The organism is Aeromonas sp. 61P (assembly GCF_051919545.1).
Classification (GTDB): Bacteria; Pseudomonadota; Gammaproteobacteria; order Enterobacterales; family Aeromonadaceae; genus Aeromonas; species Aeromonas veronii.
Genome location: NZ_JBQBEL010000001.1, coordinates 655,001 through 711,578, shown reverse-complemented (window position 1 = coordinate 711,578; position 56,578 = coordinate 655,001). Strand labels below are relative to the sequence as shown.

The following is a 56,578-nucleotide window of genomic DNA, read 5'->3' as shown; positions in this document are numbered from 1 at the left end:
GCCATCGGTGACATTGCTGCCCTGCAGTACCAGGGTGCTGGTGCCGTTCACCTGGCTGCTGGTGGTGCCGTGGCTGTGGCCGCTCTGCTCCAGAGTCGCGGTGATCTGTACCGGGTTGGCGGTGGTCAGGTTGAAGCGGATGCTGACCTGACCGTTGACTATGGTGTACTCGCTCGCCATGGCGCTGACGGTGAAGTCGCTGCTGCCTTCGACGGGTGGCGTTGTGCCGCCGCAGTCGCCCTGTACGCGCCAGACGCCCCAGTCACCTGTGGTACCCGGCTCTTCGTTCTGGGTCCACCAGCCAGCCAGCCAGTTCTTGCCGTTGTGGCTGACGATGTCGCCGCCCACGTAGACCTTCTTGGCATCCCAGCTGTTTTCACAGACGGCGCCCTGCTCCCTGACGGTTACGTTGCGCTGTTGGGTTACCTGCTGACCGGCGCTGTCGCTTACCTGATAGGTGAGGGTGTAGCGGCCGACCTTGCTGCTGTCGACGCTGCCGCTGACCTTGATTTGGGCGGTCAGGTCGCCATCTTCTTCATCATGGGCGCTGACGCCTGTCATCGGATCGAAGGGGGTACCCAGTTCCAGCGTGGTGTCGGTGACGCCGCTGAATACCGGCTTCATGCTGTAGACCTCGATGGTACGTACCTGCTCGGTGACGTTGTTGTCGCGATCGCTCACCTTGTAGGTGAGGGGGTAGAGGCCGATGCGCTGGCTGTCTACCGAGCCTTCCACCTGGATCTGGCCAGTCAGGTCACCATCTTCCTTGTCGTTGGCGCTGACACCGGCCAGCGGATCAAAGGCGGTGCCCTGCTTGATACGGGTATCGCTCAGGCCACTGAACACCGGCTTGCCGTTGTCGACCGGGGGCGTGATCTCCTGATCGTGGATGAAGGGGCCGTAGCTCTTGATGAAGGATTCGTTGTAGGACTGACCGGCGGCGTTGCGGCCCATGTCCCAGTTGATGGACCAGGTCATCACGCCACGCAGCGGTTGTCCCTCGCTCTTCAGGCGGTTGAAGGCGTTGTAGAGTTTCTGCGGATCCTGCACATAGCCGGTGGCGGCGGCGTCAATGTTGGTCGGAATGCCGAATACCAGCTTGTCATGGGGGATCTTGTAGAAGCCGCGGGTACCGTTGCTCAGCGAATCCGCCATGTAGTAGATGAACTCTTCTTTCAGGGCATCGTTGTTCTGGGCAATCCAGCCGATGCCATCGATGTAGATACCATCGCCACCCTGGTTGTAGAACTGAGGGTTGATCCAGTCGTAGTAGCCTTCCAGATTGCGGATATAGGGGATGTAGGCGCCAGTCTGGGTCAGATAGGGGAACTCCGGCGCCATGGTGATGAGGAAGTTTTTCCCCTGGGCGCGATAGTGATCCTTGACCAGACGCAGGGCCGCCGGGATCACGGTCTGGTTGTCGGCGGCAGTGATGGCGGCCTGTTCCAGATCGATATCCAGCCCGTCGAAGCCATAGGTCTCCACCAGACGGATGATCTCGTCGGCAAAGGCCTGCTCCTGACCCTTGCGCAGCTCGATGTGCGCATCGGCACCGCCCAGCGCCAGCAGCACGGCACGGCCCTGACGGTTCAGTTCGGCAATCTGCTCGATAAACTGGCTTTCGCTCATGCCGATGGCCGGGTCGAGTTTGAAGGTGGGGATGGGATCGCTGCCATAGACCTTCATGAAGGAGACATCGACCACGTTGTATTGCGGGTTGACCTGATCGAGCTTGACGCAGGGGCGATACCGCCCTTGTAGCCCGAGCCGTCACACCAGTTGTGCCAATAGCCGACCACTACGCCGGACTGGGGGTTGACCATCGCCTGACCGGCACTGGTGGCATATGCCATGGGGGCGCCCATGCCGAGCAGGCAGCCAAGCAGGGATAATTTGAGTTTGTTCATCGTCTCTCCGTACGGTGCAAATGGGGCGTCGGTTGTGACCGGACGTCCCCGGGGGCAGCCCCGCTGTCATAGGTGTTTTCCCTTAGACCGGTGGCTTTGCGTCGCGCCCTTTCGGGTCACTTTGCCTTTTTCACCCGATTTCTGTGCAGCACAGAGAATCAAGTGACCTGCATGGCAGGTTGCCTATGATAGATGCTTGAAAATAAATTAATCAATAGTTGGTTTTGATTCTAATTAACTGAAAAATATTGATAATTTGTTACAGCTACCACATTTTGTCCGTTTCCATGATTGAGCATGACGGTACTTGGCTGGCAGCTGTGGCGCCGGTAAATGCGACTTTTGCCCCTTGAAAGTAGCGGTAAGAGCCAAAAAAGGCCCACAGATTCATTCTGTTACTGGCTGTTGATGGCAAAACTGCAGCAACGGCAGAGATCCGGGTCGCAATGGCTGGAAAAGTACAGGGTTGCGGCGGATTCCCGCTTGATTATTGCGTGGCTTGGCCACATGTTAGAAAGCCATACAGAGCTGCTAAAGCGGTCTGTTCAAGACCAAACAAGAGGTAACCGGGATGAATAACCCTTTGCTGACAATGGATTCGCTGCCCCCTTTCAGCCAGATCAAGCCGGAGCAGGTTCAGCCTGCCGTGATTCAGGCGATTGCTGACTGCAAGCAGAAGATCAGCGATGTGCTGGCCCAGCGTGATCCCCATACCTGGGATAGCCTGATTGCCCCGCTGGAAGAGGTAAATGACCGCCTGTCACGGATCTGGTCACCGGTCAGCCACCTCAACTCCGTACTCAACAGCGAAGCGCTGCGCGAGGCCCATGACGCCTGCCTGCCGCTGCTCTCCGAATTCCAGACCTATGTTGGTCAGCATGAAGGGCTCTATCAGGCCTATCTGGCCCTCTCCCAGAGCGATGATTTCCCGCTGCTGAGCGGTGCCCAGCGCAAGGAGATCCAGAATACCCTGCGTGACTTCCGCCTCTCCGGCATCGGTCTGCCTGCCGAGGCGCAGCAGCGTTACGGCGAAATTCAGGCCCGCCTCTCCGAGCTGGCCTCCCGTTTCAGCAACAACGTGCTGGACGCAACCCAGGGCTGGCACAAGCTGGTGGCCGATGAAGCCGAATTGGCCGGTCTGCCCGAGAGCGTGCGTGCCGCTGCCCGTCAGATGGCTGAACTTAAAGGCAAAGAGGGGTGGCTGTTCACGTTGGATATCCCCTCTTATCTGCCGGTGATGATGTATGCCGACAACCGCGAGCTGCGCGCCGAGATGTACGAAGCCTTCACCACCCGCGCCTCCGATCAGGGCCCCAATGCGGGCAAGTGGGACAACTCCGCCATCATGAGCGAGCTGCTCACCCTGCGTCGCGAACTGGCCCAGCTGCTGGGCTTTGCCAACTATGCCGAGCTCTCCCTGGCCACCAAGATGGCGGACAAGACCGAACAGGTGGTGAGCTTCCTCACCGATCTGGCGGCTAAATCCCTGCCGCAAGGCAAGGCCGAGCTGGAGGAGATCCGCGCCTTCGCCGCCGAACAGCATGGTCAGAGTGAGCTGGCAGCCTGGGATCTCGCCTACTACGCCGAGAAGCTCAAACAGCACAAGTTCTCCATCTCCGATGAGCAGCTGCGCCCCTACTTCCCCGCCAGCAAGGTGGTGAAGGGGTTGTTCGAAGTGGTGAAGCGGGTGTTCGGCATGAAGGTGCGCGAGCGCCTCGGCATCGACACCTGGCATCCGGACGTGCGCTTCTACGACATCTTCGATGCCGACGACGAGCTGCGCGGCAGCTTCTATCTCGACCTCTACGCCCGCGAGCACAAGCAGGGCGGGGCCTGGATGGATGTCTGTCTGGGCCGTCGCTACCGTCAGGATGGCTCGCTGCAAAAGCCGGTGGCCTACCTGACCTGCAACTTCAACGGCCCGGTGGATGGCAAACCGGCGCTGTTCACCCACAACGAAGTGGTCACCCTGTTCCACGAGTTTGGCCACGGTATCCACCACATGCTGACCCGTATCGACGTGGCCGGTGTCGCCGGTATCAACGGCGTGGCCTGGGATGCGGTGGAGCTGCCGAGCCAGTTCCTCGAGAACTGGTGCTGGGAGTCCGAGGCGCTGGCCTTTATCTCCGGCCACTACGAGACCGGCGAGCCGCTGCCTGCCGATCTGCTGGAGAAGATGCTGACCGCCCGCAACTTCCAGGCGGCCATGCAGATGCTGCGCCAGCTGGAGTTCGCCCTGTTCGACTTCCGTCTCCATCAGGAGTTTGATCCGGCCAATCCGGCACAGCTCCCGGCGCTGCTGGATGAGGTGCGCAGTCAGGTAGCAGTGATGACGCCACCGGCGTTCAACCGCTTCCAGCACAGCTTCTCCCACATCTTCGCGGGCGGCTATGCGGCGGGCTACTACAGCTACAAGTGGGCCGAAGTGCTCTCTGCCGATGCCTTCTCCCGCTTCGAGGAGGAGGGGATCTTCAACCCGGCGACCGGCCAATCCTTCCTGAAGAATATTCTGGAGAAGGGGGGCTCGAAGGAGCCGATGGAGCTGTTCCGAGCCTTCCGTGGTCGTGAGCCCAAGGTGGATGCACTGCTGCGACATAGCGGGATCGCCGCCTGAGATTCCTGAACCGCCGCCTGTGTGAGCTTCAAGCAGGTACACTGTTTTGCGGCATAGTGGGATCGAGTCGTGATTTCTGCGACAAAAAGGGACCTTTTGGTCCCTTTTTTCAAGGCTTTTTAATATCTTGCTGATTGCATATTTGCACTGCTCACGGCTCTTCAGTAGAGTCGTGTTCTAACCTTCAAGGAGAGAAAGCCACTTGCCATGAGGCGAGCACTCGATTCCGTCTATCAAATCATCTCCAGTCTGGCTCATTCGAGCGGCCAGGGATATTTCGATACCTTTGTGAGTGAAATCGCCGCTGCTGTGATGGCTGATGTCGTCCTGATCGCCAGCAGGGAATCAAATGCTACCCACCTGACGGTTCAGGCTGCACATCCCTCCTCTCTTGACCCCGATACCCTGACGCTGCCAATCACTGACTCTCCCGATGCCATTACCTGGCAGGAGGGGGAAGCCTGGTTCAGCGATCGTCTGTTGCAGCTGTTCCCCGCGATGCCGCTTGCCGATGCGTGGCAAGCCCAGGCCTACGCCGGGATCGCCCTCAAGGATGCGGATGGCGAGACCATAGGTATCTGCTGCCTGCTCTATCGTCAGCCGCAGGCCAATATGACCAAGGTGATGGGGCTGCTCCGGTTGCTGGGGCCGCTGGCCGGTCGTGAACTGGCGCTGATGCTGCAACGCCAGCTGCCGCAACTCTTGCCTGATACCCCCCATGCTGCAGAGCATGCTGTTTCAGGCCCCGGTGGGGATCGGCAAGCTCGATCTCACCGGCCGCATTCTCTGGGCCAATCCGGCTATCGAGAAGATGCTGGGCTATCCCCTCGACGAGCTGCTTCATCGCTCCATCTCCGACATCAATCACCCGGAGGATTGGCAGCGCAGCCTTGAGTGCTACGAAGAGATCCGGCGTGGCGAGCGCAGCAGTTTCACCCAGGAGAAGCGCTACTTCTGCAAGGGGGGCGAGATCCTGTGGGGGCGGGTAACTGTCACCCTGATCCGCGACGAGCAGCAGCAGCCGGACTACCTGATGGTGCTGCTGGAGAATATCGATCCCCTCAAGCGCCATGCGGAGCAGCTCAAGCTCTCTCACCGGGTCTACGACAACCTCTCCGAAGCGATTCTGGTGTGCGATGCCGACAGCCGCATCATCTCGGTCAACCCGGCCTTCGAGCAGATCACCGGCTACAGCAGCGATGAGGTGCGGGGCCAGCGCCCAGCATGCTCAAGTCCGGGCTGCACGATCAGACCTTTTATGCCGACATGTACCATGCGCTGGAGCGGGTGGGGGTGTGGCGTGGCGAAGTGTGGAACAAGCGCAAGAACGGCAAGCTCTATCCGCAGCAGCTGATGATCAGCACCCTGCGCGAAGCGGGCAAAATCCAGCAATATATCGCCATTTTCAGCGATCTTTCCCAGACCAAGGTGGCCGAGCAGAAGATCGCGACCCAGGCCAACTACGACAACCTCACCAGCTTGCCCAACCGCTGGCTGTTTGGCCGCTGCCTCACCCGTTTCTGCGAGCGGGGCGAGCGCTTCGCGCTTATGGTGCTCGACCTCAACAACTTCAAGGCGGTCAATAACAGCATGGATCACCATGCTGGCGATGCCCTGTTGCGGGAGGTGTCGGATCGACTGGTGAGCCGGGTGCGCACCGAAGATTTGGTGGCCCGTATCGGTGGCGACGAGTTCGCGTTTCTGGTGCCCGGCATCGTCACCCGCCGTCAGGCCGAGGTGTTTGCCAAGCAGGTGATCGGCAGCTTTGCCCGTCCCTTTATGCTGGCCAACCAGCATCTCTATGTGACCGCGACCATCGGCATGACCCTCTGCCCGGTTGATGGCAGCGAGAGCGACGAGCTGCTGCGCAACGCCGAACAGGCGCTGTTTGCGGCCAAGCGACAGGGACGGTTGCTCGGTGCCTACTGCTCATCCATGCGAGAAGAGGTGCGCCAGCGCCACCAGATGCAGCAGGATCTGGCCGAAGCGATCAAGCTGGAGCAGCTGACCATGGCCTACCAGCCCATCTGGGACAATCGCAGCGGACGGGTCGCCAAGCTGGAGGCGCTGGTGCGCTGGTATCACCCCCACTGGGGGCAGGTATCCCCTGCCGAGTTTATTCCGCTGGCGGAAGAGGCGGGATTGATTCAGGGGCTGGGTGCGCTGGTATTGTGGCAATCGTGCCGGGATCTGGCGCGGTTGCAGCAATCCGGCTTCCCTGATCTGCAGATGTCGATCAACCGTTCCACCATGGAGTTCCAGACCATCGACCCCGAGGCGAGCGAGTGGCTCAAGGTGATCCAGCATTTCGGGCTCGATCCTGCCGACATCGTCATCGAAATCACCGAATCTCTGCTGATGGAGAGCAGCGATCAGCACAGGGTGCGGATCGATGCCCTGCGCGAGGCGGGCTGCAAGCTGGCCATCGACGATTTCGGTACCGGCTACTCGGCCCTCAACTATCTGCGCACCTTCCCGGTAGATCTGGTCAAGATCGACCGCTCCTTCGTGCGCCATATCCCCTTCAACGAGCAGGATAGGATGCTGCTCGACGGCATCATCAACATAGTGCACAACCTCGGCATGCAGGTGGTGATCGAGGGGGTAGAGACCCGCGAGCAGCTCAACTTCCTCTGCCAGAAGGGGTGTGCCTTCACCCAGGGTTATCTGCTCAGCCGCCCGCTGGCCTATGACGATCTCATTGATTACCTCGCTCTCAACCGTCAGGGGATGAACCTCACTGTCGTGAGCTGATCCACCGCTTCTGTTATCATGGCCGCTTCTGTACGTGCCATGAGTCTGTCTCCTATGCCCCATATTCAGGTTTTCAGTGAAGTCCCCGCCCGTGATGGCGAGCTCGACGCCTTGCGTTTACGCCTTGCCGACGTGGAGTTTCCGGCTCCGTTTGCGCTGGTACTGACTGAAGAGAGACTGGAGCTGCGCAAGCTGGATGAGCCCAAGCTGGGTGCTGTCTATGTGGACTTCGTGGAAGGGGCGGTGGCGCATCGCCGCAAGTTTGGCGGCGGTCGCGGTCAATCCATCGCCAAGGCGGTGGGGCTCAAGGCCGGTGCCACACCGACCGTGGTGGATGCCACCGCCGGGCTGGGGCGCGATGCCTTCGTGCTCGCCTCCCTCGGTTGCAAGGTGACCCTGATCGAACGCTGCCCTGTGGTGGCTGCCCTGTTGCAGGACGGGCTGGCGCGGGCGGCACAGGATCCCGAGATTGGCCCCTGGGTCAGCGAGCGGATGCACCTGCTGAAAGGCCCGGCGGTGGACAATCTGCTGGCGCTGCCGGAGCGGCCCGAGGTGATCTACCTCGATCCCATGTTCCCGCACAAGCAGAAGTCGGCGCTGGTGAAAAAAGAGATGCGGGTGTTCCAGTCGCTGGTGGGGCCGGATCTTGATGCTGATGCTCTGCTGCCAGCTGCGCTTCAAATGGCAGAGAGGCGGGTGGTGGTGAAGCGGCCGGACTACGCCGGCTGGCTCAACGAACAGAAGCCCAGCATGGCCATCGAGACCAAGAGCAACCGCTTCGATGTCTATGTGATGGCGGCACTGGCGGCGGGTTAACGGCCGGTGTGAGCCGCAGATGCAAAAAGGAGGGCCAACATCATGTTGGCCCTCCTTTTTCTTAATGGATTCAGTTGGTTGGCGCGAAGCGGATCAGCTTCTCTTCCCCTTGCCAGTTCAGGCGCAGGGTCGCCAGATCCGCGAGGCTGAGCCGCTCGCCACTGTGCAGCAACAGATACTCGACCCCTTCGCTGGCTTCGATAGTGCGGATCTTGTCATCCCATTGGCGATCATCGCGGCTGGTGAGGGTCACCGGCAGTTGCCAGCTGGCAGCAATTTCGAGCCAGTCGTAGAGATCGCAGCTGATGGGTTGATAATCCGGCATGATCGGCTCCAAAACAGGCAGGTTGCTGAGTCAGGCTTCCTGTACGCGGGTCGGCCAGCCCATCTTCTGCTGGCGTTCCACTTCAAAGCGCAGCTCGCTGGCGCGCAGGTAGTGTTCATCCATCCAGCCCTTGGGCAGGGTCAGTGTCAGTGACTCCTCTTCTGCCTGCAGGGTGAAGCTGGGCACTGTGCCCTGGGTACGGCGCATGCAGAGGATCAGCGCGATGCGCAGGATACGGGCCAGCCGGATCGCCTGACGACCGGTGACGGCACCCTGTTTCTCCAGTGGTTCCAGCTTGAATTCGTCCCGCTGGTTGAACAGCAGGGCCGACAACAGCTTCTTTTGCGCAGGGGTAAAGCCCGGCATATCGATGTTGTCGATGATGTAGGCGGCGTGTTGCGGCGCCTTCTTGTACTCGATACAGAGGCCGATCTCGTGCAGCAGGGCGGCATAACGCAAGATCGGGCGACCGTAGCGTTTGGAGAGTCGCCAGGCCGGTTGCAGCTGGTTGAATGCCTCGACAGCGGTATCACGCACCCGTTCGGCGTGCTCTTTATCCAGCTGATAGCGGCTGATCAGGCTGTCGGCGGTACGATCCCGGGCATCACAGTCGTGATTGTTGCCCAGCAGACCGTAGATCAGTCCTTCACGCAGGGCGCCACCCGCGAGGGTCATGCTCTCGATATCGAGGGTTTCGAAGATGGCGATCAGGATGGCGAGGCCGGAGGGGAACACGGTCAGCCGCTCGGCCGCCAGCCCTTCCAGTTGCAGCCGGTCGAGCTTGCCGCAGGCGATGGCCTGACCCATCAGCTCCTGCAGTTTCGGCAGGGTGACCCGTTCGCTCTTCCCTTGCGCCAGCATGATCTCTTGTAGCGCCTGCACCGTGCCAGAGGCGCCGACGCAGGTGCGCCAGCCGAGGGCCCGGTAATCTTCCGCCACCTTCTCCAGCACCGCCTTGGCGGCAGCAATCGCCTGCTCGAAACGGGCTTCAGAGAGCTCGCCATCACCGAAGTGATTGTTGAGCCAGGTGACGCAGCCCATGTGCAGGCTGTTGAGCAGTTTTGCTTCGCTGTGCTCGCCAATCACCAGTTCGGTACTGGCGCCGCCGATGTCGATCACCAGCCGGTTGCCTTCCCCGGCAGAGGTCCAGGAGACCCCCTCATAGATGGTCTTGGCCTCTTCCTCGCCCGAGATGATCTCGATGCTGTGGTTGAGAACCCGTTCCGCTTCGCTGAGGAACTCATCGACGTTGGTGGCAAGCCGCAAGGTCGCGGTGCCCACCACCCGGATGTTGTCGGCCGGAATGTCCTGCAACTGTTCGGAGAAGAGACGCAAACAGTCCCAGCCTCGCTCCATGGCGGCACGGCTGAGACGAAATTCCGGATCGAGCCCGGCTGCGAGGCGAACCTTGCGCTTGACCTTGGCGACGGTGCGCAGGGCACCGGCGACCTCGCGCACCACCAGCATATGAAAGCTGTTGGAGCCGAGGTCGATAGCGGCATAGAGAGGCGAGTTGTGCAACGGGCCTGTCCTTAGCTCTTGCGCGGCGGACGACGACGGTTGTTGCTGTTGCCACCGCCCTGACGATCCCGCATGTTGCGGTTCACCGGCTGACGGTTGCGGAACACCCGTTTCGGCGGGGTCACGTCATCCAGCAGCGCTTCACGGTCGTACTTGCTGACCGGAATGGCGTGGTGGATGTACTCCTCGATGGCCGGCAGGTTGAAGGCATAGTCTTCACAGGCCAGGCTGATGGAGTGACCGCTCTTGCCGGCACGACCGGTACGACCGATACGGTGTACATAGTCTTCGGCGTCGTCGGGCAGGTCATAGTTGAAGACGTGGGTCACGTCAGGGATGTGCAGACCACGGGCGGCCACGTCGGTGGCGACCAGAATATCGAGCGCACCCTTGGTGAAATCCTCGAGGATCTTCATCCGCTTTTTCTGCGGCACGTCACCGGTCAGCAGACCGACGCGGTGGCCGTCGTTTTCCAGCCAGGCATGGACGTCTTCACAGACATGCTTGGTGTTGGCGAAGACGATCGCTTTTTCCGGCCACTCCTCTTCCATCAGGGAGAGCAGCAGCAACATCTTGTCTTCATTGGAGGGGTAGAACAGCTCCTCCTTGATCCGTACGCCGGTCATCTGCTCCGGCTCTACCTGCACATGTTCCGGATGGTTCATGTGTTCGTAGGCCAGCTCCTGCACACGCAGGGAGAGGGTTGCGGAGAACAGCATGCTCAGACGCTCGGTCGCGGGCGGCATGCGGCGGAACAGGAAGCGGATGTCCTTGATGAAGCCCAGATCGAACATGCGATCCGCTTCGTCCAGTACCACGACCTGAATGTTGCTCAGATCGATCACCTTGGACTTGAAGTAGTCGATGATGCGGCCAGTGGTGCCGATCAGGATGTCGACGCCCTGCTCCAGCACGGCCAGCTGCTTGTCGTAACCTTCGCCACCGTAGGCGAGGCCGAGTTTCAGGCCGGTAGAAGCGGCGATGCTGTCGGCATCGTTATAGATCTGTACTGCCAGTTCCCGGGTGGGTGCCATGATGATGGCTCTGGGTTGATTAACCAGACGGGGCTTGGTCAGCGGGTGAGTCAGCAAATAGTTGAATGTCGCGGCCAGGAAGGCAATGGTCTTGCCGGTTCCTGTCTGGGCCTGACCGGCGAGGTCATGACCTTCTACCAGTAGTGGCAGAGACAGTGCCTGGATGGGCGTGCAATAGTGAAATCCCTTTGATTCCAGACCAGCCAGAACTTCGGGTTCGAGGCCCATTTGGGCGAATTTGTCGGTCGTTAAGTGTGTTTTGCTCATGGCGGTAGGTTATCAGGTTAGGCTTGCAATAATAAACAGGATCATTTCAAATAGGGCAACTATTGCCTTTGTTGATATGTCAATAAAGCCTTAATTACTGACTGGAGTTGGAGATGAGTGACAAGATTGTTCAGCTGAGCGATGCCAGCTTCGAGGCAGATGTAATCAAAGCCGATGGCGCCGTTCTGGTCGACTTCTGGGCCGAGTGGTGTGGTCCGTGCAAGATGATTGCCCCGATCCTGGAAGAAGTTGCCCAAGAGTACGAAGGTCGCGTGACCGTAGCCAAACTGAACATCGACCATAACTCTGATACTCCGCCCAAGTACGGCATTCGTGGTATCCCGACCCTCTTGCTGTTCAAGAATGGCGAAGTGGCAGCGACCAAGGTCGGTGCACTGTCCAAGACTCAGCTGAAAGAGTTCCTGGACGGCAACCTGTAATAATTAAAGAGGAGCGCATTGCAATAATGCGCTCCTTGTGTTTTATCACCTAGACGCTCATCCCGATTGGTGCTAGTTTATCGCTCGTTTGCTAACCTTTTTGCCTGACTCTTTGCTAACCACAGCCTGGCAATCAAATCCGATCAGCATCAATCCAGCAGACTGTCTCCTCATTTCAATCCTTGCTTACAGACTTTCACCACTATGAATCTGACTGAATTAAAGAACACTCCTGTGTCCGAGCTGGTCAAGCTTGGCGAATCCATGGGGTTGGAAAATCTGGCTCGGGCGCACAAGAAAGATATTATTTTTGCAATCCTCAAGGCGCACGCCAAGGGTGGTGAAGATATCTTTGGCGACGGTGTGCTGGAAATCCTGACCGATGGTTTCGGCTTCCTGCGCAGTGCAGACGGCTCCTATCTGGCGGGCCCTGACGATATCTACGTCTCCCCGAGCCAGATCCGCCGCTTCAACCTGCGTACCGGCGATACCATCTCCGGCAAGATCCGGCCACCGAAAGAGGGCGAACGCTACTTCGCGCTGCTCAAGGTCAACGAGGTCATACTACGACCGTCCGGAAAACTCCCGCAACAAGATCCTGTTTGAAAACCTCACTCCGCTGCACGCCAACGAGCGTCTGCGTATGGAACGGGGTAATGGCTCAACTGAAGATATCACCGCCCGTGTACTGGATCTGGCTTCCCCCATCGGTAAAGGCCAGCGTGGCCTGATCGTAGCGCCGCCCAAGGCCGGTAAGACCATGCTGCTGCAGAACATCGCCCAGAGCATCGCCTACAACCACCCGGACTGTGAACTGATCGTTCTGCTGATCGACGAGCGTCCGGAAGAAGTGACCGAGATGCAGCGGATGGTGAAAGGTGAAGTGATCGCTTCCACCTTTGACGAACCTGCTTCCCGTCACGTTCAGGTTGCCGAAATGGTGATCGAGAAGGCCAAGCGTCTGGTCGAGCACAAGAAAGATGTGGTGATCCTGCTGGACTCCATCACCCGTCTGGCCCGTGCCTACAACACCGTTATCCCGTCATCCGGCAAGGTACTGACCGGTGGTGTGGACGCCAACGCCCTGCACCGTCCTAAGCGCTTCTTCGGCGCCGCGCGTAATGTTGAGGAGGGCGGCAGCCTGACCATCATCGCCACCGCGCTGATCGATACCGGTTCCAAAATGGACGAGGTTATCTACGAAGAGTTCAAGGGTACCGGCAACATGGAACTGCACCTCTCGCGCAAGATTGCCGAGAAGCGTGTCTACCCGGCCATCGACATCACCCGCTCAGGCACCCGTAAAGAAGAGCTGCTCACCTCAGGTGACGAGCTGCAGAAGATGTGGATCCTGCGCAAGATTGTCCACCCGATGGGCGAGATCGACGGTATCGAGTTCCTCATCGACAAGCTGGCGATGACCAAGACCAACGACGAGTTCTTCGACGCCATGCGGCGCCAGCAGAAGTAAGTCCGGTCAGAAAATGACGAAACCGCGGCCCTGGTCGCGGTTTTTGTTTATCTGTTTTCCGGTCGCCCTAGTAGTATGAGATCCCGATGTCACATGGATGGAGACGTCATGAAGCCTGTTTTCTGGTTATTGCTGGGGTTGCTGAGTGCAATGCCCGCCTGCGCGCAGAGTGCTCCGGTCGCGGTGACCGCCGAGACGTTGCAGACGCACCAGCGCTATCTGGCGGGCCGTCTGCAGGAGGGGCAATTTGCAGCCATCGACTCTCTGCTGGCGACCCTGAGTCGCGAGCGGCGGGAGTTCCTGCTGTTGCAGCTGCTGCGGGATATTCCCGCGACCCCCCCTGCATCCCCTGCGTTGCAACAGTGGGTCGAGGCTCAGGCCGACAAGGCCCCCGAGTGGCTCATGGAGCAGCAGGTCGACGGTTTTCTGGTGCTGCAACCTGTCTATGATTTTGCCGCGCAGGCCCGTCAGTTGCTGGGGGCGTGGCAGCTGCAATCACTGATGCAGCGCTATCGACAGCAGCTTGCTCAGGGCAGCTTCCAGCTAAAGTCCATCTACTACAGCAGTAACCCCGATCTCGCCATGCAGCAGCAAGCCCTGTTGCTGGCCCTCGACACCTTGCCGCAACCGATCTGGATGCGGGAGGCGCAAGCGCTGGCCAGCCAGAATATCTATCTGCCCGACAATCACCTGTTGTTCCATCTGTTGCAGCGCACCGGGGAACCGGCGCTCTATGGCATGCTGTGGCGGCGGCCGGCAGATCAGGATGCGCTGCGTGCACTCTCTACCATTAACCGCTTTCATCACGGCAGTGCTGCCAGCGATCTGCTGATTGCCGCCAGTGGCAATGAGGGATTGAAGGGAGCCGCCCTGCGCCAACTGAGCGCACTCTCCCCCTTGCCGCCGCAAGCCCAGAAATACCTGCTGGCGGAACTCTCCAACCGTCAATACGGGGCGCTGGTGGCCGGTCTGTTGATGGAGGTGGACGAGCCCCAACTGCTCTCTGCACTGGCCAGACGCCTCGGCCAGCGTGACATGCCACCCATTGCACCGAGTCTGCTGCCCGATTCGGGTACACCCGATGGGCAGCCAGGGTTATAATGCGTGACCTCCTGAACCCGGTTGGGAACTTGCATGAAATACAAGGATTTGCGTGATTTCATCGCGCAGCTGGAACAAAACGGACAACTCAAGCGCATCACCCGCGAGATAGATCCCTATCTGGAGATGACCGAGATCAGCGACCGTACCCTGCGTGCGGGTGGCCCGGCTCTGCTGTTCGAAAATCCCAAAGGCTACACCATGCCGGTGCTGACCAACCTGTTCGGTACACCTGATCGGGTTGCCATGGGCATGGGGCAGCCCGATGTGGGTGCCCTGCGTCAGGTCGGGGTCTGGCTCTCCTATCTCAAGGAGCCCGAGCCGCCCAAGGGATTCAAGGAGCTGATGGAGAAGCTGCCGATCTTCAAGCAGGTGCTCAACATGCCGACCAAGCGCCTCTCTTCCGCCCCCTGCCAGCAGGTGGTGCAGGAGGGCGATGCGGTCGATCTCGACCAGATCCCGATCCAGCACTGCTGGCCCGGCGATGTGGCGCCGCTGGTCACCTGGGGCCTCACCATCACCCGTGGCCCCTACAAGAAACGCCAGAACCTCGGTATCTATCGCCAGCAGAAGATCGCCAAAAACAAGCTGATCATGCGCTGGCTCGATCATCGTGGCGGTGCCATCGATTTTCGTGAGTGGCAGGAGGCCCATCCGGGCGAGCGCTTCCCGGTGGTGGTGGCGCTCGGTGCCGATCCCGCGACCATTCTCGGCGCGGTGACGCCGGTGCCGGATACTCTCTCCGAATATGCCTTTGCCGGTCTGCTGCGCGGCAGCCGTACCGAGGTGATCAAGGCCATCAGCTGCGATCTGGAGGTGCCCGCCAGCGCCGAGATCGTGCTGGAAGGCTATCTTGAGCCGGGTGAGATGGCGCCGGAAGGCCCTTATGGCGACCACACCGGCTACTACAACGAGGTGGACGAGTTCCCGGTCTTCACCATCACCCACATTACCAAGCGGCGCGATGCCATCTATCACAGCACCTACACTGGCCGTCCGCCCGATGAACCGGCGGTACTGGGTCTGGCGCTGAACGAGGTGTTCGTGCCGCTGCTGCAGAAGCAGTTCCCCGAGATTGTGGACTTCTATCTGCCGCCGGAGGGGTGCTCCTACCGGATGGCGGTGGTGACCATCAAGAAACGCTACCCGGGCCACGCCAAGAGGGTGATGCTGGGGGTCTGGTCCTTCCTGCGCCAGTTCATGTACACCAAGTTCGTGGTGGTGTGTGACGATGACGTCAACGCTCGCGACTGGAAGGATGTGATCTGGGCCATCACCACCCGGATGGACCCGGCACGGGACACTACCTTGATCGAGCACACCCCGATCGACTATCTGGACTTCGCCTCGCCGGTCTCCGGCCTCGGCTCCAAGATGGGGCTGGATGCCACCAACAAGTGGCCGGGCGAGACCAATCGGGAGTGGGGTCAGCCCATAGTTCAGGATGAGGCGGTGAAGCAGAAGGTTGATGCCATCTGGGATGAGCTCAATATCCTCGTATGAGGCAAACATGACAGCTTTGCTGCAAAAAGTGATGCGATCCGCACTGATTTGAGTATTCTCGACTGACGGGGCCAGGGCTGCTGGTCGTCACTCCATAGTGAAACAATGAGCGAAGCGGGCCGAGCGAGCCCGCCACAAGGACAAGAATGCAACGTATCAAATGCCGCGTAGAGGAACTGCGCGAATATGTCGACACCATCTGGCATGTGGCCCTGACGCCGCAGCAAGCGATCAGCTTCAAGCCGGGCCAGTATCTGCTGGTGGTGATGAGCGATTCGGACAAGCGCCCCTTCTCCATCGCCAACTCGCCGACCCGCCCGGGCGTGCTGGAGCTGCAAATTGGTGCCACTCCCGAAAACGCCTACGCCGGTCAGGTGCTGGCCCGCATGCGCGAGCAGGGGGAGATCGAGGTTGAATTGCCGGCTGGCAAGGCGTTCCTGCGCGATGAATCCCCCCGTCCGCTGATCCTGATGGCGGGCGGCACCGGTTTCTCTTACGCCCGCTCCATTCTGGAGTACCTGATCGACACGGGCAGCAAGCGTCCAGTGTTCTTCTACTGGGGTGTGCGTCAGGCTCACTGGCTCTATGAGCTGGAGCAGATGCAGCAGTGGGAGCGTGACTATGCGCCGCTCACCTTTATCCCGGTGGTGCAGGAGCCTGAGGCTGACTGGACCGGCAAGAGCGGGCTGGTACACAAGGCGATCATGGATGACTTCGTCAGCCTCCACGACTACGACATCTATGTCGCCGGCCGTTTCGAGATGGCGGGTGCCGCGCGTGAGGAGTTCAAGATCCTTGGCGCCGAGCCGGAGCGCATCTTTGGTGATGCCTACGAATTTATCTGACGGGATTCCCGTCTGGATGATGCAGCCCCCGGTTTTGCCGGGGGCTTTTATTTTTGTGGCTGCAGCAGTACCTGATCGTACCGAATGGTTGGATTATCGCGGCGTTATCCCATTATTTTTCAATATTTTGGCTATGAATGGCTACTAATCGAGCCTAGCTGATGGCATCTTTGTGGGGGATTGACAAGAGCATCCATAGAGCGAGCACAGGGAGGCGCAGTGTTGAGTGAAGAGGGCAGGGCATCTGCGGAGGATGACAGGGGAGAGACCGGCTCTGTCGAGCGGGTCGCAACGCTGATCCCGTCCCCTCATGGCGGTGAAATGGCCCGTTTGCAGGCAGAGATCGCCGCTTTGCAGCATGAAAACGGCCTGTTGCAGGAGAAGCTCAATGCCGCCCTCGATGGCACCGGCATCTGTCTCTGGCAGGGCACCATTCCCACCGGCGAGCTGCGGGTCTTCAATCTGCAGAACTTTCAGGCCGGTGACATGGCCCCTCATTTCGATCAGTGGAGCGCCAAGCTCCATCCCGACGATCGCGCCCATGCCATGGGCAGCTACTTTGCCCACCTTGAGGGCAAAACCCCCTTCTATGAAGCCGAATACCGCACCATCAATCCGCAAGGCGAGGTCACCTGGCTGTGGGATAGGGGTCGGGTCGTCGATCGGGGTGGCGATGGCAAGCCGCTGCGGATCATGGGCTCCCATATCGATATCACCCAGCGCAAGGCTTATGAGCAGCGACTGGCGGAGCGCGCCAACAGCGACGCGCTGACCGGCTTGCTCAACCGGCAGGGGTTTGGCAAGGCGTTTGCCCAACTGCAGCCGCAAGGGGCGGGGGCGCTGCTCTTTATCGATCTGGATGATTTCAAGGGGATCAATGACCAGCTGGGCCATGCCTGCGGCGATCTGGTGTTGCAGCAGATGGCGGACTGGCTGCGCCTTATTATGCCTGGCTCGGCGCTATGCGGCCGTTACGGCGGCGACGAGTTTGTGGTGCATCTGCACCGGGATGTGTCGAGCCATGGCCTGGCGCAACTGGCTGACGCCCTGATCAGCCGGATGCATGGCTATGTGCCCAAACCCGGTTGCCCGCAACGGGTGGGGCTGAGTATCGGCATCGCCCTGTGGGAGGAGGAGCCATTGAGCTTCCGACAGGCATTGGAGGTGGCCGACCGTGCCATGTATGAGGCCAAGGCGCGCGGCAAGCGGGCCTGGTATCTGCTTCAGGTGTGATGTTTTTTACAGGTTCAATTCAAAGCAAAAACCCCAGCCGAGCTGGGGTTTTCGTTATTCGCCTTTGGCGCCGAGCTGCTGCTCGAGCTGAGCCAGCTTGCTTTCGAGGGCGGCCAGTTTTTCACGGGTACGCAGCAGCACCTTGGTCTGCACGTCGAACTCTTCGCGGCTGACCAGATCCAGCTTGCCCAGCTGGGCTTGCAGTACCTGACGCATCTTCTTCTCGGCCTCTTCACCCATGCTGCGAATGCCGGGCGGCAGGGAGTTGTGCACCTGCTTGGCGATCTCTTCCAGTTTCTTCGGGTCGATCATGATGTCCTCCTTAAGCGTTGGCGGACATTCTACCGACAATTCCCTCACTTTGCCGAGATCACGGCGGCTTTTTAGTCGTGATGGTGCCCGCTGGCTGGTCGGGTCTGGTGATGGGGCCACAACTGCTACCCTTGCGCCCCTTTGTTAACCTGAAACCATGACATGCACCACAAAGCTGAGCCAGAACTGCCCGGTATGAGTCTTATTTGGTGTTGGTTTTATGTTAACGTTTTGCAGTCGAGGTCGTGATGACCCCGTTGGCTTGTGATGGATAACAACCCTATAAAAAGAGAATAAAAAATGAAGAAGAAGCTAATTTATGCAGCTGTTGTCAGCGCCCTGCTGGCCGGATGTGGTGGAGATGACAACAAGGGAGACACCACCAGCTCTCTCGACTACGTCCTGAGTGGTGCCAACGGGGTGCGCCCGAGCGTGCTGGCCCCCCGTGCCAGCGACGGTACCCTGAAGTTTTCGACAGAAACTGCTGATCTGTCGAACCCGGTATCTGCCCTCTCCACCCTGGATGGCTGGTCAACCACCCAACCCGTCCAGCTGGTACCGGCGACCGTGACCGGTGTCTCTGTGCCGGCACCGGCGGCCAGCGAGTATGCCTCTGCCGTTGCGCCCCTCTACCTGCTCGAGCTCACGCTGGATCCGGTCACTCTGCAACCCAACGGAGTCAAGGGCGGCAAGCCACTGGTTTATGGGACCGACTTTGTGGTCACTGGCGGGGACGGCAAGCTCAATCTGGTTCCACTCAAGCCGCTCAATCCCTCTTCTTACTACATGATCGTGGCGACCGATGCCCTCAAGGACAGTCGCGGCACACCGCTCAAGGCGGGAGGCGATTACAGCAGCTTCAAATCGACAGCTGGCGCAACTACTCAGGAGCAGACCATCAACAGCCTGATCTCGCTGCAGGAAGGTCTGTTCAAAGCGGCCACCGGGATCACCAGCGATCGGGTGATCTTCTCCGACTGGTTTGCCACCCAATCTGGTGCCGATGTGCTGCTGGCAGTGAAGAGTGCCGCTGCTTCGGTGCTGAAGAGCCCGAGCCTGGACGCCGCGGCGCTGTGGAAACAGGATGCCAGGGGCAATACCAGCTTGCCGGGGACCTATACGATTAATGGCCTCAACAACGGTGTACCCTTCCTGACCCAGTTGGCGAACGAGCCATTTTTGCCTCAGAAAGATCGTGATGCAATTGCTGCCGCTGTGGCGGCTAATGGCATCCTAAACGGGGTCGCAGCGGTGACCAAGGTGTATACCGGCACCGTCAAGCTCCCTTACTTCCTCTCTACTCCAGCGATAGCCGGCTCCTGGGACAAGGCCAAGACCCAATCCTGGCACGGCGCCATTCCCAGCCTCTATGCCATCGCCAACGCGCTGAAAGCGGGTGATAGCGAGGTAATCGGTGGGCTGGTAGGCGCCGGAGTGAATCCGGAGCTACTGGGTGAGCTGATCGCCGACCCGAGCCGTCAGAGTGAACTGCTGACCGAGGCAAGCAAGCTGATCGGGGTGACCCTCACCTCCGGTGGCAAGCCGCTGGATGCCGAGCGCAATATCGGCCGTTTCAACCCGTTGCCGACCCTGACCGAAGTACAATCGGTACCGCTGCGGATCTTCGCCGCCGCACCGCTCAATACAATTACCGATGTGATCATCTATCAGCACGGGGTTACCTCCATCAAGGAGAACGCCTATGCGCTGGCGCTGGGCCAGATCGGTGCTGGTCTGCAAGTCACACCAACAGCCAAAAATGTCGCTGTGGTAGTGATCGATCATCCGCTGCACGGCGAGCGTGGTTATGCCCTGAGCAACAGCATGGCGACGGTGACCACATCGGAGAACCCGCTCCCCTATCTGAACCTCAACTATCTGACGGTGGCGCGGGACAATCTGAAACAGAGCGTGGCCGATCTGCTGGGACTGCGACTGGCTGTCGGTCTGGCCAACACCCAGGGATTGGGTGGCCAATTGGGTGGTGCCGGTCTGAAAGTTCACTTCCTCGGTCACTCACTCGGTGCCATTACCGGGGCCAATCTGTTGGCTGTCGCCAACCAGACCACCGGCAGTGCTCAGGCAGATGCCCTGTTCAAGTTCGATACCGGTGGTCTGGCGATGCCGGGTGGCGGCATCGCGCCGTTGTTGCTCAACTCGCCTAGCTTCGGGCCGACCATCAAGATGAGCGTGCTTACCTCGGGCAGTCCGGCGCTGAAAGCGGGCTTTACCGCCTATGCACCGAATTGCAAAACGGCTGCCGCCACTTGCTTCGTCAACGAGTTCCTGCCCAGTCTGGATGCGGCCACGCAGGCGGGTGCGGCGAGCACCTTGCAGAGCTATACCTTTGCCGCCCAGTCAGTGCTGGACTCTGCGGACCCGATCAATCTGGGCAGTGGCGTCGCCAAGAGCTTCCCGCTGTTCGCCACCGAGATCGTGGGTGATGGCGCCCTCAATCTGCCGGATCAAGTGATCCCCAACAGCATCGCCTCTGCGCCGCTGGGTGGCACCGAGCCGCTGTTCCGGGTGCTGGGTTTGCAAGAGCTGAAAGGGTCCGGCGTGCTCCCGGCGGGTCACCATGCTGCGCGCTTCCTGAAAGGGGGTCATAGCTCGCTGCTGGCCCCTGACGAGAACTTCGATCAGGCTGGTGCGGTCACCACCGAGATCCAGACCCAGTTCGCCAGCTTCTTTATGAGTGGCGGTGCGGCGGTCAAGGTAACTGACGACACCCTGATCAAGCAGTAACTGCCTATCGCGTAATAAAACGCCGCCCCTCGGGGCGGCGTTGTTGTTTCTGCGGCTGCTGAAAAATCAGGTCGGCTGGTGGTTGCGATCCAGCCAGCCTTGCAGCAGGCCGACCAGCAGGCCGGTCAGGTGGGCGATATTGGCCGTGCTGGTGCCGAGCATGTCGAAGAAGCCGAGCGCCATCCAGAACAGCATAAAGCCCATCAGTGCCGGTGGCAGAGTCAGGCCGCAGGCCGGTTGCAGCTTGCTGCGCAGCCAGCAGTAGCCGAGCAGGGCATAGACCACGCCAGAGAGGCCGCCAAACAGCGGGCCGCTGGCGAAGAACTCGGCGATATTGGGCAGGGCGGCGCCCACCAGCAGCAGGATCAGCAACTTGCCGCTGCCGAGGCGCTGTTCGATCTGGCCGCCGAGATACCACCACCAGAGCAAGTTGAATACCAGATGGAGCACCGAGAAGTGGATCAGGGCGGGGGTGAAATAACGCCACGCCTGCCAGTCGGTGAACTGGGCCAGCGTCGGGTGGAATGCCAGTTCATCGTAGATGGGCAGGCCGATGGCCTCGATCCCGTAGATGGCGAGACAGGCGATGATGACCACCAGCGTCAGTGGCCCCGCTTGATGGAGGAAGTCGGTGATGGGGTCCGTCATCCCCTTGCTGTAGTCGATGCGGGCATCGGCGCGGCCGGATTGCCAGGAGGCTTCCATATAGCGCGGGTGGCCCGGCTCGGCCAGAAAGCGCTTCACCTCCAGCTGGGCCTGGGCAAGGCGTAGCTCGTCCGCCAGCCAGATGGTGACCCCCAGCTCGGACTGGGTCAGCTCGCAGGAGATGCCCAGGGTAGCCAGATAGTCCACCAGCGCCTGTGCCATGCGGGCGTTGTCGAGCACCAGCAGCTGGATCATGCCTCGCCTGCCTCGATGGGAAACTCCCGGCGCCACGCCTCGAAACCGCCATCCAGACTGTAGACCTCGTCATAACCCTGTTGCAGCAGGTATTGGGCCGCTCCTTGACTGCTGTTGCCGTGGTAGCACATCACGATGACCGGGGTATCGAAATCCACTTCATTCATAAAGCGCACCAGCGTGCCGTTGGTGAGGTGGAAGGCGCCGACCGCGTGGGCCGCTTCAAAGGATTGCGGGTCGCGAATATCCACCAGACGGGCTTCACCCGCGCTCAGTTTCTGGTGGGCATCATGGGCATTGATATGGGCAAACTGGTCCATCGGGATGTCCTGCGAATAGGTTGATTACGGGCCAGTGTACCGCAAGCTTGGGCGCAAACTAACCCCACAAAAGATAAGGGAGCCAGCGGCTCCCTTGTTGATATGGCATGCGGCTCAGTGGGTTAACCGCCCAGATAGGCCTGCCGCACCGCCGGGTTGGCCAGCAGGGCGGCGCCCGTGTCTTGCAGCACCACGTGGCCGTTCTCCAGCACATAACCGCGGTCGGCCAGCTTGAGCGCCTGGTTGGCGTTCTGCTCCACCAGAAAGATGGTCATCCCCTTCTGGCGCAACTGTTCTATGGTGTCGAAGATCTGCTGGATGACGATGGGGGCCAGCCCCAGCGAGGGTTCATCCAGCAGCAGCAGGCGCGGTTTGCTCATCAGGGCACGGCCGATGGCCAGCATCTGCTGCTCGCCGCCGGACATGGTGCCCGCCCGTTGTTGCAGGCGCTCGTGCAGGCGCGGGAACAGGGTAAACACCTGATCCAGCAGGCCATGCTGCTCGGCCTTGTCGACGAAGAAGGCGCCCATCAGCAGGTTCTCCTCCACCGTCAGGCGGGCGAAGATGCGACGCCCCTCCGGCACCACGGCGATATCCTTGCGCATGATGCGGGCTGTGGTGAGGGAGCTGATCTGTTCCCCCTCAAACCAGATGGAGCCGCTGCTGGGCTTGGGTTCGCCGCAGAGGGTCATCAGCAGGGTGGTCTTGCCTGCGCCGTTGGCGCCGATCAGGGTGACGATTTCCCCCTCTTTCACCTCGACGCTGACATCGTGCAGTGCCTGAATTTTGCCGTAGTGGGTCGATACGTTGCGAAGTTCTAACATCTTGTTTTCCTTACGACTCGCCCAGATAGGCCTTGATCACTGCCGGATTGTTGCGGATTTCATCCGGCTTGCCGTGGGCCAGTGAGGTGCCCTGGCTGACCACGAAGATGCGGTTGGAGATGCCCATCACCAGCTTCATATCGTGTTCGATCAGCAGCACCGAGACCCCGAATTCGTCCCGCAGGCTCATGATCAGCTCATCCAGCTCGTCGGTCTCCTTCGGGTTGAGGCCGGCGGCCGGTTCATCCAGCATCAGCAGCTCGGGACGGGTCGCCATGCAGCGGGCGATCTCGAGGCGGCGCTGCTGACCGTAGGCCAGATTACCGGCGGCGCGGTTGGCGAGATCCTTGAGCCCCACTTTATCCAGCCAGAAGGCGGCCCGCTCCAGCCCTTCCTGCTCCGCCCGGCGGAAGGCCGGGGTCTTGAACAGACCGGCGATAAAACTGGTGTTGAGGTGCTGGTGCTGGGCAACCAGCAGGTTCTCCACCGCCGTCATCTCCTTGAACAGCCGCACGTGCTGGAAGGTACGCACAATCCCCTTGCGGGCGATGAGGTGGCCGGGCAGCCCCTGGATCTCCTCACCCTTGTAGCGGATGGTGCCGCCGCTCGGACAGTAGAAACCGGTCAGGCAGTTGAAGATGGTGGTCTTGCCCGCGCCGTTGGGGCCGATGATGGAGATCACCTCGCCCTTGTCGATATCCAGCTTGACCCCGTTGACGGCCAGCAGGCCCCCGAAGCGCATCGACAGATCAGAGACTTCCATTAACTTCTGATGAGTACTCATTTCTTCAACTCCAGATGCGGACGGGTCATCGGCAGCAATCCCTGTGGCCGCCAGATCATCATGAACACCATCAAGAGGCCGAACATCAGCATGCGGTACTCGTTGAATTCGCGGGCCAGCTCCGGCAGCACCGTCATCACGATGGCTGCCAGCACCACCCCGATCTGGGAGCCCATGCCACCCAGCACCACAATCGCCAGCACAATGGCCGATTCGATAAAGACGAAGGATTCCGGGCTGATAAAGCCCTGCCGCGAGGCAAAGAAACTACCCGCAAAGCCGGCGAAGGTAGCGCCTATGGTGAAGGCGGTTAGCTTGATGATGGTGGGGTTGAGCCCCAGCGATTTGCAGGCGATTTCGTCTTCCCGCAGCGCTTCCCAGGCGCGGCCAAGGGGCATGCGCAGCAGGCGGTTGATGACGAACAGGGTCACCACCACCAGCATCAGCGCCATCAGGTAGAGGAAGATCACCTTGTGGTTGGCGTTGTAGGTAATGCCGAAGAAGTTGTGGAAGGTATCAAAGCCCCCATCCTTGACGGTGCGGTTGAACTCCAGCCCCCCCAGCGTCGGCTTGGGAATGCCGGAGATCCCGTTCGGGCCGCCGGTCAGGGTGGTCATATTGTTGAGCAGGATGCGGATGATCTCGCCAAAACCCAGGGTGACGATGGCCAGATAGTCCCCCCGCAGCCGTAGCACCGGGAAACCGAGCAGGAAGCCGAAGGTAGCGGCCATCAGCCCGGCGATGGGCAGGCACTCCCAGAAGCTCAGTCCGAAGTAGGTGTTGAGCAGGGCATAGCTGTAGGCTCCGACCGCGTAGAAGCCGACATAGCCGAGATCGAGTAGACCGGCGAGGCCGACCACCACGTTCAGCCCCAGCCCCAGCATGATGTAAATCAGGGTGAGGGTGGCGAGATCGATGGCGCCGCGAGAAGCCATAAAGGGCCAGCTCACTGCGAACAGCAGCACCAGCACGGCGGTGAGGTTATAGAGCTTGGGCGCCTCTTCCGGGCTCGGCAGCACCAGCTTGGTGAAGCCGACCGAGAAGCCGCTGATGGAGGCCTGAAACAGCTTGGCGATCTGGCCGCGCAGCATCTGGAACCAGAAAACGAGGGTGGCGCCCCCCAGTAGCCAGGCCAGCGACACATCGAGGCGGCTCACTACCTGCAGGCTGGAGCCGTCGGTCTCCAGCTTGAAGCCGAGCAGCCAGAAGGAGAGCACCAGCAGCACCAGGCTGGCGATACAGGCGTGGATAAATTGATGTTTCATCACACTTTCTCCACTTCCGGACGACCCAGAATGCCGGTCGGCATAAAGAGCAGCACAAAAATGAGCAGGGCAAACGCCATCACATCCTTGTACTCGGTGCTGAGATAACCGGCGGTGAGGGCTTCAACCACGCCGAGCAGCAGGCCGCCCAGTACGGCGCCCGGAATGCTGCCGATACCGCCCAATACAGCGGCAGTGAAGGCTTTCAGACCGGCCATAAAGCCGAGGTAGGGGTTGATGACGCCGTAATACATACCGAGTAGCACCCCGGCGACGGCGGCCAGCGCAGCCCCCAGTACGAAGGTGATGGAGATGACCACGTGGGTGTCTATCCCTAACAGGTTGGCCATCTTGATATCTTCCGAACAGGCACGGCAGGCACGGCCCATGCGGGAGCGGCCGATGAACTGGGTCAGCGCCAGCATGGTGATGAAAGTCACCACGAAGATGATCAGCTGCATATAGGAGAGGCTGGCCTGAAAACCATCCTCACCCCCCAAGGTCCAGCCACCGGAGATCAGGCTGGGCATGGCGATATCCCGCGAGCCCTGAGCCATCCGCATCATGTTCTGCAGGAAGATCGACATGCCGATGGCGGAGATGAGGGGGATCAGCCGGTTGCCACCGCGCAGTGGCCGGTAGGCGACCCGCTCGATGCTCCAGCCATAGGTGCCGGTGATGATAATACTGACCAGGAAGGCGCCCCCCAGCAGTAGAAAGGTGCTGTCGATGCCCATCATCATGAGCCCCGCCATCACCATAAAAGCGACATAGGAACCGATCATGTAAACCTCGCCGTGGGCGAAGTTGATCATGCCGATGATGCCATAGACCATGGTGTAGCCAATGGCGATCAACGCATAGGTGCTGCCTATGGTTAATCCGTTCAGCAGTTGCTGAACCAGATAGAGGAGGTGTTCGGACATACTGCGTTCCCTGTACTTGCCCGCAAAGAGAGGAGGGGGTGAGCGTACTCACCCCCGATCGGCAGATTATTTGACTTGGCTGGAAGTACCGTCAGCGTGCCACTGGAACACACCGAATTCGAAGCCTTTCAGGTCACCGTTCGGTGCCCAGGTCAGGGGGCCCATCACGGTATCGATCGGCGCAGCCTTGATGGCGGCGGCAACGGCAGCCGGGTCATCTTCACCCGCCTTGGCGATACCGGCTGCCAGGGTTTGCACCGCGGCATAGGTAGTCCAGACGAACGGGCCGGAGGAGTCCTGACCCTTGGCCTTGAACGCCGCCACCAGCGGGGCGTTGGCAGGAACCAGATCGTATTTGTTCGGCAGGGTCACCAGCAGGCCTTCGGAAGCCGGGCCGCCGATGGCGGAGATATCCTTGTTACCCACCCCTTCCGGGCCCATGAACTTGGCTTTCAGCCCCTTCTCGCCAGCCTGACGCAGGATCAGGCCCAGCTCAGGGTGATAGCCGCCGTAGTAGACGAAATCGACGTTCTCTTTCTGCAGCTTGGCGATCAGGGCGGAGAAGTCCTTGTCACCGGCGGTGATCCCTTCAAAGGCCACCACTTTCACGCCAGCCTTGTCGAGCGCCGCTTTCACGCTGGAAGCGATCCCTTCGCCATACTGCTTCTTGTCGTGGATAACGGCCACGCGCTGGGGTTTGACCTGCTCGATGATGTATTTGGCCGCCGTCGGGCCCTGATCGCTATCCAGGCCGATGGTGCGCAGGGTCAGCTGGTAACCGCGCTCGGTGATCTTGGGGTTGGTGGAGGCAGGGGTGACCATCAGGATCCCCTCGTCTTCATAGATGTCGGAGGCGGGCAGGGTGTTGTCGGAGCAGAGGTGACCGACCACGAACTTGACGCCGTCGTTCACCACCTTGTTGGCAACGGCCACCGCCTGTTTGGGATCGCAGGCATCGTCATAGACGACCGCTTCGATCTGCTTGCCATTGATGCCGCCAGCCTTGTTGATCTGCTCGACCGCCATCTTGCCGCCGGTGAACTGCATGTCCCCGTACTGGGCTACCGGACCTGTGACCGGGCCTGCGATACCGATCTTGATGGTGTCTGCCGCGTGAGCGATGGAGATCGATCCAAACAGAGCCAAAGAAACCGCTGCGCCAACTGTGATTTTGCTCAACTTATGCATTGATTCGTCCCTTAATCAGTGGATTGTTTCATTTCCGTGTGCCATTCCGGATCTACATCCCGTGCATCCGGCTATAGGTATGGTTCTATCATTCCTCACGGGGCAATAACAAGCTGTTAAAGATACTAACCAGAGGGGGTTGGATGGGTGGATTTTGAAATAAATGACCTGTTATTTTCGGCTAATCAGAGCTTAATTTTGATTTGTTGACTTAACATCTTGGTAACGAGAGGCGATTCTGACAAACGCCAGAGGATTAATCTGGCGATATTTTACTCTGACAGCGCTCCCATTTTGACCAGAATCCATTTGCGCAAACAGAAATGAGCGCCTAAATTAGCCGGCATTGACAATTCCGTGGCAGAGCTCGTTAAAACCAAGCCTTTATTCGGGAAATCTGCTAATGTTCCGCCTTTGACAGTCAGGAGACAGAGATGGCCACTATCAAGGATGTCGCCTCGCGCGCAGGCGTATCCATCTCCACCGTCTCACATGTGCTCAACCACACTCGGCGGGTCAGCGAAGACGCGACCCAGAAAGTGATTGAGGCGGTGGCAGAACTCAACTACGCGCCCAACTCGGTAGCGCGCAGTCTTAAAATAAATTCGACCAAGACCATTGGCATGCTGGTGACCACCAGCGTAAACCCCTTCTTCGCAGAAGTGGTGCAAGGGGTTGAAGCGTACTGCTTCGAACAGGGCTACAGCCTGATCCTCTGCAACACCGAAAACCAGCCGCCTCGCCAACAGCATTACCTGAGAATGCTGATGGAAAAACGGGTGGATGGCCTGCTGGTATTGGGTACCGATATCGACACCCCGTTGCGTGACATGCTGCGCATCCACAAGAACGTGCCGCAGGTGGTACTGGATTGGGGAACGGAGTGCGATTTCGCCAACGTCATCAACGACAACGCCCGCATCGGCGCCCGCATGGCCGTACGCCATCTGCTGGAGCTGGGGCACCGCGACATCGTCTGCATCACTGGCCAGCTCTCCAAGCCGACCACCCAGCAGCGACTGGACGGGGTACGTGATGCGCTGGGCGAGCATGGTCTGACCCTCAAAGATGAACAGGTCTTCGAAGGGGATTACGAGAGCCAGAGCGGCTTCGATGCCATGCTGCGCATCCTGGCCCTGCAGCCTCGTCCGACCGCGGTCTTTGCCTTTGACGATCCCATGGCGATCGGCGCGATTTGCGCTGCTTGGGAAGCGGGAGTCAAGGTGCCGGACGATATCTCCATCATCGGCTACGACGATGTGGAGATGGCGCGCTTCTCCAGCCCGCCGCTGACCACCATCCGCCACCCGAAGGCCGAACTGGGCCAGCTGGCGGTGAAGCATCTGGTCAGTCGGATCCGCAACAAGGAGCTGGAAGTGGAATCGATGACGGTACAGCCCGAGCTGATCGTCCGTCGCTCGGTCAAACCGCTGCGTTAATCCGCACCCGTTGCCAACACGAAAAACCCCCTCTGTCACGAGGGGGTTTTTGTTTTCGCAGGCTGGAGTACAAGAGGATTTTCCCTAAGCAACTCTGCTTATCCTCACTTCTGTCAGAAGCAGGAATGGTTATTTTTGTGTGTTGTATTTCGGTGAGTAGGGGCCATACAGGATGCCATTAGGCATACCTGCGCTTAGCAGTCTGAAACTGGTTATCCCTGCGATATCATGGCCCTTGTCCATCACAGTGTTGGTGATCTGGTCAACGACGGCGACGACCAGCATGCCAACCAGGCTACCACCACCATTGGACTTTTGCTCTGCGCTGGAAGCGCGGGCTGTACCTTCCCATATGGTTTTGCCGTTACGCAGGTCCACCAATTTTGCTTTCGCTGTCACGGCTGTTTCACTCGAGACCACCATATAGCTGGTGCCATATTCGGTGATGTCCAGATAGAGCGCGGTATCAGCACCAAAAATCTGATGCAGTTTGCTGATGGGCAAAGAGTGGATATCTTCCGCAACAGTCATGCCGTTCTGACGGAAGGTTTCGTTGGTCAGTGAGACCGGGAAAACATAATAGCCAGACTCGGCCAGTGGCATGGTGCTCTGGGAGAGCAGGCTATTGCCGGCTTTAACATCTGGACTGTGGTTTACGGGAGGCAAAACCAGAATAGATGTAGGGTGACTTTCCCGAAATGCTGTGTAGTCATACGCAGCTTGTTGGGATGCGCAACCAGCCAGTAGCAGTGAGCCCATGATGGAAATCAGTAACTTTTTCATTTGGCTGCTCCTTGCTTCTGGGTGAGCAGAAAATTAATGAAAGTGGTTGATTCTGGGAAGAGTTGCTTCTCTTTCTCGAAGTGTTCCAGTGCGAGGTTGTCACGCCCATGCTGGGCATAAAGCATGGCCAGATGAGCATGGAAACCGGGCGGCACCTTTTCCCCTTTGCCATTGGCTTCTTGCAGGTTTTTCTCAAGCCGATCGATCTGTTCACCGTTATCTTTTTCTTCAAGGTTCTGGTAGACCGAATCCTGATATTCACCCCAGTTGTACAGGGGCTTGGGTGGGGTCGCACAACCGTAGCTGAAGAGGGCAAAAGCCAGACAAAGTCCTTGATGCATTTTGTTCATTGATTTCCCCTTAGCGAGCCGGTTGCCAGGCACCGTTCTGGATGCCAGAGACCAGATTGTTTACGGCTTCACGAATCGCCAGGTCGAGCACCTTGCCATTGAGTGTGGAGTCATAATCGGCCGTGCCACCAAAACCGATGACTTCGCGGTTGGAGAGCTCGAATTCGCCTGCCCCTTGTGACGAGAAAACAACTTCTGACGTTTTGACATCGACGATGTTGAGGTTGACTTTGGCATAGGCGATCTGTGATTTGCCCCTGCCGAGAATGCCAAACAGCTGATGATCTCCCACCGCTTTTCGACCAAATTCAGTGACATCGCCTGTGATGACGTAATCGGCGCCTTTCAGCGTCTGAGTCTCTTTCTTGAGCCCTGCTTCCGCTTGCAACTCTTCCATGTTGGCTCTGTCCAGAACACTGAAACGGCCAGTTTGTTGCAGGTGGGTGATCAGGATTGTCTTGGCCTGGCTACCCAGGCGGTCGTTACCATCGGAGAATATACCGCGCATGTAGCTTGAGCGATTATCAAACTTGCCCACAGAAATGGGGCTGCGAGTGCCTTGGTATTGGGTTTGGTAAGAGGTCACTTTGGCAACTTCAAGTGTTCGGGAGGATTCGCTTGCACAACCCGCAAGTGTCAAGCTTGCTGCGATAGTCACAGCAACAATGTGATACTTTGTCATGACAGCCTTATTAAGTTTATGATTATTAATGTTTTTTGTGGGGCCTGTATCGTATACCAACGAAGCTCCCAACGGAACCGTTTCAGCTGGAAGCCTTAATAAAACTCCTTGTTGTGCTTGCTAACCAAGGTGGGGGATTGAAGGGGGATCTCCAAATTATGCAGTGTGATCGTTGTGTTGGACTGAAAACTGTCAGTTTTATCCACCAAGACCCAATTCCAGCCCATATGATAAACATTCCCCCTATTTGACCCACCTCGCATTTTGCCTGTTAATCGTTTGATCAATATCAACAAAGGGTTAAGTTCTGATGGACTCCCGACTTAACCGTTCCATCCTGTAGGTTCGGTATGACTGTCAAGGATGGTGTCTTATGTTCCCCCCTCGCAAGTTGGGTCACCAGATCACGCTGCTGGCAATCGGCGGCATCGTATTGCTCGCCGTGGTGCTGCTTACCTTTAATCTGTTTGAAAATCGCCAGCGGGCGCTCGCGGCCGAGCAGGCTGCACTGCGGAGCCAGCTCCAGAACGTGGAAGCGGTGATCAAAAACACCAGCCATGAAACCGTGCTGGCGGCGACTCTGATCGCCCAGCGGCCGGATGCAGCAAAGGCGGTGGCCGACAAGGATTGGCAGACCCTCGCCAATCTGTTTGATCCGCTCTGGCCCGCCCTCAAGGCGCAGGGGATCCAGCAGTTTCACTTTCACATTCCCCCGGCTACTTCCCTTTATCGGGTACACAAGCCCGCAAATCATGGCGACGACCTCTCTACTACACGGTTGGCAGTGGTCGAGGTGAACCGCAATCATCAACCGGTCGGCGGGTTGGAGACCGGTCAGGGCGGCACCGGGATCCGCGGCGTAGTGCCGGTCACTTTCAATGGTCAGTCGGTCGGCTCGGTGGAGTTTGGCCGCGCCCTCGACACCTCGCTGTTTGCCGATCTGCTGGGCAAGGACAGTCGCCTTGCCATCTATCTGTTTGAACAGGGTAAACCCGTTATGCTGACTGGTACCTCCATGCTTGGTGAGTCGGTGGACTGGTATCAGGAGGTATTGGCGGGAGAGAGCCGCTTCACCACCATCAAGCAGCAGGGGAGCGATTTTCTGGTGATGGCGGCACCGTTGCGCGACTTCTCCGGCAAGGCGGTCGGGGTGATCGAGTTGGCGCGTGATCACAGTGAGGTTGCAGCCGCGCTGGTACGCCAGAGCTGGCAGATGGTAATGATCGCGCTACTTGGCACCGCTCTGATTGCGGTGGCGCTGGTGCTGCTGCTGGCGCGTCTTAGTCGTCCGCTGCTTGATAGCGTCAAGGCGCTGGAGGCGCTGGCCAATGGCTCCGGCGATCTCGGCAGCAAGCTGCCGGTGGCGGGGCCGGAGGAGATCCGTCGGCTCGGGTCGGCGTTCAATGCCTTTGTTGCCAAGATCCGCGACACCATCAGCCAGCTCACCACCACCTTGGGCGAACTGGCTGGCGAGAGCGAGCGGCTGTCGCGCAGTGCGGCGGGTAACCTCAGCAGCATGACGCGCCAGCAGGAGCAGACCACCCAGCTCGCCACTGCCATGACCGAGATGACCAGTACGGTGCACGAAGTGGCTCACAACACGGTGCAGGCGGCCGAGGCGGCCAGCGAGGCGGACAATCAGGCGGTCACCGGCGATGAGGTGGTGCAGCAGAGTGTCAGCATGATCGAACAGCTGGCCGAGGAGATCGCCAGCGCGGGCAACACGGTGAGAGAGGTCGCCAAGGCCAGCGAGCAGATTGGCTCTGTGCTGGCGGTGATCCAGTCCATCGCCGAGCAGACCAACCTGCTGGCCCTCAACGCCGCCATCGAGGCGGCCCGGGCCGGTGAACAAGGGCGCGGTTTTGCGGTGGTGGCCGACGAGGTGCGCTCGCTGGCTGGGCGCACCCAGCACTCCACCGCCGAGATCCGCGGTACCATCGAGCAGTTGCAACGGGCGGTGGGCACCACGGTGACCATGATCGAACACAGCGTCTCGCGGGCGGGGGAGTCGGTGGAGCGGGCCAATCAGGCGGGGGAAGCCCTCGGCCGGATCAAGGGGGCGGTCAACAGCATTCGCGACATGAACACCCAGATCGCCGCCGCTTCGGAAGAGCAATCCTCGGTGAGCGACGAGATCACCCGCAATATCGTCAGCGTCCACGAGATCTCCCAGGCCACCACGCTGGTGGCGCGGGATACCGCCCATATCGCCAGTCATGTGGCGACCCTGGTGGACAAGCTGGGGGATCTGGCCGGACAGTTCCAGGATGGTTCCAACGTGCGGATGGTGCTGAGTCGCGCCCGCGCCGCTCATATGGGCTGGAAGACCCGTGTCCGAGCCTATCTGGATGGGCAGGAGGGGTTGTCGCGCAGCGAGGCGGTCAGTGACAAGGAGTGCCGCCTTGGCCACTGGTACTTCAGCGAAGGGCAGGCATGCTGCGGCGATCAACCCGCCTTCAGGGCGATGGCCGCCCCGCACGCCAGACTGCATCAGGTGATCCAGCAGATTATCGAGCTGAAAAATCAGCACAAGCATGAAGAGGCGGAGGCGCTCTACCGCGAGATCGAGCAGAACTCAGAGCAGGTAGTGGGCTGCATCGATCAGCTGCTGCGGGAGATGACCAAGCCGGAGCGTTAATGACGAAGGGGCGGATAGCCCAAGGGCTGACAGCGATGTCAGCCCTTTTGCATGGTGCGGGTCTGGGGTGAGGTTACTGCTCCGGACGCAGATCCTGATAACGGGCGGCGGTGATGAACTGGCCGAAGGTTTCACACCAGACGATCACGCTGCTGTAGCGGGCCGGATCGATCGTGGCGGGCAGCGGCACGATAAAGTTGTCGAAGGTCTTCACCGGCCCGACTCGCACCATCTGATCCTTGAGGCGGGCAAAATCGGCTTCGGTCTCGACAAACTCGGGGGAGAGGTAGAGCTGGTAGTCCGGCCCGGGGGCCAGCTTGCCCATCAGGCTGACGGCATCCGGCCCTATGCTCACCTTGCCTTCCCCCCAGTGCAGCCGATCGCTGTCTTTCAGATCCCGGCGAAAAGTGCCGTGGAATCTCGCCTGTTGCTGGCTGGCCGCGACCTGCTCGGTATCAGGGGCGGGTGGCGCGATCAGGATTGGTAGGGTGTAGACACCGGCGGCAAACCCTGCCGCCGCGACCAGCAGATGGGTGCCCAGCAGCAGGGCCATGGTTTTGCGTTTCATGATATCTCGGTCGTTTATGAATTGATGGCAAAACCATACCAATCCGGGGGCCCGCTGCCCAGTTTGCTCAGGCCAGAGGTGTAGTTATCCATCTATGGTGACGTGGGGTGTGGTCACGCCAATGGCTCAAGGCCGGATAGTGCCGTCCTGGCCTTTGTTGATCTCGCTGGCGGCGTGCACCAGCTGTTCCAGCTGGTGGTGGATCTGGGTGCGATCCAGTTGCTGCAAGGGCTGGCGACTCCACAGTACCGGTGTCAGGCTCTCGGTATCGAAACCCAGTACCGGTTTGCACGGGTCCTGACTGAAGAGGTTCTGGGCGGCCGCCTGAGCGCTGGTGGCCGCGTCGAGGCGGGTAAACATCAGCAGATAGTCGGCCGGGTGTTCGGTCAAGTGACAGGTCAGTTCGCCGATCTGCAGGCTGGTGACGCTCTCCTCCTGTTGCGGCGCAGGCAGGGAGAGGGAGAGAAACAGCTGGTGGATGGCGGCGTGATAAAGAGAGTTCATTGATGGCTCCAGATTGATGATGGCGCCATTAGAGCAGGTCACTGCCAGCGGCACTGTTAATGGTGGCTCTCTTTTTTTAGCTTTTCGGTCAGCGAGATAGCACGCCGCGCTCAGTACAAAAATCGCGACCAATCCCGATAGTCCCTGTTGATGGCCTCTCCTAGACTGGCGGCGAAACATCACAAGAAGACAATCATCATGCAGATTCAAGCAAACACCGGCGGCACACAGGTCGTCGCTCACCACAGTGATGCAACCACAGGGGTTGGCCGGATGGGCCAGCTGGAGGCACGTCAGGTTGCCACCGGACAAGATGCGATCTTGCTGGGCAACCGCAGCGAACCGCAGAAAGGGCAGGGGCTGCTCTCGCGATTGGGGGCCCAACTGGCCCGTCCGTTCGTGGCCATCAAAGAGTGGATTGGCAACCTGCTGGGGAGCGGCAAGAGTGCCGCAGCGCCGAAGACGCAAACCGCCACTTCCCCCGAGGATCTTCAGCGTCTGATGAAGCAGGCTGCATTTGGCAGCTCGCTGGGTGGCTTTGCCAAGGCGGACGTATTGAACAACATCGCCGCCGAACAACTGGGCAAGGAGCACGCCACTCTGGCGACCGGCAACGGCCCACTGCGCTCTCTCTGCACCGCGTTGCAGGCCGTTGTCATCGGCTCCGAGCAGCCGCAACTTCGTGAGTTGGCTGCCGGGCTGCTGGCTCGCCCCATCGCCGGTATCCCGCTCCAGCAGTGGGGCACTGTGGGGGGCAAGGTGACCGAGCTGCTCGCCAGCGCCACACCCGAACTGCTGCAGGAGGCGATGAGCCAGCTGCACACCGCGATGGGTGAAGTGGCCGACCTGCAGCGGGCCGTCAAGGCTGAAATCGCTGGCGAACCGGCGCAAAGCGCGACCACCACTGCGGATGCGACGTCCGCCCAAAGCGGTGAGAGCAAAGGGGCTGCTCGCGAACAGGTCGCCATGGCGCGGCAGACTCCGGCCACCGGCTACAAGCTGGCGCTGGATCTTATCAGCTATCAGGCCAGCTACCTGCTGCGGGATCAAACCTCGACCGAGGTGACCCTGAGCAGCAGCGATCTCAATGCCCTGCATCAACACATTGCCGATGGCTCCATCAACAGTTCCCACATGGCCAAGTTGCAGACCCGCGGCGATCTGCAAACCCTGCGTACACTGGCGCTCTCTCTGGCCAGCGGCAGCGACGCCAAGGGATCTTCCCTTGGTCATGCCCTCGACAGTCTCGCCTCGGCGCGTCCCAACCAGCGGCTGGTGCTGGGCGGACTGATGCAGTTTGCCGGTCAGACCGATCAGGCGTGGGTGAACCATACAGCTGGCAAGCCGGAGGATCGGCTCGATGCCGGGGCGCGACTGCGTTTTGACACCGGCCATATGCAGGCGGAGCTGGGGCGTCTCGGCGACAGCGAGGCACGGCAGGTGCTGCAACAGCTGGAAGGGGCTTTTGGTGATCGGGCCAGGGCTATCTGCGACTTCGCGGTGGCTCAGGTCTCAGGCTTTGCCGATAGCGAAAGCAGCCCTGAGGCTGTGCTGGTCTCCCGCCTGACCCGCATGGGCAATCTGGTGGGCAGCCTGACCGATGCGCTCAAGGAGCGGCTGCAACTGCCCGGGTCCGCCCGTGGCGAGCCGACCATGATCGACTCCGCTAGCCAGCTGACACCGCTCGAACTGGCTGCGCTGGCTCATATCGGCGTCGATGAGAGCTATCTGTAAACCGTCAGCACACAGCCCCTGCGGGCAAGGTGATATGACATAAAAACGGACACCCTCGGGTGTCCGTTTTCTTATTCGGGCGGGAGTGGGCTGAGGGGAGCAGGGCAGGCCGATATGGCTTAGAGGCTGGCGAAATCCACTTCGGGCAGGGTTTCGAAGCCGGGGCGGGCAAACAGATAGCCCTGCATCAGGCTGACGCCCATCTCCCGCAGGCAGGCCATCTCTTCGCGGGTCTCGATCCCCTCCGCCAGCGGGATGATCTGCAACTCGGCAAACAGCGCCAGACAGTGGCGCACTATGGCTTGTCGGGTCGGGTCCTGGTCGATGCCGCGCAGCAGGTGCATATCGAGCTTGACGATGTTGGGGTGAAAATCGGCCAGCAGGTTGAGACCCGAGTAACCGGCGCCAAAGTCATCGATCGCCGTTTTGAAGCCGAGGGCCTGATAGTGATCGACGATGCCGCGAAGATGCTGGCTATCCTGCACCTGCTCCACCTCGGTCAGCTCGAACATGATCTGCGCGATGGGGAAGTGGTGCTCGCGGGCCGCCTGCAGGGTGGTGCGGATGCAGCGCTCCGGGCGGTAGACCGCATTGGGCAGAAAGTTGATGCTCAGCATCCCCTTCATCCCGAGTCGGGCCGCCAGTGCGATGGCCTTGATGCGGCACAGCTGATCGAAGCGGTAGCGGTTGTCGTCGTTGACCCGGGCAATCACGCTCTGCGCCGGTTCGTTGTGGATCCCCCGCACCAGCGCCTCGTAGCCGAAGACGGTACGCTGGCTGCAATCGACGATGGGCTGAAAGGCCATGGTGAAGTCGAAGTCGAGTTCTGCTTTCTCCTGACACAGCTGGCAGATGGCGGGGGACGGGGCGGCAGGTATATCCATGACTTTCCTCTTGGGCGTGGCGGCGCTGGGCACTGTCTCAAATGATAACAGCTCATTACCCCCCTGTAGGTTCGATTAGCAAAGCGTAATCAGACGATCGAGAGGCTTTGATTGCGGTTGTTGCCGTGAAACAGGGGCGGCCAGCCGGAGGGGGAAGTGTGGCTGGCCGTGATAGCGGGCGAATCCATTTACGCGAACGTCCGATTACGCCTGACGGCTAATCGAACCTACGAGCTACTGTTTTAAAATATGGAATTAATATTAGTTTCCATCGTAAAGGGGGGGGGCTATTATTTATCTTATAAAAAGACACCGGTTTTTGGCCGATGTCAGAAAGTAAATTGACTTGTGCAAAAATTATATTTTTAATTATTACGATCGCCTTGTGCAACTCGCTTGTACATACCAATTTCGTTTATTTCGCTAATGACGTACTTCATCATGCCTTCTAATGACTGATTAATAGGTCTAACGTCAAGCTCTGATAATATTTTCTGTAACTCATCCTTAGTGATTCGAATGCTTTTGAAATAACTTTCAAGTTCATCAGTACTCATGCTAATGAGTTCATCATTACTTTTAAAAGACTTCTTTCTTGCGTTATAAACAGCTGTTGCAATAAGATCAGTGCGTTTTGCTTTAAAGGCTGATTTGTCAAGATACTCTGTTAACAGCTCCAACAGTTCTTTATTTGTATAATCGCTTTCGGTTAGGCCAGCAATAGCCCCTTTTACACCGAGACATTTTATTAACTGTTCAAGCTGTAACATTATGGTACCCTCTGAATAAATTCAACGGTTAACGCTCTAAACTGGTTTGCTTGTTTGTAAGCATTTTCCATAGTCACATCATACACGGATAAACGGGAAGATGCTGCTATTCTTAAACCATCTCCTTCGGTGATGTAGTTAGCGAACATAGGGACCGTTTGAGATAGCCTAGTATATTCAGTTTGTTCTGACCGTTTTAGTGCTTCATCATATTCTCTAGCCATCATGCCTATAGCGCCAGAAAAGCATGTCTCTCTATAGTTTTGAGGAACACCAATGGCCATTCTTATCATGTTAACATCACTGTTAACGTTTCTTATTTCGCCAACAACACTCACAACCCCGATTGATGACTGCCTATCCAGTTTTACTGGAGATACACAGTAGTCTGATGCGTAGATAATTGAACGTAAAACATCAGATATTTCAGGGTGTGAGTCAATCAGGATATAATCATAGTTATGGCGAAGAGGCTCTAATATCAAACTGACAGTTTGTAGGTGAGACAACAATAACATGTTGTTTTCTCTGATGTTATTGGTGCTAGGTAATTTGTTGGTATTTACGGTAGAAAGGCGATGGTCAGACGGAATGACATGTATTCCAGAGGGATGTTGGAAAATAGAAATATTCGGAGTTTGTTGTGTTGCACTATATAATTGTTGGAATTTATTAAATAGTGTTTCGCCAGAAGGTGGTTGAGTATGGAAAGTTTCAATCATCTGAGGGAAGAAACGCCCTGTTATGCCACCACGTTGGTAGTCGGCGTCAATGACTAATACTCGTTTGTTATGGAAACGCTGTAGAGCTACCGCAATATGAAAGCATGCTGTGGTTTTTCCTACACCACCCTTCTCACTCACGAAACTTACAATAACCGCCATATTAATTTCCCTAATTAATCTGGATTAAATTGGTAAAGTGAAGGCGGTGTAGTTCACACCGCCTTTTAAAATCACTGCAGCAGGGAGATATCCGCGACTTGCAGGAACAGGTTGCGCAGGTTGTTCAGCAGTGCCAGACGGTTGGCCTTGAGGGCTTCGTCGTCGGCCATCACCATCACCTCGTTGAAGAAGGTGTCGACCGGCTCGCGCAGGGCGGCCAGACGGGTGAGGGCGGCCTGATAGTCACCGGCAGCGAACAGCGGGGCCAGTTCGGCTTGCAGTTCGGCAACCTGGGTGGCCAGCGCCTTCTCGGCGGCATCGACCAGCAGTTCCGGTTTGACGGCAGTCGGCAGTTCGCCTTCGACCTTGGCCAGAATGTTGCTCACGCGCTTGTTGGCGGCAGCCAGAGCCAGTGCGGCATCCAGCGTGCGGAAGTGGCTGACGGCCTTGACGCGACGATCGAAGTCGAGCGGACGGGTCGGGCGGCGTGCCAGTACGGCCAGCACCACGTCGGCACCGATGCCTTCGTCCTGATAGGCGGCGCGGAAGCGGCCCAGCATAAAGTCGACCACGTCGGTAACGACGGTTTTGTTGGTTAGCTTGTCGCCGTAGACGCGTACCGCTTCTTCCACCAGTTCAACCAGATCCAGATCCAGCTGCTTCTCGGTCATGATGCGCAGGGCACCGATGGCGGCGCGACGCAGGGCGAACGGGTCCTTGTCACCCTTCGGCAGCATGCCGATGCCGAAGATACCGGCCAGAGTGTCGAACTTGTCGGCCAGCGCGACGGCGCAGGCAACCAGACCGGACGGCAGGGCATCACCGGCAAAGCGCGGCATGTACTGCTCGTTGAGGGCCACGGCCACTGCTTCGTCTTCGCCATCGTGACGGGCGTAGTGCATCCCCATGACACCCTGGGTGTCGGTGAACTCGCCGACCATGTTGGTCATCAGGTCACACTTGGAGAGCAGACCGGCACGCTTGGCCTGAGCCACGTCGGCATCGATACGCTCGGCGATAAAGCCGGCGACGGTCTCGATGCGCTCGACCTTGGCCTTGACGGTGCCCAGCTGTTGCTGGAACAGCACGGTTTCAAGGCGCGGCAGGCGGGAAGCCAGGGTCTGCTTGAGGTCAGTCTTGAAGAAGAACTCGGCGTCAGAGAGACGGGGGCGAACCACCTTCTCGTTGCCGCTGATGATCTGGCTCGGGTCTTTGGACTCGATGTTGGTGACGAAGATGAACTTCGGCAGCAGCTTGCCGTTCTTGTCGTAGACCGGGAAGTACTTCTGGTCACCCTTCATGGTATGAACCAGCGCTTCAGCGGGAACGGCCAGGAACTTCTCTTCGAAGTTGGCGGTCAGCACCACCGGCCACTCGACCAGTGCAGTGACCTCTTCCAGCAGGGCGTCGTCCAGATCGGCCACGCCACCGAAGGCGGCAGCGGCCGCTTCGGCGTCAGCCTTGATCTTGGCCTTGCGTGCCATGAAGTCGGCAATCACCATGCCGCGCTCCTGCAGGATCTGCGGGTACTGGCTGGCGTTGTCGATGGTGAATTCACTCTCGCCCATAAAGCGGTGACCGCGAAGGGTGCGGGCAGAGTCGATACCCAGAATGGTGGCGGGAACCAGATCCCCATCCAGCAGGAGGGTCACGGTGAACACCGGACGCACGAACTGGATGGTCTTGTCGCCCCAGCGCATCATTTTCGGGATCGGCAGCTTGGCCAGTGCGGAGGCTACCAGCTCGCCCAGCAGATCTTTGGCCGGACGGCCTTCGACCTTGGCTGTGTGAACCAGCCACTCACCCTTGTCGGTGACCAGACGCTCGGCCTGCTCAACGGTGATGCCGTTGCCACGGGCCCAGCCTTCGGCTGCCTTGGTCGGCTTGCCTTCGGCATCGAACGCTTGAGACACGGCCGGGCCGCGCTTCTCGACGCTCTTGCTCGGCTGTTCGCCAGCCAGCTCGCTCACTTTCAGCGCCAGACGGCGCGGTGAGGCAAACCACTCGACGTCGCCAAAGGCCAGATCGGCCTTGGTCAGTTCGGCTTTGAAGTTGTCGGCAAAGGCTTCGGCCAGGGAGCGCAGGGCTTTGGGCGGCAGCTCAGCAGTACCGATCTCTACCAGAAATGTATGTTGTGCCATGTCCGTTCCTTAACCTTGCTTGTTCTCACTGCGCTGACACATCGGGAAGCCCAGCGCTTCGCGGGAGGCGTAGTATGCCTCTGCTACGGCCTTGGTCAGGGTGCGAATGCGCAGGATGTAGCGCTGACGCTCGGTGACCGAGATGGCCTTGCGGGCATCCAGCAGGTTGAAGGAGTGAGCGGCTTTGAGGATGCGCTCGTAGGCAGGCAGCGGCAGCGGTTTTTCCAGTGCCAGCAGATTCTGGGCTTCCTTCTCGTACTGCTCGAAGCAGTGGAACAGGAACTCCACATCGGCGTGTTCGAAGTTGTAGGTGGATTGCTCCACTTCGTTCTGGTGGAACACGTCGCCGTAGGTGGTCTTGCCCAGCGGGCCGTCAGACCAGACCAGATCGTAGACGCTGTCCACGCCCTGAATGTACATGGCCAGACGCTCGAGACCGTAGGTGATCTCGCCGGTAACCGGCTTGCACTCGAGGCCGCCAACTTGCTGGAAGTAGGTGAACTGGGTCACTTCCATGCCGTTCAGCCACACTTCCCAACCCAGACCCCAGGCACCCAGAGTCGGGTTTTCCCAGTTGTCTTCCACGAAGCGGATGTCGTGGATTTCAGGATCCATGCCCAGCTCTTTCAGGGAGCCCAGATAGAGTTCCTGAATGTTGTCGGGGGAAGGCTTGATGATCACCTGGAACTGGTAGTAGTGCTGCAGGCGGTTCGGGTTTTCACCGTAGCGGCCGTCGGTCGGACGGCGGGACGGTTGCACGTAAGCGCAGGCGATGGGCTCCGGGCCCAGGGCACGCAGACAGGTCATGGGGTGGGAAGTACCGGCACCCACTTCCATATCCAGCGGCTGAATGATGGTACAGCCCTGGCGGGACCAATAGTCCTGCAGCTGCAGGATCAGGCCCTGAAAGGTTTTGACATCGAATTTTTGCATAATTTTTTTCGCGCGAAGTGAAAATCAGAGCAAGATTTGCTGAATGTGAACCGAGGGAGTATACCGTCTGGCATGGTCGGATAATAGGCGAAATTGCAGCGGATTCGCGGGATGGTGCTGCGCCCTGGCTGGTCGGGCGGGATGTCCGGTATATGATGTGAGCAGTGCCGCCTGCAGAGTGGGCAGGGTTGGGCAAACCGCTGAAATAACGAGGGAGAGGAAATGGAACAGCGCTGCGCCTGGGTGACCAAAGACCCGGAATACATTGAATACCATGACAAACAGTGGGGCAGGCCGGTCTATGACGCCCGCGAGCTGTTTGCCAAGCTCTGCCTCGACGGCCAGCAGGCGGGACTGTCGTGGATCACCATCCTCAAGCGCACCGAGAGCTATTACCGCGCCTATGCCGACTTTGATCCGGTGCAGATTGCCCGCTTCGACGAGCAGGATGTGGAGCGGTTGATGCAGGACAGCGGCATCATCCGCAACCGGCTCAAGGTTCAGTCGATCATCAGAAATGCCCGCGCTTATCTGGCGTTGCAGGAGCAGGGGCTCGACTTCGCCGACTACCTGTGGGGCTTTGTTGGCGGCGCCCCCATCGTTAACCAGCGGCAGGGCAACGGCGATATTCCGGCAACCTCGCCGGAGTCGGATGCTATGTCGAAAGCGCTCAAGAAGCTCGGCTTCAACTTCGTCGGCAGCACCATCTGTTACGCCTTTATGCAGGCGGTGGGGATGGTGAACGATCATCTGGTCAGCTGTCCTTGCCACGCCGAGTGTCAGTTACCGCGCTGACAGCCCGCCAATTGCCCAAAAAAACACCACTCTCGCCATCTGTTCAGGCTTGCGTCAGACAATGGCGTGCCAGCGCGTTACAATCCGGCCCCCGGCATGGTGCCGGATTGTTTTCACAGAGGTTTTTTCATGCGAGCCAAGATCCTGGTGCCTGCTCTGGCACTGACCGTTGCCCTGAGCGGCTGTACCACCAACCCCTACACAGGTGAATCCCAGACCTCCAAAGGTGCCTGGGGCGCGCTGGCTGGCGCCGCTGCCGGTGCGGCCGTAGGTGCGCTCTCTTCCAGCAAGGGTGACCGCAAGAAGGGCATCCTGACCGGCGTTGCTGCTGGCGCGGCCCTGGGTGGCGGTATCGGCTACTACATGGACGTGCAGGAAGCCAAGCTGCGCGAGAAGCTGCAGGGCACCGGCGTCAGCGTGACCCGCAATGGCAATGAGCTGATCCTCAACATGCCGAACAACGTCACCTTCGACAGCTCCAGCTCCCAGCTGAAAGCGGCCGGAGCCAACACCCTCTCCGGCGTGGCCATGGTGGTTGCCGAGTTCGACAAGACCCGCCTGAACGTGGTCGGTCACACCGACAGTACCGGTTCCCGCGACCTGAACATGAAGCTCTCCCGCGATCGTGCCGATGCCGTTGCCGCCCAGCTGATTGGTCAGGGCGTAGCAGGCAGCCGCATCTCCACCACCGGCGTGGGCCCGGATCAGCCGGTTGCTACCAACAGCACCGCCGCAGGCAAAGCCCAGAACCGCCGCGTGACCATTACCCTGACCCCGACCGCCTAAGTCGCTCAGGTTTCGGTAACGAAAAGGCCCCGCCAGTGATGGCGGGGCCTTTCTATTGGCGCCGTGGCGAGCAATGACGCCTTGTTGTTTGCTCCCTTCTCCCCTCGTGGGAGAAGGGGCGGGGATGAGGGGGATAAGCGCCTCTTAGACAGCGGCAGTCAGCTGCACTTCCACCTTGTAGCCTTCATGGGCTAAGCGGGCTTGTACGCAGGCGCGAACCGGCGCGGTGCCAGCCGGGATCCAGGCATCCCACTGCTCGTTGAAGGCAGCGATGTCCTGAATGTCTTTCAGATAGATATTGGCCATCAGGATCTTGTCGACGCCGGAGCCGTTGGCTTCCAGCAGGCGTTGCAGGCTCTCAAGCACTTCGCGGGTCTGCTGGTGGATGTCGGCCTCTTCGCTGACGGGCACTTCCACCACGTAGAGGGTGCCATTGTGGATGACGACGTCAGACCAACGCTGGGTGGTGCCGATTCGGGTAATGGTTGTCATGGAGTGCTCCGGTACGGGGGCTTATTGACCCTTGCGGATCAGATAGCGGTAGGGGGCCTGCTCTGTATCGCTGGCGACCAGGGTGTGATCCATAAAGCGGCAGAAACTGGGGATGTCGCGGGTGGTTGAAGGATCGTCGGCGCTGACCAGCAGGGTCTCGCCATCCGCCATCAGTCGCACTTTCTTGCGAACCATCATAACGGGTTCCGGGCAACGAAGCCCGATTGCGTCCAACTCGTGGGTCGCATCGCAGAATAAATCACTCATCTATTATCAACCTTCAACCTATTCGGCTGCCAATGATACTCAGGGCTAAAAAATAATCAAACAAACGACCCATTAACCAGCATATGTAACCGAAATGTTATTCAGCCCTATCCAGCTTGCGCCGGACGAGTAATATAAAAATTGAACCATATTCAACAAGGAGGTGAATATGCAGGTCTCCTACGGCAGATTACAAGCCTATGCAGGCATGGGGTTCTTGTCCTTCGCCATGATAGTGATGGGCAGCCCGATCGGGAATACCGGTACCTGGTTCGGCTCCATGGTGATGGTCGGGTTGGGGCTCTGGATCGAGCTCAGCGATTACTATGACGAGGATGAGGACGAGAACGATCAATCCTGAATCGGATGAAGATTCAGCAACAAAGGCGGAGCAATTCCGCCTTTGTCATTTCTGCCGTTTGGCAATGTGCCCGGATCAGCGGGTCGAGCGCATCGCCCGCTCCAGATGCAGCGCCGTCTGCTCCGGGTTGGCCTTGGGATCGTTGAAGAAGTTGCTCAGCACATCGAGGATCGCCTGCCGCATATTGGTCGGTGTCGCCATCCCTTCCGCCATGCTGGGCAGCAGGTTGTCCTGCTTTTCCGCCAGCAGGAAATCCTGATAGGAGCGGACGGCGCAGCGGTCGAACTTGCTCATGTCGGGATTGGTCAGAGCCGGGATCGACCCCTTCACCCGATTGAACTCTTCCTGGAATTTCGGCGTCATCAGCAGTTGGGCCAGATCCCCCTGCGCCTGCAACTGGGCCGGATCCCGCTGTTTGAACATGGCGATGGAGTCGAGGTTGTAGCTGAACAGTCCGGCGCTGCCCGGGCTCGGCAGACAGGCGATATCCTCACCCGGCCGGTAGTTGCCCGCGCTCAGCTCCCCTTTAACCCAGTCCCCCATCACCTGCATGGCGGCGCCACCGCTCTCCAGCAGGTTGGTGGCCTGATGCCACTTCAGACCGGCGTATTTTTGCGGGACGTAGGCACGCAGCTGTTGGAAACGGGTCAACACTCGCACCATATCGGGGCCGGTCAGGGTGGCGCTGTCCTGCTCGAGGAACGCCTTGCGATAGAATTCTTTTCCGCCCTCACCGAGTGCCACCGTTTCAAACAGTACCGCCAGCTGCCAGGGCTCGTTGCCAATGGCGAGCGGGGTTATGCCCCGTGTTTTAAGCTGGTCGGCGACGGTGACAAACTGGGCCCAGCTGGTGGGCTGAGTCAGCTTGTTGCGCTCGAAGATCTTGCGGTTGAGCCACAGCCAGTTGACCCGGTGGATGCCGGTGGGCACCGCCATCAGGGCGCCATTCTGGCTGAGGGTGGCACGTACCATGGGCGGCATCTGACCGTACCAGCCGAGGTGTTCGGCCATGGGGGTGAGGTCGCGCAGGAAGCCGAGCCCGGCCCACTCCTTGAGCTCGTAGCCCTTGAGGTGGGCCGCTTCTGGCGGGTTGGCGGCCAGTGCCCGACTCTTCAATACCGTCATGGCACTCTTGCCGCCGCCGCCCTGCACTGCAAAGTCGTTCCACTGGTTGCCCTGTCTGGTCCACTCGGATTTGAGCACTTCGACCGCTTTCGCTTCGCCGCCTGACGTCCACCAGTGCAGTACCTCCACCTGGGAGGCGGCAACGGGAGTAGAGAGCAGGGCGATGACAGAAAAAGACAACCACTTCATAAGGTTACTGCCTTGGTAGGGAGAGCGTGGCCTGCAGGCCACCTTGCGGACGATTTTCCAGCACCAGATCGCCACCGTGGGCGTGGGCAATGTTGCGGGCGATGCCAAGGCCGAGGCCGGTGCCAGCCTGATCCGTGCTGAGCCGGTAATAGGGTTCGAAAATGCGCTCGAACTGATCGTCCGGCAGGCCGGGGCCCTCATCCATAATGAAGAGGATCAGCATCTCCTCGTCATCCATGATGATGATGCGCACCTTCTGGCCGTACTTGATGCCGTTGTCCACCAGATTGCCGATACAGCGTTTGAGCGCCAGCAGCTTGCCGCGATAGGGCCACTTGCAGTGCCCTTCGATGGTCAGCCGCTCGTCGTGCAGGTTCATCGACTCCGCCATCTGCTCAAGCAGGGCGTTGATGTCGATCTCCTCGATATTCTCGTGAATGTCGGTCTCTTTGACCGTCTGCAACGCCCCTTTCACCATCAGCTCCAGCTCGTCGAGATCCTTGTTGAACTTGGCGATCTGTACCTCGTCATCGAGCAGTTCGACCCGCAGCCGCAGCCGGGTGATGGGGGTCTTGAGGTCGTGGGAAATTGAGCTGAACAGCCGCTCTCTATCGTCGATATAACGGCGGATGCGGTGCTGCATGATGTTGAAGGCGCGGGTCGCCGCCACGATTTCCGATGCTCCTTCCTCTTTGAGCGAAGGCTGATCGATATCCTTGCCGAGATTCACCGCCGCCTTGGCGAGACGGCGCAGCGGACGGGTCTGCCAGCGCACCAGCATAAAGGTGAAGAAGCAGAGGAACACTGTCATCAGGGCGATGAAGCGCACCTGATTGCTCGGCATCACGGTATCGTCGAGGGTCATGTAGGGGGCGGGCAGCAGGGCCGCCAGATAGAGCCACTCCCCCTTTTCGATCTCGATCTGGGTCACCAGTACCGGTGGATTGAGCGGCTCCAGCGACAGGGTGTAGCGGGCCCAGGAGGAGGGGAGATCCGCCAGCAAGGTGTCGTTGTTGAAGACGTGGAGGTCATCGGGTCGGGAGAAGTCCACCTTGATCGCCATGGCATCGGAGAGCTTGCGGGTCAGCACGCCCTGTACCTCCTCCAGCACCTGCGTCTTGCGTTCGCTGTCGGGGATGGCGTTGATGTGGATCTCTTCCTCGTTGAGCGAGACGAAGAAGCGGCTGCCCCCCATGTTGCGCAGCTGGTCCAGCGCGATATGGCGATATTGCAGCGGCAGGGATTTGAAGAAGTTGACGGTGGAGGCGGCAGACATGGCGAGGTTGCGGGTGGTGCTGACCATCCCCTCCAGCTCCCGCTTCTGGATCTGCTGCATCCAGATGCCGGTCAAAATGGTCTGGGAGAGCAGGATGGCCAGCAACAGCAGCAGGATCATCCGTGACAACAGGGAGCGGGGCACCAGCGCCCCCCAGGACCACTTGTTGCTCATGGCAGCTCGTGCACCTCGGCAATCAGCATGTAGCCACTGCCGCGAATGGTCTTGATGATGCGCGGGCTCTTGCCGTTGTCGCCCAGCTTCTGGCGCAGACGGCTGATCTGTACGTCGATGCCGCGCTCCATCGGCAGGCTTTCGCGGCCGCGGGTGGCATCCGAGATGGTGTCCCGATCCAGCACCACGCCGGGCTGTTGCAGGAACATGCCGAGCAGCATGGCGTCGCTGCCGGAGAGATCCAGCAGGCTGCCATCATCATGGGTCAGCTGGTGGCTCAGGGTGTCGAGGGTCCACTCGGCAAAACGCAGGCGGCGGCTCGGCTCTTTCTCTTTTTCCGGCTGGCGGAATTCGGCGCGGCGCAGCAGCGCCTTGATGGGGCCTGCAGTTCACGGGGGCTGAACGGCTTGGCGATATAGTCGTCGGCACCGAGTTCGAGGCCGATCACCCGATCCGCTTCGTCGGAGGCGGCGGTCAGCATGATGATGGGCACCTGGGAGTCACGACGGATCTGCTGGCAGAGGGTAAAACCGTCCTCGCCGGGCATCATGATGTCCAGAATAATCAGGTCCGGGCTGTGCTGGGCGAGTTGCTGACGCATCTCGTTGCCCTCCGCCGCCGTCAATACCTGAAAGCCCGCCCGGGTCAGGTACTCATTGAGCAGCTCGCGGATCTCTTGGTCGTCATCGACGATCAGCAGTTGTTTGCTCATTGACATATGTATGTGCATCCACCCATTTTTTTGTGCAGATTGAACCTGTCGGGGGAGTAAAAAGCAAGCAAGCCCCCTATCTAATGTGAGGTTTAAGGCAATAACAGCCTATTGATAAGATTAAAACGAAAAAAGGCCGACCCAAACGGGACGGCCAACAGACAGCTTCTGACCACTGACGAGCACCCCGTGTGGCGATCGTCACAGACTTGAAAAGGGGCCAGTCAGACTGGCCCCGAAAAGGGACAACTCTCAGTAGTGCATCCCGTCGATCCGGCTGGTTATCACACCCGTTCAAACACGGTGGCGATGCCCTGGCCCAGACCGATACACATGGTGGCAACCCCCAGAGTGGCATCCTTCTCCTCCATCAGATTGATTAGGGTGGTGGAGATGCGCGCACCGGAGCAGCCGAGCGGGTGGCCCAGCGCAATGGCGCCGCCGTTCAGGTTCACCTTCTCGTCCACCTGATCCTGCAGACCCAAATCCTTCACGCAGGGCAGTGACTGGGCGGCGAAGGCCTCGTTCAGTTCGAACAGGTCGATGTCACCTATGGTCAGACCGGCACGCTTGAGCGCCTTCTGGGTCGCCGGCACCGGGCCGTAACCCATGATGGCGGCGTCACAGCCGGCGATGGCCATGGCACGTACCTTGGCGCGCGGCGTGAGGCCGAGGGCCTTGGCGCGATCCGCGCTCATCACCAGCATGGCGGAGGCGCCATCGGACAGGGCCGAGGAGCTGCCGGCGGTGACGGTGCCGTTGACCGGATCAAACACCGGGCGCAGTTGGCTCAGGGTTTCGACCGTGGTCTCCGGGCGGATCACCTCGTCGTAGTCGTAGAAGAAGCGGGCGCCGCTGGCGTCATGGCCTTCCAGCCCGACGATCTCCTTGGCAAAACGCCCTTCCACGGTGGCCGCGTGAGCACGGCGGTGGGAGCGGGCGGCAAACTCGTCCTGCTGCTGGCGGCTGATGCCGTGCAGCTTGCCGAGCATCTCGGCGGTCAACCCCATCATGCCGGAGGCTTTCGCCACCGACTTGGCCATGCCGGGGTGGAAGTCGACGCCGTGGCTCATCGGCACGTGACCCATATGCTCTACGCCGCCGATGATGAAGATATCCCCATCACCTACCTGAATGGCGCGAGAGGCGTCATGCAGCGCCTGCATGGAGGAGCCACACAGGCGGTTGACGGTAACCGCCCCCACTTGCTTGGGAATACCGGCCAGCAGCGCGGCGTTGCGGGCGATGTTGAAGCCCTGCTCCAGGGTCTGCTGTACGCAGCCCCAGTAGATATCCTCGATCTCGTTCGGGTCGAGGTTGGGGTTGCGCAGCAGGATGGACTTCATCAGGTGCGCGGACAGATCTTCTGCACGCACGTTGCGGAAGGCGCCGCCCTTGGACCGGCCCATCGGGGTCCGGATACAGTCGACAATGACTACGTCTTTCATGAATGGATCTCCTTTCCGCAATCAGTAGAAGGTTTTGCCCTGGGCGGCCATCTCGCGTAAGCGGTCGCTGACGCGGTAGAGCGGGCCCAAGTCGGCATACTGGTCGGCCATGGCCACGTAGCGATCCAGACCGATAGTGTCCAGATAGCGGAACACGCCGCCGCGGAAGGGAGGGAAGCCCAGACCGTAGACCAGTGCGATGTCGGCTTCGGCTGGCGTGGCGACAATGCCCTCTTCCAGACAGAGCACCACCTCGTTGATCATCGGGATCATCATGCGAGCGATGATGGCTTCCTTGTCGAAATCCTGTTTCGGCTTGGCGATGGGGGCCAGCAGCTCGTAAGCAGTGGCGTCGGCCACCTTCTTCGGCTTGCCCTTCTTGTCCTGCTCGTAGGCGTAGAAGCCCTTGCCATTTTTCTGACCGAAGCGGTTCACTTCGTACATCACGTCGATGGCGGTGCGACCTTCCTTGCTCATGCGTGCCGGGAAGCCCTGCGCCATCACGTCACCGGCATGGTGACCGGTGTCGATGCCGACCACGTCCAGCAGGTAGGCGGGGCCCATGGGCCAGCCGAACTCTTTCTCCATCACCTTGTCGACGGCGGCGAAGTCGGCGCCATCGGCGACCAGCTTGTTGAAGCCGAAGAAGTAGGGGAACAGCACGCGGTTGACGAAGAAGCCAGGGCAGTCGTTGACCACCACCGGGGACTTGCCCATGGCGGCGGCATAGGCCACCACGCGGTTGATGGTTTCATCGGAGGTTTGCTCGCCGCGGATGATCTCCACCAGTGGCATGCGGTGCACCGGGTTGAAGAAGTGCATGCCGCAGAAGTTCTGCGGGCGCTTCAGCCCCTTGGCCAGCAGGGAGATGGGGATGGTGGAGGTGTTGCTGGCGAGCACGGCGTCTTCGCCAATGATCCCTTCTACTTCGCCCAGTACGGCGGCTTTCACCTTGGGATTCTCGACCACGGCTTCGACCACCACGTCCACATGCTTGACGTTGTCATAGCTGAGGGTCGGAGTGATGGCAGAGAGCACCTGGCCCATCTTGATGCCATCGATGCGGCCCTTTTCGAGCTGGCCGTTGAGCAGCTTGGTGGCTTCGCCCATGCCAAGTGCCAGCGCCTTCTCGTTGATGTCCTTCATCACCGCCGGAATGCCCTTGCTGGCAGACTGGTAGGCGATGCCGCCACCCATGATGCCGGCACCCAGTACGGCGGCGTGGCCAGTGGCCTTGCTCGCCTGCTTGGCAGCCTTCTTGGCCAGTGCCTTGATGTGCTGATCGTTGAGGAAGATACCGACCAGTGCCTTGGCCACGTCGGTTTTGGCCAGCTTGATAAAGCCCTGTGCCTCAACGGCCAGCGCCTCGTCACGGCCCATGCCGGCGGCGGCCTCGACGGTTTTCACCGCAGTCATCGGCGCCGGATAGTGTTTGCCCGCCACGGCGGCAACCATGCCGGCGGCGGTGGTGAAGCTCATCATGGCTTCCAGTTTGGAGAGACGCAGCGGGGCTTTCTTGGCGGCGCGACGGCTCTGCCAGTCCAGCTTGCCCGCGATGGCGTCTTTGATCATCTGCAGCGCAGCGCTCTGCAGTGCGTCCGGGGCGACCACGGCGTCGATGGCGCCCACCTTGAGGGCGTCATCGGCACGGTAATCCTTGCCGGTGGTGATCCACTCGAGCGCGTTGTCGGCGCCGATCACTCGCGGCAGACGGACTGTGCCGCCAAAGCCCGGCATGATGCCGAGTTTGGTCTCGGGCAGGCCGATTTTGGCGCTGGTGTCGGCCAGACGGAAGTCGGTGGAGAGAATGGTCTCGCAGCCGCCGCCGAGGGCGTGGCCCTTGATAGCTGAGAGGGTGGGCACCGGCAGATCTTCGATGGCATTGAAGATGTCGTTGGCCTTTTTCAGCCAGCCGAGCAGATCTTCTTGCGGCAGATCGAACAGTTCCAGGAATTCGGTAATGTCGGCACCGACGATAAAGGCGTCTTTGCCGGAGGTGAGGATCAGACCTTTTAGTTCACGTTCTTGTTGTAATGCGGCGATCGCTTCGCTCAGGGAGAGCAGGGTAGCGCGATCCAGCTTGTTGACTGAACCCGGGGCATCAAACCTCAGCTCGGCAATGCCGTTTTCGAGGTAGCTGACCGACAGGGTTTCGCCTTGGTAGATCATGAGAGTGTCTCCTTGTTCCCACTCAGTGGGGAGTGGTGCTCCTTAATCCCCAGCAGGGGGCGAGGCTCACTATTGATCCAAAAGGAGACATTTTCAACACCTATTTAAAACATTTGTTTAACAGAACTCGAGTAAAAGCTCCTCATCACAAAACAGGCAAAAGAGAGGCGCCTTGCGGCGCCTCGGATAGATGTGAGTTTGTTATCAACTGGCCAGTTCAGGCCGGTTGCGATACTGGTTAAGCACCTCGGGATCGGCGAGGGCATGGGTGTTGTTGACGGGTCTGTTGTGTACCACTTCGCGCACCGCCAGTTCGACGATCTTGCCGGACTTGGTGCGGGGGATGGCATCCACCTGCAGGATGCGGGCGGGCACGTGGCGGGCGGTGCAGTGCTGTTTTATCTGCTGGCGGATCCGCTCGCGCAGCGGCTCGTCCAGCTTGCAGCCCGCCTTGAGCTTGACGAACAGCACCACCCGTTCGTCCTGCTGCCACTGCTGGCCGATGACGATGCTCTCCTCCACCTCGTCGAGTTGTTCAACATAGCGATAGATCTCGCTGGTGCCGATGCGCACGCCGCCCGGGTTGAGGGTGGCGTCGGAGCGGCCGTAGAACAGAATGCCACCGGTCGGGGTCAGCTCGATCCAGTCGCCGTGGCACCAGATGTTGTCGAACCGTTCGAAGTAGGCGGCATGGTACTTGTCGCCATGCTCGTCGCCCCAGAAGTAGATGGGCTGGGCCGGGAACGGCTTGGTGCAGACCAGCTCGCCCTTCTCCCCCTGCACCGGCTGGCCCGCTTCGTTGAATACCTGCACCGCGAGACCGAGGCCACGCCCCTGACTCTCGCCGCGATAGACGGGGCTAAGGGGATTGCCGATGACGAAGCAGGAGCAGATGTCGGTGCCACCGGAAATGGAGCTGAGCTGCACATCCTGCTTTATCTGCTGGTAGACGTAGTCGAACCCCTCCGGCGACAGCACGGAGCCGGTGCTGCAGATCAGCCGCAAGTGCGGCAAGTCGTGTGTCTTGATAGGGGCATAGCCTTGTTTATGCAACGCATCGAGATACTTGGCCGAAGTGCCGAACAAGCTGACCTGCTCGTCGCGGGCCAGATCCCACAGCACGTTGCCGTCCGGATAAAATGGCGAGCCGTCATAGAGCACCAGGGTGGCGCCGGAGGCGAGGGCGCTCACCAGCCAGTTCCACATCATCCAGCCACAGGTGGTGAAGTAGAAAATTCGCTCCCCCGGTTTGATGTCGCAGTGCAGCTGGTGTTCTTTCAGGTGTTGCAGCAGGGTACCGCCGATGCCGTGCACGATGCACTTGGGTTTGCCGGTGGTGCCGGAGGAGTAGAGGATATAGAGCGGATCGTTGAAAGCCATGGGTTCGAACTGGAGGCTGGCGTCCGGCTGGCTCGCCAGCACTTGCTGCCAGTCGTGACCAAGCTGCAGCGGGTTGCCGAGCAGGGGGATCATCACCGTCTGCTCTATGCTGCCGATCTGGCTCACCACGCTGGCGACCTTCTGTTGAATGTCGATAGCCTTGCCGTTGTAGCGATAGCCATCCACCGCAAACAGCACTCGTGGTCGGGTCTGGCCGAAGCGCTCTACCACGCTGGCTTCGCCAAAGTCGGGGCTGGTGGAGGTCCAGATTGCCCCCAGACTGGTGGTTGCCAGCATGGCAACCACGGTTTCCGGAATATTGGGCAGATAGGCGGCGACCACATCGCCGCGACCAATCCCCTGATGACGCAGCCACTGCGCCAGCCGGGCAACCTGATCACTCAGTTCACCCCAGCTAAGAGTACGGCTTGGACTTCCTTCGATACGGGAGATGATGGCCGGGCTCTCGTCCTGACGGCGCAGCAGGTTTTCGGCGAAGTTGAGGCTGCTGTCGGGGAACCAGCGGGTGCGCTGCATATCCTGACGGTTCTCCGCCACTATGTTGCCGAGCTCGCCCTTGACGCCGCAGTGCTGCCATACCAGCGGCCAGAAACGGGTGGTCTTCTCCACCGACCATTGATAAAGCTGCGGGTAGTTCTGCAACTGCAAGCCGTGGAAACGGTTCACCTCCGCCATAAAACGGTAGAGGTTGGATTGCTGCATCCCGAGCGGATCCGGTTGCCACAGGCAGAGGTTGTCCATGAGTAATCCCTGACTTCATGTATCTACCGGCAGTGTATTGAATTGTTTTTGATTTGTTAATGATTGGTTTTCTGTTGATAACAAACACGTTTGTAACGTATGCGTTACCTCACGAAGCGGCAGCTTGACGGGTCGAGCCGCCAAGCGCTTGATGTTATGCTGCAATCACATTCACCTCGGAGCAGGACGCCATGAGCAGCTACAGCCAACTTTTTGCCCAGCACCTCGATACCTTGCAGCAGCGCACCCGCGATATTCTGCAACAACAGGGGCTCAGCGGACTGGCCATCCACTCCGGCCAGACTCACCGCATCTTCCTCGATGATCAGGATTACCCGTTCAAGGTAAACCCCCACTTCAAGGCCTGGTTGCCGGTGCTGGACAATCCCCACTGCTGGCTGCTGGTGGACGGGGTGAACAAACCAATCCTGCTGTTCTACCGCCCGGTGGATTTCTGGCACAAGGTAGCGGATCTGCCCAATGCCTTCTGGGTCGAGTTCTTCGATATCCGTTTCCTGACCCGGCCGGAACAGGTGGCCGACCATCTACCAGCCAACAAGCAGGAGTGGGCCTATCTGGGCGGTCATCTGGAAGTGGCCGAGCTGCTGGGGCTGACCCAGCCCAATCCAGAGGCGGTGCTCAACTACCTGCACTATCACCGCGCCTACAAGACACCCTACGAGCTGGAGTGTCTGCGCGAGGCGAACCGGATCGGGGTGCGCGGCCATATCGCGGCCAAGGACTCTTTTATGGCGGGGGCGAGCGAGTTCGAGATCAATCTGGCCTACATGAAGGCGGTCGGGCAGGGGGCCAATGAGGCACCCTACGGCAATATCGTCGCCATCAACCGCAATGCGGCCATCCTGCACTACACCCACTTGTCTGCCTTGCGGGTGCCCGATGCGGAGCGTCACTCCTTCCTGATCGATGCCGGTGTCGATTTTCACGGTTATGCCTCCGACATCACCCGCACCTGGGCGTGGCGGCGTGGCGAGTTTGCCGATCTGATTGCTGCCCTCGACGAGCAGCAGCAGGAGATCATCAAGGAGATCAAACCGGGTCGCCGTTACAGCGAGCTGCACCTGCTGATGCATCACAAGCTGGCGCGCCTGCTGCAAGCGACCGAGCTGGTGGACATGTCGGTTGACGAGATGATCAACACCGGGGTGACCAATGTCTTCTTCCCCCACGGCCTTGGCCACTTCCTCGGTTTGCAGGTGCACGATGCGGGTGGTTTCATGCAGGATGAGCGCGGCACCCATTTGGCGGCGCCCGAGCTGTTTCCCTATCTGCGCTGCACCCGGGTGATGGAAGTGGGTCAGGTGTTCACCATCGAGCCGGGGCTCTACTTCATCGACAGCCTGCTGGAGCCGCTGCGTCAGGGCGAACAGGGCAAACGGGTCAACTGGAACAAGGTGGAGGCACTGCGGCCGTTTGGTGGCATCCGCATCGAAGACAACGTGGTGCTGCACGCCAACGGGGTGGAGAACATGACCAGGCAAGCAGGGCTCTGATGGCGGCAGCGTACTCCATTCCGGCTGCCCCGCTGGAGTTGACCGAAGAGATAAAGAAGAGCCGCTTCATTACCCTGATCGCCCACACCCCGACCGTCGAGGCGGCCAAGGGGTGGGTCAACGAGATCAAGCGCCAACATCCGGCCGCTCGCCACCACTGCTGGGCCTTTGTGGCGGGCGCGCCGCAAGATAGCCAGGTTTATGGCTTCAGCGATGACGGCGAACCTTCCGGTACTGCGGGCAAGCCGATCCTGGCCCAGTTGATGGGCTCGGGGCTTGGTGAAATCTGCGCCGTGGTAGTGCGTTACTACGGCGGCATCCAGCTTGGCACCGGTGGACTGGTCAAAGCCTATGGGGGCGGTGTTGGTGCCGCTCTCAAGCAATTGCCCACCCTGCTCAAGGTGCCGCGCACTCCCTCTCTCATTCACTGCGATTACGGTGACATGGGGACGGTCGAGTCGCTGATCAGTATCCATAATGGCGAATTGCTGGCGGCGGATTACGGTCAGCAGGTCACCTTGCAGGTGGCGTGGGAGTCCTCGGTTTGGGCTCAGGTGGACCGTGAATTGACCGACCGGACTCATGGGCGGGTATCCCTCAGTCCCTTAGATGGCTAGAATCCATCGCTCTTTAATTGGGGAAAGGGAGCTGTAATGCACATTCTGAGCATTATTCGCATTGTTGGCCTGCTGGTTGCGCTGTTCAGCTCGACCATGCTGTTGCCTGCACTGGTGGCCTTTGGCTATCGGGATGGTGGTGGTGCCGAGTTCGTCAGCTCTTTTCTGATCGCCCTGCTGCTCGGCGTGGTGCTCTGGTTTCCCAATCGCTACCACAAGAAGGAGATGCGCTCGAAAGAGGGCTTTCTGATTGTGGTGCTGTTCTGGACCGTGCTGGGCAGTGTGGGGGCTGTGCCCTTCATCATGAGCGACGTGCCGGATATGTCGGTCTCGGAGGCCTTCTTCGAATCTTTTTCCGGCCTGACCACCACAGGCGCAACGGTACTGACCGGGCTCGATAATCTGCCCAAGGCGTTTCTGTTCTATCGCCAGTTGCTGCAGTGGCTGGGGGGGATGGGGATCATCGTACTGGCGGTGGCCATTCTGCCACTGCTGGGTATCGGGGGCATGCAGCTCTATCGCGCCGAGATCCCGGGGCCGGTGAAGGATACCAAGGTGACGCCGCGCATCGCCGAAACGGCCAAGGCGCTCTGGTTCATCTATCTGCTGCTCACCGCACTCTGTGCGCTGGCCTACTGGCTCGCCGGAATGACGCTGTTCGATGCGGTGTGCCATTCGTTCTCGACTCTGTCGGTCGGTGGCTTCTCCACTCACGATGCCAGCATCGGATTCTTCAACAGTCCGGTCATCAACCTGATTACCGTGGTGTTCCTGCTGCTGGCCAGCGTGAACTTTGCGCTCCACTTTACCGTTTTCTCTCACCGCCCGGTGCGGCTCGGGCGCTACCTTTACGATTCTGAACTCAAGGTGTTCCTGGCCATTCAGGCGACCCTGGTGATGATCTGCTTTGTCGCCTTGCTGACCCACGGACACTACGCCACCTGGCAAGAGGCGTTCAACCACGGTCTTTTCCAGGCGGTCTCTCTGGGTACCACCACCGGCTATAGCACCACGACCTATGCAGATTGGCCCTCGTTCCTGCCCATGCTGCTGATGTTCTCCGCCTTTATTGGCTGTTGCGCGGGCAGTACTGGCGGCGGCATCAA

The 56,578-nt window shown here is 59.5% G+C and carries 48 protein-coding genes, 3 pseudogenes and 1 riboswitch (2 of these 52 cut by a window edge); of the genes and pseudogenes, 20 read left to right on the top strand and 31 right to left on the bottom strand.

The annotated features are described in order from the left end of the window. Both ACTG2O_RS03460 and ACTG2O_RS03455 read right to left on the bottom strand, forming a co-directional pair. Window positions 1-1,704, bottom strand: the 5' portion of a protein-coding gene (locus tag ACTG2O_RS03460) for an immunoglobulin-like domain-containing protein (protein WP_439975340.1). Its footprint begins 276 nt before the window's first position; 1,704 of the gene's 1,980 nt are visible here — the first part of the coding sequence; it begins with the start codon at window positions 1,702-1,704; its stop codon lies off the left edge, out of view. Continuing rightward, on the bottom strand, window positions 1,683-1,907 hold the full coding sequence (locus ACTG2O_RS03455; RefSeq protein WP_439975339.1) for a hypothetical protein: 225 nt from the start codon (window positions 1,905-1,907) through the stop codon (window positions 1,683-1,685). The genes ACTG2O_RS03460 and ACTG2O_RS03455 overlap by 22 nt, the downstream gene beginning before the upstream one ends. A 50-nt stretch (window positions 1,908-1,957) precedes the next feature. Then, window positions 1,958-2,043: riboswitch (cyclic di-GMP riboswitch) on the bottom strand. 435 nt (window positions 2,044-2,478) lie between these two features. Between ACTG2O_RS03455 and prlC the strand changes: the two genes are divergently transcribed. The 3 genes and pseudogenes from prlC (at window position 2,479) to ACTG2O_RS03440 (ending at window position 8,091) form a co-directional block, all read left to right on the top strand. Next, the gene (prlC, locus tag ACTG2O_RS03450) at window positions 2,479-4,521 is read left to right on the top strand and encodes an oligopeptidase A (protein ID WP_139741731.1); all 2,043 of its coding nucleotides are present in this window, start codon (window positions 2,479-2,481) and stop codon (window positions 4,519-4,521) included. A gap of 207 nt (window positions 4,522-4,728) precedes the next feature. Beyond that, window positions 4,729-7,275, top strand: a pseudogene (locus tag ACTG2O_RS03445) (putative bifunctional diguanylate cyclase/phosphodiesterase). A 54-nt stretch (window positions 7,276-7,329) separates the two neighbouring features. Beyond that, on the top strand, window positions 7,330-8,091 hold the full coding sequence (locus ACTG2O_RS03440; RefSeq protein ID WP_439976646.1) for a class I SAM-dependent methyltransferase: 762 nt from the start codon (window positions 7,330-7,332) through the stop codon (window positions 8,089-8,091). 70 nt (window positions 8,092-8,161) lie between these two features. Here the strand turns inward: ACTG2O_RS03440 and ACTG2O_RS03435 are convergent, their stop codons facing one another. From ACTG2O_RS03435 to rhlB, 3 genes are read right to left on the bottom strand one after another with little or no spacing between them, the layout of a single operon-like run. Beyond that, window positions 8,162-8,416, bottom strand: a complete 255-nt coding sequence (locus tag ACTG2O_RS03435) for a Rho-binding antiterminator (protein ID WP_040069895.1) — start codon at window positions 8,414-8,416, stop codon at window positions 8,162-8,164. Window positions 8,417-8,446: 30 nt separating this feature from the next. Further along, on the bottom strand, window positions 8,447-9,937 hold the full coding sequence (gene gppA, locus ACTG2O_RS03430; protein WP_005355894.1) for a guanosine-5'-triphosphate,3'-diphosphate diphosphatase: 1,491 nt from the start codon (window positions 9,935-9,937) through the stop codon (window positions 8,447-8,449). Window positions 9,938-9,948: 11 nt separating this feature from the next. Then, the gene (gene rhlB / locus ACTG2O_RS03425) at window positions 9,949-11,238 is read right to left on the bottom strand and encodes an ATP-dependent RNA helicase RhlB (protein ID WP_005339414.1); all 1,290 of its coding nucleotides are present in this window, start codon (window positions 11,236-11,238) and stop codon (window positions 9,949-9,951) included. 113 nt (window positions 11,239-11,351) lie between these two features. Here rhlB and trxA point away from each other — a divergent pair, with 113 nt between their 5' ends. The 7 genes and pseudogenes from trxA to ACTG2O_RS03390 all read left to right on the top strand — a co-directional run bounded on the left by trxA (window position 11,352) and on the right by ACTG2O_RS03390 (window position 17,831). Next, window positions 11,352-11,678 carry a thioredoxin TrxA gene (trxA, locus tag ACTG2O_RS03420; RefSeq protein ID WP_005339416.1) on the top strand — a complete coding sequence of 109 codons (327 nt, stop codon included), beginning with the start codon at window positions 11,352-11,354 and terminating at the stop codon, window positions 11,676-11,678. Window positions 11,679-11,882: 204 nt separating this feature from the next. Further along, a pseudogene (gene rho, locus ACTG2O_RS03415) lies at window positions 11,883-13,149 on the top strand (transcription termination factor Rho). Between the two features lie 108 nt (window positions 13,150-13,257). Then, on the top strand, window positions 13,258-14,250 hold the full coding sequence (locus tag ACTG2O_RS03410; protein WP_439975338.1) for a hypothetical protein: 993 nt from the start codon (window positions 13,258-13,260) through the stop codon (window positions 14,248-14,250). 33 nt (window positions 14,251-14,283) lie between these two features. Next, window positions 14,284-15,753 (top strand): 4-hydroxy-3-polyprenylbenzoate decarboxylase, encoded by a 1,470-nt coding sequence (gene ubiD / locus ACTG2O_RS03405; RefSeq protein ID WP_204382394.1) that lies wholly within the window; start codon window positions 14,284-14,286, stop codon window positions 15,751-15,753. 146 nt (window positions 15,754-15,899) lie between these two features. Continuing rightward, window positions 15,900-16,598 carry an NAD(P)H-flavin reductase gene (gene fre / locus ACTG2O_RS03400; protein WP_005339423.1) on the top strand — a complete coding sequence of 233 codons (699 nt, stop codon included), beginning with the start codon at window positions 15,900-15,902 and terminating at the stop codon, window positions 16,596-16,598. Between the two features lie 16 nt (window positions 16,599-16,614). Then, window positions 16,615-16,746, top strand: a complete 132-nt coding sequence (locus ACTG2O_RS03395) for a hypothetical protein (protein WP_439975337.1) — start codon at window positions 16,615-16,617, stop codon at window positions 16,744-16,746. Window positions 16,747-16,817: 71 nt separating this feature from the next. Next, a complete protein-coding gene (locus ACTG2O_RS03390) occupies window positions 16,818-17,831 on the top strand; it encodes a GGDEF domain-containing protein (protein ID WP_439975336.1) in 1,014 nt (337 codons plus the stop codon). A 54-nt stretch (window positions 17,832-17,885) separates the two neighbouring features. Here the strand turns inward: ACTG2O_RS03390 and ubiK are convergent, their stop codons facing one another. Then, window positions 17,886-18,143: a ubiquinone biosynthesis accessory factor UbiK gene (ubiK, locus tag ACTG2O_RS03385; protein WP_005339429.1), complete on the bottom strand. Its 258-nt coding sequence runs from the start codon at window positions 18,141-18,143 to the stop codon at window positions 17,886-17,888. Window positions 18,144-18,443: 300 nt separating this feature from the next. On the opposite strand from ubiK, the gene ACTG2O_RS03380 reads away from it, so the two are divergent. Beyond that, window positions 18,444-20,888 carry a VolA/Pla-1 family phospholipase gene (locus tag ACTG2O_RS03380; RefSeq protein WP_236285602.1) on the top strand — a complete coding sequence of 815 codons (2,445 nt, stop codon included), beginning with the start codon at window positions 18,444-18,446 and terminating at the stop codon, window positions 20,886-20,888. Between the two features lie 66 nt (window positions 20,889-20,954). On the opposite strand, the gene glpG is transcribed toward ACTG2O_RS03380, so the two are convergent. The 7 genes from glpG to ACTG2O_RS03345 form a co-directional block, all read right to left on the bottom strand. Continuing rightward, complete coding sequence (glpG, locus tag ACTG2O_RS03375; protein ID WP_019446313.1) at window positions 20,955-21,788, bottom strand: rhomboid family intramembrane serine protease GlpG; 834 nt, start codon at window positions 21,786-21,788, stop codon at window positions 20,955-20,957. After that, entirely contained in the window at window positions 21,785-22,108 is a 324-nt protein-coding gene (glpE, locus tag ACTG2O_RS03370) for a thiosulfate sulfurtransferase GlpE (protein ID WP_005355913.1), read from the bottom strand. Before glpE ends, glpG begins: the two co-directional genes overlap by 4 nt. Window positions 22,109-22,230: 122 nt before the next feature. Further along, window positions 22,231-22,932, bottom strand: a complete 702-nt coding sequence (locus ACTG2O_RS03365) for an ABC transporter ATP-binding protein (RefSeq protein WP_005342433.1) — start codon at window positions 22,930-22,932, stop codon at window positions 22,231-22,233. Between the two features lie 10 nt (window positions 22,933-22,942). Next, window positions 22,943-23,716 (bottom strand): high-affinity branched-chain amino acid ABC transporter ATP-binding protein LivG, encoded by a 774-nt coding sequence (gene livG, locus ACTG2O_RS03360; protein WP_439975335.1) that lies wholly within the window; start codon window positions 23,714-23,716, stop codon window positions 22,943-22,945. Continuing rightward, window positions 23,713-24,981 carry a high-affinity branched-chain amino acid ABC transporter permease LivM gene (locus tag ACTG2O_RS03355; protein ID WP_019446312.1) on the bottom strand — a complete coding sequence of 423 codons (1,269 nt, stop codon included), beginning with the start codon at window positions 24,979-24,981 and terminating at the stop codon, window positions 23,713-23,715. The genes livG and ACTG2O_RS03355 overlap by 4 nt, the downstream gene beginning before the upstream one ends. After that, window positions 24,981-25,907, bottom strand: coding sequence for a high-affinity branched-chain amino acid ABC transporter permease LivH (livH, locus tag ACTG2O_RS03350; RefSeq protein ID WP_005339439.1), 927 nt, complete (start codon window positions 25,905-25,907; stop codon window positions 24,981-24,983). The genes ACTG2O_RS03355 and livH overlap by 1 nt, the downstream gene beginning before the upstream one ends. A 66-nt stretch (window positions 25,908-25,973) precedes the next feature. Then, on the bottom strand, window positions 25,974-27,095 hold the full coding sequence (locus tag ACTG2O_RS03345) for a branched-chain amino acid ABC transporter substrate-binding protein (protein WP_005339442.1): 1,122 nt from the start codon (window positions 27,093-27,095) through the stop codon (window positions 25,974-25,976). Between the two features lie 434 nt (window positions 27,096-27,529). Between ACTG2O_RS03345 and ACTG2O_RS03340 the strand changes: the two genes are divergently transcribed. Next, the gene (locus tag ACTG2O_RS03340) at window positions 27,530-28,534 is read left to right on the top strand and encodes a substrate-binding domain-containing protein (protein WP_429100903.1); all 1,005 of its coding nucleotides are present in this window, start codon (window positions 27,530-27,532) and stop codon (window positions 28,532-28,534) included. A 129-nt stretch (window positions 28,535-28,663) separates the two neighbouring features. Here the strand turns inward: ACTG2O_RS03340 and ACTG2O_RS03335 are convergent, their stop codons facing one another. Genes ACTG2O_RS03335 through ACTG2O_RS03325 form a run of 3 tightly spaced genes read right to left on the bottom strand, consistent with a single transcriptional unit; the run spans window position 28,664 to window position 30,349 of the window. Next, a complete protein-coding gene (locus ACTG2O_RS03335; protein ID WP_019446311.1) occupies window positions 28,664-29,317 on the bottom strand; it encodes a DUF799 domain-containing protein in 654 nt (217 codons plus the stop codon). Then, window positions 29,314-29,667, bottom strand: a complete 354-nt coding sequence (locus ACTG2O_RS03330; protein ID WP_019446310.1) for a DUF4810 domain-containing protein — start codon at window positions 29,665-29,667, stop codon at window positions 29,314-29,316. Before ACTG2O_RS03330 ends, ACTG2O_RS03335 begins: the two co-directional genes overlap by 4 nt. Window positions 29,668-29,677: 10 nt before the next feature. After that, window positions 29,678-30,349: a CsgG/HfaB family protein gene (locus ACTG2O_RS03325; protein WP_026035055.1), complete on the bottom strand. Its 672-nt coding sequence runs from the start codon at window positions 30,347-30,349 to the stop codon at window positions 29,678-29,680. 373 nt (window positions 30,350-30,722) lie between these two features. On the opposite strand from ACTG2O_RS03325, the gene ACTG2O_RS03320 reads away from it, so the two are divergent. Next, the gene (locus tag ACTG2O_RS03320; protein ID WP_439975334.1) at window positions 30,723-32,987 is read left to right on the top strand and encodes a methyl-accepting chemotaxis protein; all 2,265 of its coding nucleotides are present in this window, start codon (window positions 30,723-30,725) and stop codon (window positions 32,985-32,987) included. A 73-nt stretch (window positions 32,988-33,060) separates the two neighbouring features. On the opposite strand, the gene ACTG2O_RS03315 is transcribed toward ACTG2O_RS03320, so the two are convergent. Further along, complete coding sequence (locus ACTG2O_RS03315) at window positions 33,061-33,555, bottom strand: DM13 domain-containing protein (protein ID WP_040069868.1); 495 nt, start codon at window positions 33,553-33,555, stop codon at window positions 33,061-33,063. Window positions 33,556-33,681: 126 nt separating this feature from the next. Continuing rightward, a complete protein-coding gene (locus tag ACTG2O_RS03310; RefSeq protein WP_019446305.1) occupies window positions 33,682-34,059 on the bottom strand; it encodes a CesT family type III secretion system chaperone in 378 nt (125 codons plus the stop codon). A gap of 198 nt (window positions 34,060-34,257) precedes the next feature. On the opposite strand from ACTG2O_RS03310, the gene ACTG2O_RS03305 reads away from it, so the two are divergent. After that, window positions 34,258-35,793 carry an ADP-ribosyltransferase gene (locus tag ACTG2O_RS03305; RefSeq protein WP_439975333.1) on the top strand — a complete coding sequence of 512 codons (1,536 nt, stop codon included), beginning with the start codon at window positions 34,258-34,260 and terminating at the stop codon, window positions 35,791-35,793. A gap of 119 nt (window positions 35,794-35,912) precedes the next feature. On the opposite strand, the gene ACTG2O_RS03300 is transcribed toward ACTG2O_RS03305, so the two are convergent. The 5 genes from ACTG2O_RS03300 to glyQ all read right to left on the bottom strand — a co-directional run bounded on the left by ACTG2O_RS03300 (window position 35,913) and on the right by glyQ (window position 41,405). After that, window positions 35,913-36,677, bottom strand: a complete 765-nt coding sequence (locus ACTG2O_RS03300) for an EAL domain-containing protein (RefSeq protein ID WP_439975332.1) — start codon at window positions 36,675-36,677, stop codon at window positions 35,913-35,915. 365 nt (window positions 36,678-37,042) lie between these two features. After that, window positions 37,043-37,447 carry a hypothetical protein gene (locus tag ACTG2O_RS03295; protein ID WP_439975331.1) on the bottom strand — a complete coding sequence of 135 codons (405 nt, stop codon included), beginning with the start codon at window positions 37,445-37,447 and terminating at the stop codon, window positions 37,043-37,045. Continuing rightward, entirely contained in the window at window positions 37,447-38,331 is an 885-nt protein-coding gene (locus ACTG2O_RS03290; RefSeq protein ID WP_439975330.1) for a ParA family protein, read from the bottom strand. Before ACTG2O_RS03290 ends, ACTG2O_RS03295 begins: the two co-directional genes overlap by 1 nt. 71 nt (window positions 38,332-38,402) lie before the next feature. After that, the gene (gene glyS / locus ACTG2O_RS03285; protein ID WP_439975329.1) at window positions 38,403-40,472 is read right to left on the bottom strand and encodes a glycine--tRNA ligase subunit beta; all 2,070 of its coding nucleotides are present in this window, start codon (window positions 40,470-40,472) and stop codon (window positions 38,403-38,405) included. Between the two features lie 9 nt (window positions 40,473-40,481). Then, the gene (gene glyQ / locus ACTG2O_RS03280; RefSeq protein WP_005339464.1) at window positions 40,482-41,405 is read right to left on the bottom strand and encodes a glycine--tRNA ligase subunit alpha; all 924 of its coding nucleotides are present in this window, start codon (window positions 41,403-41,405) and stop codon (window positions 40,482-40,484) included. A gap of 222 nt (window positions 41,406-41,627) precedes the next feature. Here glyQ and ACTG2O_RS03275 point away from each other — a divergent pair, with 222 nt between their 5' ends. Both ACTG2O_RS03275 and ACTG2O_RS03270 read left to right on the top strand, forming a co-directional pair. Then, the gene (locus tag ACTG2O_RS03275; protein ID WP_439975328.1) at window positions 41,628-42,200 is read left to right on the top strand and encodes a DNA-3-methyladenine glycosylase I; all 573 of its coding nucleotides are present in this window, start codon (window positions 41,628-41,630) and stop codon (window positions 42,198-42,200) included. A gap of 129 nt (window positions 42,201-42,329) precedes the next feature. Further along, a complete protein-coding gene (locus ACTG2O_RS03270; protein WP_005339468.1) occupies window positions 42,330-42,986 on the top strand; it encodes an OmpA family lipoprotein in 657 nt (218 codons plus the stop codon). A gap of 144 nt (window positions 42,987-43,130) precedes the next feature. On the opposite strand, the gene ACTG2O_RS03265 is transcribed toward ACTG2O_RS03270, so the two are convergent. Beyond that, a complete protein-coding gene (locus ACTG2O_RS03265) occupies window positions 43,131-43,478 on the bottom strand; it encodes a RidA family protein (protein WP_019446300.1) in 348 nt (115 codons plus the stop codon). Between the two features lie 21 nt (window positions 43,479-43,499). Beyond that, window positions 43,500-43,745: a sulfurtransferase TusA gene (gene tusA / locus ACTG2O_RS03260; RefSeq protein ID WP_026035054.1), complete on the bottom strand. Its 246-nt coding sequence runs from the start codon at window positions 43,743-43,745 to the stop codon at window positions 43,500-43,502. 169 nt (window positions 43,746-43,914) lie between these two features. Between tusA and ACTG2O_RS03255 the strand changes: the two genes are divergently transcribed. Further along, window positions 43,915-44,106 (top strand): hypothetical protein, encoded by a 192-nt coding sequence (locus ACTG2O_RS03255; protein WP_005339471.1) that lies wholly within the window; start codon window positions 43,915-43,917, stop codon window positions 44,104-44,106. A gap of 75 nt (window positions 44,107-44,181) precedes the next feature. Here the strand turns inward: ACTG2O_RS03255 and ACTG2O_RS03250 are convergent, their stop codons facing one another. From ACTG2O_RS03250 to ACTG2O_RS03225, 6 genes and pseudogenes are all read right to left on the bottom strand, one after another. Further along, window positions 44,182-45,420, bottom strand: a complete 1,239-nt coding sequence (locus ACTG2O_RS03250) for an ABC transporter substrate-binding protein (protein WP_019446298.1) — start codon at window positions 45,418-45,420, stop codon at window positions 44,182-44,184. Window positions 45,421-45,424: 4 nt separating this feature from the next. Further along, window positions 45,425-46,870, bottom strand: coding sequence for an ATP-binding protein (locus tag ACTG2O_RS03245; RefSeq protein WP_439975327.1), 1,446 nt, complete (start codon window positions 46,868-46,870; stop codon window positions 45,425-45,427). Continuing rightward, window positions 46,867-47,588, bottom strand: a pseudogene (locus tag ACTG2O_RS03240) (response regulator). Before ACTG2O_RS03240 ends, ACTG2O_RS03245 begins: the two are co-directional and overlap by 4 nt. A gap of 278 nt (window positions 47,589-47,866) precedes the next feature. Beyond that, entirely contained in the window at window positions 47,867-49,030 is a 1,164-nt protein-coding gene (fadA, locus tag ACTG2O_RS03235) for an acetyl-CoA C-acyltransferase FadA (protein ID WP_439975326.1), read from the bottom strand. A gap of 21 nt (window positions 49,031-49,051) precedes the next feature. Further along, window positions 49,052-51,199 carry a fatty acid oxidation complex subunit alpha FadB gene (gene fadB / locus ACTG2O_RS03230; protein ID WP_439975325.1) on the bottom strand — a complete coding sequence of 716 codons (2,148 nt, stop codon included), beginning with the start codon at window positions 51,197-51,199 and terminating at the stop codon, window positions 49,052-49,054. 204 nt (window positions 51,200-51,403) lie between these two features. Beyond that, a complete protein-coding gene (locus ACTG2O_RS03225; RefSeq protein WP_439975324.1) occupies window positions 51,404-53,341 on the bottom strand; it encodes an acetoacetate--CoA ligase in 1,938 nt (645 codons plus the stop codon). Window positions 53,342-53,532: 191 nt separating this feature from the next. On the opposite strand from ACTG2O_RS03225, the gene pepQ reads away from it, so the two are divergent. The 3 genes in view from pepQ to ACTG2O_RS03210 are tightly spaced (at most 36 nt apart) and all read left to right on the top strand, a layout consistent with a single transcriptional unit that may run on beyond the window. Beyond that, window positions 53,533-54,855 carry a Xaa-Pro dipeptidase gene (gene pepQ / locus ACTG2O_RS03220; protein WP_323915876.1) on the top strand — a complete coding sequence of 441 codons (1,323 nt, stop codon included), beginning with the start codon at window positions 53,533-53,535 and terminating at the stop codon, window positions 54,853-54,855. Then, entirely contained in the window at window positions 54,855-55,472 is a 618-nt protein-coding gene (locus ACTG2O_RS03215) for a YigZ family protein (RefSeq protein WP_019446293.1), read from the top strand. The genes pepQ and ACTG2O_RS03215 overlap by 1 nt, the downstream gene beginning before the upstream one ends. Window positions 55,473-55,508: 36 nt before the next feature. After that, window positions 55,509-56,578: the 5' portion of a TrkH family potassium uptake protein gene (locus ACTG2O_RS03210; RefSeq protein ID WP_058059614.1), read on the top strand. It continues 388 nt past the right edge of the window; the window shows 1,070 of its 1,458 coding nt (coding positions 1-1,070); its start codon is at window positions 55,509-55,511; the stop codon falls past the right edge of the window.

What these genes read in the sequence shown, in the direction of transcription:
- ACTG2O_RS03410 (WP_439975338.1), top strand. Translation starts at nt 13,258, where the DNA reads ATGAAGCCTGTTTTCTGGTTATTGCTGGGGTTGCTGAGTGCAATGCCC.
- ACTG2O_RS03255 (WP_005339471.1), top strand. Translation starts at nt 43,915, where the DNA reads ATGCAGGTCTCCTACGGCAGATTACAAGCCTATGCAGGCATGGGGTTC.
- ubiD (WP_204382394.1), top strand. Translation starts at nt 14,284, where the DNA reads ATGAAATACAAGGATTTGCGTGATTTCATCGCGCAGCTGGAACAAAAC.
- ACTG2O_RS03345 (WP_005339442.1), bottom strand. Translation starts at nt 27,095, where the DNA reads ATGCATAAGTTGAGCAAAATCACAGTTGGCGCAGCGGTTTCTTTGGCT.
- pepQ (WP_323915876.1), top strand. Translation starts at nt 53,533, where the DNA reads ATGAGCAGCTACAGCCAACTTTTTGCCCAGCACCTCGATACCTTGCAG.
- rhlB (WP_005339414.1), bottom strand. Translation starts at nt 11,238, where the DNA reads ATGAGCAAAACACACTTAACGACCGACAAATTCGCCCAAATGGGCCTC.
- ACTG2O_RS03215 (WP_019446293.1), top strand. Translation starts at nt 54,855, where the DNA reads ATGGCGGCAGCGTACTCCATTCCGGCTGCCCCGCTGGAGTTGACCGAA.
- ACTG2O_RS03335 (WP_019446311.1), bottom strand. Translation starts at nt 29,317, where the DNA reads ATGAAAAAGTTACTGATTTCCATCATGGGCTCACTGCTACTGGCTGGT.
- ACTG2O_RS03340 (WP_429100903.1), top strand. Translation starts at nt 27,530, where the DNA reads ATGGCCACTATCAAGGATGTCGCCTCGCGCGCAGGCGTATCCATCTCC.
- glpE (WP_005355913.1), bottom strand. Translation starts at nt 22,108, where the DNA reads ATGGACCAGTTTGCCCATATCAATGCCCATGATGCCCACCAGAAACTG.
- ACTG2O_RS03320 (WP_439975334.1), top strand. Translation starts at nt 30,723, where the DNA reads ATGTTCCCCCCTCGCAAGTTGGGTCACCAGATCACGCTGCTGGCAATC.
- ACTG2O_RS03245 (WP_439975327.1), bottom strand. Translation starts at nt 46,870, where the DNA reads ATGAGCAACAAGTGGTCCTGGGGGGCGCTGGTGCCCCGCTCCCTGTTG.
- ACTG2O_RS03330 (WP_019446310.1), bottom strand. Translation starts at nt 29,667, where the DNA reads ATGAACAAAATGCATCAAGGACTTTGTCTGGCTTTTGCCCTCTTCAGC.
- ACTG2O_RS03225 (WP_439975324.1), bottom strand. Translation starts at nt 53,341, where the DNA reads ATGGACAACCTCTGCCTGTGGCAACCGGATCCGCTCGGGATGCAGCAA.
- livG (WP_439975335.1), bottom strand. Translation starts at nt 23,716, where the DNA reads ATGAGTACTCATCAGAAGTTAATGGAAGTCTCTGATCTGTCGATGCGC.
- ACTG2O_RS03305 (WP_439975333.1), top strand. Translation starts at nt 34,258, where the DNA reads ATGCAGATTCAAGCAAACACCGGCGGCACACAGGTCGTCGCTCACCAC.
- glyS (WP_439975329.1), bottom strand. Translation starts at nt 40,472, where the DNA reads ATGGCACAACATACATTTCTGGTAGAGATCGGTACTGCTGAGCTGCCG.
- ACTG2O_RS03310 (WP_019446305.1), bottom strand. Translation starts at nt 34,059, where the DNA reads ATGAACTCTCTTTATCACGCCGCCATCCACCAGCTGTTTCTCTCCCTC.
- ACTG2O_RS03300 (WP_439975332.1), bottom strand. Translation starts at nt 36,677, where the DNA reads ATGGATATACCTGCCGCCCCGTCCCCCGCCATCTGCCAGCTGTGTCAG.
- fadB (WP_439975325.1), bottom strand. Translation starts at nt 51,199, where the DNA reads ATGATCTACCAAGGCGAAACCCTGTCGGTCAGCTACCTCGAAAACGGC.
- ACTG2O_RS03270 (WP_005339468.1), top strand. Translation starts at nt 42,330, where the DNA reads ATGCGAGCCAAGATCCTGGTGCCTGCTCTGGCACTGACCGTTGCCCTG.
- glyQ (WP_005339464.1), bottom strand. Translation starts at nt 41,405, where the DNA reads ATGCAAAAATTCGATGTCAAAACCTTTCAGGGCCTGATCCTGCAGCTG.
- ACTG2O_RS03435 (WP_040069895.1), bottom strand. Translation starts at nt 8,416, where the DNA reads ATGCCGGATTATCAACCCATCAGCTGCGATCTCTACGACTGGCTCGAA.
- ACTG2O_RS03315 (WP_040069868.1), bottom strand. Translation starts at nt 33,555, where the DNA reads ATGAAACGCAAAACCATGGCCCTGCTGCTGGGCACCCATCTGCTGGTC.
- ACTG2O_RS03265 (WP_019446300.1), bottom strand. Translation starts at nt 43,478, where the DNA reads ATGACAACCATTACCCGAATCGGCACCACCCAGCGTTGGTCTGACGTC.
- glpG (WP_019446313.1), bottom strand. Translation starts at nt 21,788, where the DNA reads ATGATCCAGCTGCTGGTGCTCGACAACGCCCGCATGGCACAGGCGCTG.
- ACTG2O_RS03395 (WP_439975337.1), top strand. Translation starts at nt 16,615, where the DNA reads ATGATGCAGCCCCCGGTTTTGCCGGGGGCTTTTATTTTTGTGGCTGCA.
- ACTG2O_RS03365 (WP_005342433.1), bottom strand. Translation starts at nt 22,932, where the DNA reads ATGTTAGAACTTCGCAACGTATCGACCCACTACGGCAAAATTCAGGCA.
- ACTG2O_RS03380 (WP_236285602.1), top strand. Translation starts at nt 18,444, where the DNA reads ATGAAGAAGAAGCTAATTTATGCAGCTGTTGTCAGCGCCCTGCTGGCC.
- ACTG2O_RS03440 (WP_439976646.1), top strand. Translation starts at nt 7,330, where the DNA reads ATGCCCCATATTCAGGTTTTCAGTGAAGTCCCCGCCCGTGATGGCGAG.
- ACTG2O_RS03275 (WP_439975328.1), top strand. Translation starts at nt 41,628, where the DNA reads ATGGAACAGCGCTGCGCCTGGGTGACCAAAGACCCGGAATACATTGAA.
- ACTG2O_RS03295 (WP_439975331.1), bottom strand. Translation starts at nt 37,447, where the DNA reads ATGTTACAGCTTGAACAGTTAATAAAATGTCTCGGTGTAAAAGGGGCT.
- ACTG2O_RS03355 (WP_019446312.1), bottom strand. Translation starts at nt 24,981, where the DNA reads ATGAAACATCAATTTATCCACGCCTGTATCGCCAGCCTGGTGCTGCTG.
- tusA (WP_026035054.1), bottom strand. Translation starts at nt 43,745, where the DNA reads ATGAGTGATTTATTCTGCGATGCGACCCACGAGTTGGACGCAATCGGG.
- ACTG2O_RS03325 (WP_026035055.1), bottom strand. Translation starts at nt 30,349, where the DNA reads ATGACAAAGTATCACATTGTTGCTGTGACTATCGCAGCAAGCTTGACA.
- ACTG2O_RS03250 (WP_019446298.1), bottom strand. Translation starts at nt 45,420, where the DNA reads ATGAAGTGGTTGTCTTTTTCTGTCATCGCCCTGCTCTCTACTCCCGTT.
- fadA (WP_439975326.1), bottom strand. Translation starts at nt 49,030, where the DNA reads ATGAAAGACGTAGTCATTGTCGACTGTATCCGGACCCCGATGGGCCGG.
- prlC (WP_139741731.1), top strand. Translation starts at nt 2,479, where the DNA reads ATGAATAACCCTTTGCTGACAATGGATTCGCTGCCCCCTTTCAGCCAG.
- livH (WP_005339439.1), bottom strand. Translation starts at nt 25,907, where the DNA reads ATGTCCGAACACCTCCTCTATCTGGTTCAGCAACTGCTGAACGGATTA.
- ubiK (WP_005339429.1), bottom strand. Translation starts at nt 18,143, where the DNA reads ATGATCGACCCGAAGAAACTGGAAGAGATCGCCAAGCAGGTGCACAAC.
- fre (WP_005339423.1), top strand. Translation starts at nt 15,900, where the DNA reads ATGCAACGTATCAAATGCCGCGTAGAGGAACTGCGCGAATATGTCGAC.
- ACTG2O_RS03290 (WP_439975330.1), bottom strand. Translation starts at nt 38,331, where the DNA reads ATGGCGGTTATTGTAAGTTTCGTGAGTGAGAAGGGTGGTGTAGGAAAA.
- trxA (WP_005339416.1), top strand. Translation starts at nt 11,352, where the DNA reads ATGAGTGACAAGATTGTTCAGCTGAGCGATGCCAGCTTCGAGGCAGAT.
- ACTG2O_RS03455 (WP_439975339.1), bottom strand. Translation starts at nt 1,907, where the DNA reads ATGAACAAACTCAAATTATCCCTGCTTGGCTGCCTGCTCGGCATGGGC.